General features: G+C 70.6%; 53 protein-coding genes (2 of these 53 cut by a window edge). 14 read left to right on the plus strand and 39 right to left on the minus strand.

Going from position 1 to position 57671, the window contains the following annotated elements; all coding sequences use genetic code 11:
* Both JOF37_RS05885 and JOF37_RS05890 read left to right on the plus strand, forming a co-directional pair.
* Positions 1 to 447 carry the 3' end of an FAD-binding oxidoreductase gene (locus JOF37_RS05885; protein WP_210005996.1) on the plus strand. 921 nt of this gene lie to the left of the window's left edge, so the window shows 447 of its 1368 coding nt (coding positions 922–1368); the start codon falls outside the window, past its left edge; it ends in the stop codon at positions 445 to 447.
* Positions 444 to 857, plus strand: coding sequence for an NUDIX hydrolase (locus JOF37_RS05890; RefSeq protein WP_210005997.1), 414 nt, complete (start codon positions 444 to 446; stop codon positions 855 to 857). The genes JOF37_RS05885 and JOF37_RS05890 overlap by 4 nt, the downstream gene beginning before the upstream one ends.
* A gap of 35 nt (positions 858 to 892) precedes the next feature.
* On the opposite strand, the gene JOF37_RS05895 is transcribed toward JOF37_RS05890, so the two are convergent.
* The 5 genes from JOF37_RS05895 to JOF37_RS05915 form a co-directional block, all read right to left on the minus strand.
* Positions 893 to 1813, minus strand: coding sequence for an ROK family protein (locus JOF37_RS05895; RefSeq protein ID WP_210007693.1), 921 nt, complete (start codon positions 1811 to 1813; stop codon positions 893 to 895).
* 2 nt (positions 1814 to 1815) lie between these two features.
* A complete protein-coding gene (locus tag JOF37_RS05900) occupies positions 1816 to 2781 on the minus strand; it encodes a carbohydrate ABC transporter permease (RefSeq protein WP_210005998.1) in 966 nt (321 codons plus the stop codon).
* A complete protein-coding gene (locus JOF37_RS05905) occupies positions 2778 to 3749 on the minus strand; it encodes a carbohydrate ABC transporter permease (protein ID WP_210005999.1) in 972 nt (323 codons plus the stop codon). Before JOF37_RS05905 ends, JOF37_RS05900 begins: the two co-directional genes overlap by 4 nt.
* Before the next feature lie 63 nt (positions 3750 to 3812).
* The gene (locus JOF37_RS05910; protein ID WP_245338107.1) at positions 3813 to 5078 is read right to left on the minus strand and encodes an extracellular solute-binding protein; all 1266 of its coding nucleotides are present in this window, start codon (positions 5076 to 5078) and stop codon (positions 3813 to 3815) included.
* Positions 5079 to 5179: 101 nt separating this feature from the next.
* Positions 5180 to 6328, minus strand: a complete 1149-nt coding sequence (locus JOF37_RS05915; protein ID WP_210006000.1) for an ROK family transcriptional regulator — start codon at positions 6326 to 6328, stop codon at positions 5180 to 5182.
* A 172-nt stretch (positions 6329 to 6500) separates the two neighbouring features.
* On the opposite strand from JOF37_RS05915, the gene JOF37_RS05920 reads away from it, so the two are divergent.
* From JOF37_RS05920 to JOF37_RS05930, 3 genes are all read left to right on the plus strand, one after another.
* Positions 6501 to 6932, plus strand: coding sequence for a hypothetical protein (locus JOF37_RS05920; protein ID WP_210006001.1), 432 nt, complete (start codon positions 6501 to 6503; stop codon positions 6930 to 6932).
* 121 nt (positions 6933 to 7053) lie between these two features.
* Positions 7054 to 8493 (plus strand): L,D-transpeptidase family protein, encoded by a 1440-nt coding sequence (locus JOF37_RS05925; protein WP_210006002.1) that lies wholly within the window; start codon positions 7054 to 7056, stop codon positions 8491 to 8493.
* An 85-nt stretch (positions 8494 to 8578) separates the two neighbouring features.
* The gene (locus JOF37_RS05930) at positions 8579 to 9031 is read left to right on the plus strand and encodes a GNAT family N-acetyltransferase (protein WP_210006003.1); all 453 of its coding nucleotides are present in this window, start codon (positions 8579 to 8581) and stop codon (positions 9029 to 9031) included.
* A 66-nt stretch (positions 9032 to 9097) separates the two neighbouring features.
* Here the strand turns inward: JOF37_RS05930 and JOF37_RS05935 are convergent, their stop codons facing one another.
* Positions 9098 to 11314, minus strand: coding sequence for an NADP-dependent isocitrate dehydrogenase (locus tag JOF37_RS05935; RefSeq protein ID WP_210006004.1), 2217 nt, complete (start codon positions 11312 to 11314; stop codon positions 9098 to 9100).
* A 116-nt stretch (positions 11315 to 11430) separates the two neighbouring features.
* On the opposite strand from JOF37_RS05935, the gene JOF37_RS05940 reads away from it, so the two are divergent.
* From JOF37_RS05940 to yicI, 7 genes are all read left to right on the plus strand, one after another.
* Complete coding sequence (locus tag JOF37_RS05940) at positions 11431 to 12429, plus strand: acetylxylan esterase (protein ID WP_210006005.1); 999 nt, start codon at positions 11431 to 11433, stop codon at positions 12427 to 12429.
* Positions 12426 to 13355: an N-acetylglucosamine kinase gene (locus JOF37_RS05945; protein ID WP_210006006.1), complete on the plus strand. Its 930-nt coding sequence runs from the start codon at positions 12426 to 12428 to the stop codon at positions 13353 to 13355. Before JOF37_RS05940 ends, JOF37_RS05945 begins: the two co-directional genes overlap by 4 nt.
* A gap of 161 nt (positions 13356 to 13516) precedes the next feature.
* Positions 13517 to 14530 (plus strand): LacI family DNA-binding transcriptional regulator, encoded by a 1014-nt coding sequence (locus tag JOF37_RS05950; protein ID WP_210006007.1) that lies wholly within the window; start codon positions 13517 to 13519, stop codon positions 14528 to 14530.
* Between the two features lie 130 nt (positions 14531 to 14660).
* Entirely contained in the window at positions 14661 to 15968 is a 1308-nt protein-coding gene (locus JOF37_RS05955) for an ABC transporter substrate-binding protein (RefSeq protein WP_210006008.1), read from the plus strand.
* Positions 15969 to 16024: 56 nt separating this feature from the next.
* Complete coding sequence (locus tag JOF37_RS05960) at positions 16025 to 16990, plus strand: carbohydrate ABC transporter permease (RefSeq protein WP_210006009.1); 966 nt, start codon at positions 16025 to 16027, stop codon at positions 16988 to 16990.
* On the plus strand, positions 16990 to 17889 hold the full coding sequence (locus JOF37_RS05965) for a carbohydrate ABC transporter permease (protein ID WP_210006010.1): 900 nt from the start codon (positions 16990 to 16992) through the stop codon (positions 17887 to 17889). The genes JOF37_RS05960 and JOF37_RS05965 overlap by 1 nt, the downstream gene beginning before the upstream one ends.
* Complete coding sequence (yicI, locus tag JOF37_RS05970; protein WP_210006011.1) at positions 17889 to 20126, plus strand: alpha-xylosidase; 2238 nt, start codon at positions 17889 to 17891, stop codon at positions 20124 to 20126. Before JOF37_RS05965 ends, yicI begins: the two co-directional genes overlap by 1 nt.
* A gap of 82 nt (positions 20127 to 20208) precedes the next feature.
* On the opposite strand, the gene JOF37_RS05975 is transcribed toward yicI, so the two are convergent.
* The 8 genes from JOF37_RS05975 to JOF37_RS06010 all read right to left on the minus strand — a co-directional run bounded on the left by JOF37_RS05975 (position 20209) and on the right by JOF37_RS06010 (position 29666).
* Positions 20209 to 22020: an ABC transporter ATP-binding protein gene (locus JOF37_RS05975; RefSeq protein WP_210006012.1), complete on the minus strand. Its 1812-nt coding sequence runs from the start codon at positions 22018 to 22020 to the stop codon at positions 20209 to 20211.
* Complete coding sequence (locus tag JOF37_RS05980) at positions 22017 to 23837, minus strand: ABC transporter ATP-binding protein (RefSeq protein ID WP_210006013.1); 1821 nt, start codon at positions 23835 to 23837, stop codon at positions 22017 to 22019. The genes JOF37_RS05975 and JOF37_RS05980 overlap by 4 nt, the downstream gene beginning before the upstream one ends.
* 302 nt (positions 23838 to 24139) lie before the next feature.
* On the minus strand, positions 24140 to 24670 hold the full coding sequence (locus JOF37_RS05985) for a methylated-DNA--[protein]-cysteine S-methyltransferase (protein WP_210006014.1): 531 nt from the start codon (positions 24668 to 24670) through the stop codon (positions 24140 to 24142).
* On the minus strand, positions 24667 to 26181 hold the full coding sequence (locus JOF37_RS05990) for an AlkA N-terminal domain-containing protein (protein WP_210006015.1): 1515 nt from the start codon (positions 26179 to 26181) through the stop codon (positions 24667 to 24669). The genes JOF37_RS05985 and JOF37_RS05990 overlap by 4 nt, the downstream gene beginning before the upstream one ends.
* 66 nt (positions 26182 to 26247) lie before the next feature.
* Positions 26248 to 26973: a hypothetical protein gene (locus JOF37_RS05995; RefSeq protein ID WP_210006016.1), complete on the minus strand. Its 726-nt coding sequence runs from the start codon at positions 26971 to 26973 to the stop codon at positions 26248 to 26250.
* A 6-nt stretch (positions 26974 to 26979) separates the two neighbouring features.
* Positions 26980 to 27681: a hypothetical protein gene (locus JOF37_RS06000; protein WP_210006017.1), complete on the minus strand. Its 702-nt coding sequence runs from the start codon at positions 27679 to 27681 to the stop codon at positions 26980 to 26982.
* A gap of 3 nt (positions 27682 to 27684) precedes the next feature.
* Positions 27685 to 29376, minus strand: a complete 1692-nt coding sequence (locus tag JOF37_RS06005; RefSeq protein WP_210006018.1) for an alpha/beta hydrolase — start codon at positions 29374 to 29376, stop codon at positions 27685 to 27687.
* A complete protein-coding gene (locus tag JOF37_RS06010; RefSeq protein WP_210006019.1) occupies positions 29373 to 29666 on the minus strand; it encodes a hypothetical protein in 294 nt (97 codons plus the stop codon). The genes JOF37_RS06005 and JOF37_RS06010 overlap by 4 nt, the downstream gene beginning before the upstream one ends.
* Before the next feature lie 294 nt (positions 29667 to 29960).
* Between JOF37_RS06010 and JOF37_RS06015 the strand changes: the two genes are divergently transcribed.
* A complete protein-coding gene (locus tag JOF37_RS06015; protein ID WP_210006020.1) occupies positions 29961 to 31388 on the plus strand; it encodes a dihydrolipoyl dehydrogenase family protein in 1428 nt (475 codons plus the stop codon).
* 48 nt (positions 31389 to 31436) lie between these two features.
* Here JOF37_RS06015 and JOF37_RS06020 read toward each other — a convergent pair whose 3' ends face one another.
* From JOF37_RS06020 to JOF37_RS06120, 21 genes are all read right to left on the minus strand, one after another.
* Positions 31437 to 32111, minus strand: coding sequence for a hypothetical protein (locus tag JOF37_RS06020; protein WP_210006021.1), 675 nt, complete (start codon positions 32109 to 32111; stop codon positions 31437 to 31439).
* 13 nt (positions 32112 to 32124) lie between these two features.
* Entirely contained in the window at positions 32125 to 32934 is an 810-nt protein-coding gene (locus tag JOF37_RS06025) for a hypothetical protein (RefSeq protein WP_210006022.1), read from the minus strand.
* The gene (locus tag JOF37_RS06030; protein ID WP_210006023.1) at positions 32931 to 33560 is read right to left on the minus strand and encodes a hypothetical protein; all 630 of its coding nucleotides are present in this window, start codon (positions 33558 to 33560) and stop codon (positions 32931 to 32933) included. Before JOF37_RS06030 ends, JOF37_RS06025 begins: the two co-directional genes overlap by 4 nt.
* On the minus strand, positions 33557 to 34801 hold the full coding sequence (locus tag JOF37_RS06035; protein WP_210006024.1) for a hypothetical protein: 1245 nt from the start codon (positions 34799 to 34801) through the stop codon (positions 33557 to 33559). Before JOF37_RS06035 ends, JOF37_RS06030 begins: the two co-directional genes overlap by 4 nt.
* A gap of 25 nt (positions 34802 to 34826) precedes the next feature.
* Positions 34827 to 35168: a hypothetical protein gene (locus JOF37_RS06040; protein WP_210006025.1), complete on the minus strand. Its 342-nt coding sequence runs from the start codon at positions 35166 to 35168 to the stop codon at positions 34827 to 34829.
* Between the two features lie 86 nt (positions 35169 to 35254).
* A complete protein-coding gene (locus JOF37_RS06045) occupies positions 35255 to 35542 on the minus strand; it encodes a WXG100 family type VII secretion target (RefSeq protein ID WP_210006026.1) in 288 nt (95 codons plus the stop codon).
* A 407-nt stretch (positions 35543 to 35949) separates the two neighbouring features.
* Positions 35950 to 36624, minus strand: coding sequence for a hypothetical protein (locus tag JOF37_RS06050; RefSeq protein ID WP_210006027.1), 675 nt, complete (start codon positions 36622 to 36624; stop codon positions 35950 to 35952).
* 10 nt (positions 36625 to 36634) lie between these two features.
* Entirely contained in the window at positions 36635 to 37459 is an 825-nt protein-coding gene (locus JOF37_RS06055; protein ID WP_210006028.1) for a hypothetical protein, read from the minus strand.
* A 17-nt stretch (positions 37460 to 37476) separates the two neighbouring features.
* The gene (locus JOF37_RS06060) at positions 37477 to 38253 is read right to left on the minus strand and encodes a hypothetical protein (protein WP_210006029.1); all 777 of its coding nucleotides are present in this window, start codon (positions 38251 to 38253) and stop codon (positions 37477 to 37479) included.
* A gap of 11 nt (positions 38254 to 38264) precedes the next feature.
* Entirely contained in the window at positions 38265 to 38864 is a 600-nt protein-coding gene (locus JOF37_RS06065) for a hypothetical protein (RefSeq protein WP_210006030.1), read from the minus strand.
* On the minus strand, positions 38861 to 39481 hold the full coding sequence (locus tag JOF37_RS06070) for a hypothetical protein (RefSeq protein WP_210006031.1): 621 nt from the start codon (positions 39479 to 39481) through the stop codon (positions 38861 to 38863). The genes JOF37_RS06065 and JOF37_RS06070 overlap by 4 nt, the downstream gene beginning before the upstream one ends.
* 29 nt (positions 39482 to 39510) lie before the next feature.
* The gene (locus JOF37_RS06075) at positions 39511 to 40785 is read right to left on the minus strand and encodes a hypothetical protein (protein WP_210006032.1); all 1275 of its coding nucleotides are present in this window, start codon (positions 40783 to 40785) and stop codon (positions 39511 to 39513) included.
* Between the two features lie 5 nt (positions 40786 to 40790).
* Positions 40791 to 41093, minus strand: coding sequence for a hypothetical protein (locus JOF37_RS06080; RefSeq protein WP_210006033.1), 303 nt, complete (start codon positions 41091 to 41093; stop codon positions 40791 to 40793).
* A 77-nt stretch (positions 41094 to 41170) separates the two neighbouring features.
* Positions 41171 to 41458, minus strand: coding sequence for a WXG100 family type VII secretion target (locus JOF37_RS06085; protein ID WP_210006026.1), 288 nt, complete (start codon positions 41456 to 41458; stop codon positions 41171 to 41173).
* A gap of 184 nt (positions 41459 to 41642) precedes the next feature.
* Complete coding sequence (locus tag JOF37_RS06090) at positions 41643 to 41852, minus strand: hypothetical protein (RefSeq protein WP_210006034.1); 210 nt, start codon at positions 41850 to 41852, stop codon at positions 41643 to 41645.
* A gap of 2 nt (positions 41853 to 41854) precedes the next feature.
* Positions 41855 to 42271, minus strand: a complete 417-nt coding sequence (locus JOF37_RS06095) for a hypothetical protein (RefSeq protein WP_210006035.1) — start codon at positions 42269 to 42271, stop codon at positions 41855 to 41857.
* A gap of 150 nt (positions 42272 to 42421) precedes the next feature.
* Positions 42422 to 46999 carry a type VII secretion EssC family protein gene (locus JOF37_RS06100; RefSeq protein ID WP_210006036.1) on the minus strand — a complete coding sequence of 1526 codons (4578 nt, stop codon included), beginning with the start codon at positions 46997 to 46999 and terminating at the stop codon, positions 42422 to 42424.
* A gap of 30 nt (positions 47000 to 47029) precedes the next feature.
* Positions 47030 to 48475: an RDD family protein gene (locus JOF37_RS06105; protein WP_210006037.1), complete on the minus strand. Its 1446-nt coding sequence runs from the start codon at positions 48473 to 48475 to the stop codon at positions 47030 to 47032.
* Positions 48476 to 48550: 75 nt separating this feature from the next.
* Complete coding sequence (purH, locus tag JOF37_RS06110; protein ID WP_210006038.1) at positions 48551 to 50155, minus strand: bifunctional phosphoribosylaminoimidazolecarboxamide formyltransferase/IMP cyclohydrolase; 1605 nt, start codon at positions 50153 to 50155, stop codon at positions 48551 to 48553.
* A gap of 39 nt (positions 50156 to 50194) precedes the next feature.
* A complete protein-coding gene (purN, locus tag JOF37_RS06115) occupies positions 50195 to 50809 on the minus strand; it encodes a phosphoribosylglycinamide formyltransferase (protein WP_210006039.1) in 615 nt (204 codons plus the stop codon).
* Between the two features lie 4 nt (positions 50810 to 50813).
* On the minus strand, positions 50814 to 52100 hold the full coding sequence (locus tag JOF37_RS06120) for a cell division protein PerM (RefSeq protein WP_210006040.1): 1287 nt from the start codon (positions 52098 to 52100) through the stop codon (positions 50814 to 50816).
* Between the two features lie 80 nt (positions 52101 to 52180).
* Between JOF37_RS06120 and JOF37_RS06125 the strand changes: the two genes are divergently transcribed.
* On the plus strand, positions 52181 to 53617 hold the full coding sequence (locus JOF37_RS06125) for an NCS2 family permease (RefSeq protein WP_210006041.1): 1437 nt from the start codon (positions 52181 to 52183) through the stop codon (positions 53615 to 53617).
* Positions 53618 to 53693: 76 nt separating this feature from the next.
* On the opposite strand, the gene sucD is transcribed toward JOF37_RS06125, so the two are convergent.
* From sucD to JOF37_RS15760, 4 genes are all read right to left on the minus strand, one after another.
* The gene (gene sucD / locus JOF37_RS06130) at positions 53694 to 54596 is read right to left on the minus strand and encodes a succinate--CoA ligase subunit alpha (RefSeq protein WP_210006042.1); all 903 of its coding nucleotides are present in this window, start codon (positions 54594 to 54596) and stop codon (positions 53694 to 53696) included.
* Positions 54597 to 54623: 27 nt separating this feature from the next.
* Positions 54624 to 55790: an ADP-forming succinate--CoA ligase subunit beta gene (gene sucC, locus JOF37_RS06135; protein ID WP_210006043.1), complete on the minus strand. Its 1167-nt coding sequence runs from the start codon at positions 55788 to 55790 to the stop codon at positions 54624 to 54626.
* A 133-nt stretch (positions 55791 to 55923) separates the two neighbouring features.
* Positions 55924 to 56526 carry a response regulator transcription factor gene (locus JOF37_RS06140; protein WP_210006044.1) on the minus strand — a complete coding sequence of 201 codons (603 nt, stop codon included), beginning with the start codon at positions 56524 to 56526 and terminating at the stop codon, positions 55924 to 55926.
* Positions 56523 to 57671: the 3' portion of a sensor histidine kinase gene (locus JOF37_RS15760; RefSeq protein WP_271175003.1), read on the minus strand. Its footprint extends 159 nt past the window's final position; the window shows 1149 of its 1308 coding nt (coding positions 160–1308); its start codon lies off the right edge, out of view — the gene reads right to left on this strand; the stop codon is at positions 56523 to 56525. The genes JOF37_RS06140 and JOF37_RS15760 overlap by 4 nt, the downstream gene beginning before the upstream one ends.

Raw genomic sequence — 57671 nt, forward strand, 5'->3', positions numbered from 1 at the left:
GCCGCCGACGACGCCGAGGCGCAGCAGCTGTGGACGGTGCGCCGGTCGATGCACCCGGCGATGGAGACGCTCGGGACGACGCTCATCGAAGACGTGTCGGTGCCGCGCAGCGCCCTGCCGGCCATGTTCGACGAGATCGCGCGCATCGAACAGCGCTTCGGCCTGACGATCCCCACCGTCTGCCACGCCGGCGACGGCAACCTGCACCCGAACTTCGTCTTCTCCGGCACCGAGGTGCCCGATGTCGTGTGGGATGCCGCCGAGGATCTGTTCCAGTCGGCGCTCCGCCTCGGCGGCACCCTGACGGGCGAGCACGGCGTCGGTGTGCTCAAGCGCCGGTGGCTGGCCGACGAACTGGGCGCGGACCAGTGGGAGCTGCAGCGACAGATCGCCCGCGTCTTCGACCCCGCCGGCATCCTCAACCCGGGAAAGGTGTTCACCCCGTGACCGGGACGGCCGGACCACGGGTCGTGCACGTCAGTGCGGCGGTCGTCACCGACGGCGCGGGACGCACGCTGCTCGTTCGCAAACGCGGCACCGAGCGGTTCATGGCTCCCGGCGGCAAGCCCGAGCCGGGCGAGACCGCGGCGCAGGCTCTCGCCCGCGAGCTGCACGAGGAGCTGGGCGCCGAGGTCGCGGCATCCGAGCTGGTCTACCTGGGTCGCTTCGAGTCCGAGGCGGCGAACGAACCGGGTTTTCGGGTCGTGGCGGAGGCGTTCGCCGTTCGCCTCGATCCCGAGCGGGTCGCCGCGGCGGCCGAGATCGCCGAAGCCCGCTGGCTCACGGCCGACGAGGCCGGGCAGCTGCCCCTCGCCCCGCTCAGCACCGAGCACCTGCTCCCCCTCACCTGGCGCTGACGCAGTCGTTCGGCCGGTCGTGTCGGCGGCTCGGCTCAGCCCGCCGCGGCTCGGCGTGTGACGAGGTCGTGCGGCACGGCATCCGGGGTCAGCGCGGCGCCGAGGGCGCCGACGGCGACACCCTGCGGTACGAGCACGACGCGGCCCGCGAGCCGCAGCGACCGCAGGAACGGCGAGGCCGCCGCCGATGCGGCGAGCGCGGTGCGCACGGGCTCGAGCAACCGGTCGCCGAGTCCCGCGACGCCGCCGCCGAGCACGACGGCGTCGACATCGGTGGTCAGGACGAGCAGCTGCACGGCGCCCGCGACCCCGCGCACGAGGTCGGCCCGCAGCTCGGCGGCCCGCACATCACCGCCGTCGGCCGCATCGAAGACGTCCCGCACGGGCAGGTCGGCCGGGCGACCCCACCGCTGCGCGACGGCGCCCCCGCCGGCGAGCGCCTCGATGCAGCCGCGCTGGCCGCACCGGCACGCCGGCCCCGCCGGGTCGATCGAGACGTGGCCGATCTCGCCCGCAGCACCGCGGGTGCCGCGTCGGGGCCCGGTCGCGTCGACGATCCCGGCGGCGATCCCGGTGCCCAGGTTGAGGTACGCGAGCGACTCGAGCCCCGGCAGCAGGGCGCGTGCGCCGACCGCCGCGCAGCGGACGTCGTTGTCGACGGCGGGACGGATGCCGGTGCGCCCGGCGACCGCGGCGGCGAGATCGCTCCGCTCGATCCCCAGGTTCAGCGCGTGCTCGACGACCCCGCTGCCCGGCACGATCTGGCCCGGGACGCCGATTCCGACGCTGACGCTGCCGGCCGGGACCGCGAGCTCGTCGATGACCGCCGCGATCCCGTCGGCGACGGCATCCGCGCCCCAGCCGGTCGGGCGCCGGACGCTCGCGGTCTCGCGTCCCGTCTCGTCGACCGCCACACCCAGGATCTTGGTGCCGCCCACGTCGACGCCGATGCGCAGCGTCATCCCTTCACCGCGCCGGCCACCAGGCCGCCCGACATCCGCCCCTGCACGATCAGGAAGAAGATGACGACCGGGATCGAGATGAGCGTCGACGCGGCCATCACGGCGCCCCAGTTCGTCGCGGCGGTGGCCGACTGGAACGACAGCAGCCAGGGCGGAAGTGTGAGGTTGTACCCCTTCATCAGCAGCAGCGCCATCGTGAACTCGTTCCACGACTGGATGAACGCGAAGATGCCCGTCGCGACCAGGCCCGGTGCCAGCAGCGGGAACGTCACCCGCCAGAACGCCTGCGTCCGCGTGCACCCGTCGATCATCGCCGCCTCTTCGAGGTCGGCGGGGACGCCCGCGACGAAGCCGCGCAGCGTCCAGATCGTGAACGGGATGACCGCCGCGACGTAGACGATGCCGAGTCCGAGGAGGGTGTTCATCAGACGCCAGTCGTCGATCATCCCGTAGATCGTGAACATCATCGCCTCGCCGGGAACCATCTGCACGATCAGCACCGCGACGATGAACGACCGCCGGCCCCGGAAGCGGATGCGGGCCACGGCGATCGACGCGAGGAACGCGAACAGCAGCGTCACGATCAGCACGCCCACGGTCACGAGTGTCGACGACACCAGACCGTGGACGAAGTCCGTCTGTCCCGGTGCCGCCTCGCGCGTCCACGCGGTGGCGTAGTTTCCGAGCGTGAAGTCGAAGGGCAGGAAGCTCGGGGTGCGGCTGATGATGCTCTCGCCCCGCGTGAACGACATGTTCAGCATCCAGTAGACCGGGAACACCGAGCACACGAACACGATGAGCGCCGCGAGGTTGAGAGCCGCGCGCGAGAAGAGCCGTCGCCGCGGCGGTCGTCGCGACGAGAGCGAGCGCGGCCGCGGACGCGGCAGCCGTCCGCCGTCGCCGACGACCTCCTCGACGCCGACCGTGCCGAGCTGGACGGCGGGGGTGACCTGGGTGCTCACAGCTCCTCCTCCTTGAGGGTCGTGCGGATGTATCCCCACGACAGAGCCAGCAGCAGCGCTACGGTGAGCACGCCGATGGCGCTGGTGACGCCGAATTCGCCCGGCCCCTGCCGGAAGATGTAGGTGCCGAGCACGTTCGTCTCGGACACGAGGCCGCCCCGCTGCTGCAGGGCGTAGACCTGGGTGAAGATGCGCAGGTTCCAGATGACCTGCAGCACCACGACGACGGTGACGACGTTGCGCAGGTACGGGAAGACGACCAGGCGGAACCGCGCCCAGCCGACCGCGCCGTCGAGGGAGGCCGCTTCGAGCACCTCGCCGGGCACCTGGCCGAGCGCGGCGTACAGCGTGAAGGCCGCGAAGGGGACGCCCTGCCACACCACGATGACGGTGAGGACGAAGAAGAACGACCACGGGTTGGCGAGCCAGGAGTGGTTGGTCCAGTCGCCGGTTCCGGTGACGGTGTTGAGCGCCCAGTTGACGATCCCGTACTGCGAATCGAAGATCCACCCCCACACGGTGGTCGCCGCCAGCGGTGGCATGGCCCATGCGAGCAGCAGCCCGAGCGAGACGAGCATGCGCCAGCCGCGTCGCAGGCGCGTCATGAGCACGGCGATGAGCGCGCCGAGTCCGACGATCAGCACGGTCATCGCCACCATGAGCCCGAGGCTGCGCACGAGGACGGCCGGGAAGTCGGACTGCGTGAAGACCTCGAGGTAGTTGTCGATCCCGACCGGGTTCGGCAGCGTGCCCTGCACCTTGTTGCGGATCGAGTAGTCCGTGAACGACTGCACCAGCATCGACACGGCCGGGTAGAGCACCATCACGCCGAGGATGATCAGCGAGGGGGCGAGCAGCGTCAGAGCACTGCCGCCGTCACGGCGCCGTCGCGAGCGTTCGCGCGCGGTGAGCGCGGGGCGGTCGGCGCGACGGTGCTGCCGGGGCTCCCGCGTGAGGAGGTCTGTCATCGTCCTGTCCTCTCTGCGTGCGCGGTGGAGCGCGGGGCGGCGACCCCGCGCTCCACCCGACGACTACTTGTTGAGGATGGCCTCGATCTGACCGTCGAGTTCCGTCGCGATCGCGGTCACGTCGCCGCCCTGCGCGATCTTCACGAGGGCGTCCTTGATGACCCCCGACGACTCGACCTCGGACCACTGCGGGCTCGCGGGCACGGCCTTCGACGAGGCGACGGCCTTTGCCGCCTCGGTCGTGATCTCGTCGTCCGGCAGGTACTCGGCGAACGACGTGAGGGCGGGGATCAGACCGTTCTCGGCGAGGATCTTCTGGTAGCCCTCCGAGAGGATGATCTTGAGCGCGGCCTCGGCCTTCTCAGGCGCGTCCGACTTCGCTGCCACGGCGATGTTCGATCCGCCGGCGAACACCGGCGCGACCTCGCCGGCGGTCTTCCCGGGCAGCGCGAACGCCTTGAGGTCGGCGCCGACGGTGTCGGGGCACCCGGGCGCCTCGGCGGCGTCGGCGGGAGCCAGGATCGACCACTTGACCCAGGCGGGGGCGGAGAGGAACCCGATCTCACCCGCGCAGAAGGGCACCTGCGGATCGGTCTCGTCGGCGTCGGCCGGCGCGATCGTGGCGTTCTCGTAGACGTCCTGCAGCATCTCCAGGCCGGCGATGCCGCCGGGGCTCGAGAAGCCGCCCGTCCACGTGCCGCCGTCCTGTGTCGCGATCTCCCCGCCGTTCGCCCACACATACGGCAGGGCGTTGTACCAGTCCTTGCCGGGCGCGTAGATGCCGGATTTCGTCGGCGTGGTCGCGGCGATCCCGGCGGCGACGTACTCCTCGAGCGTCGTCGGCACCGCGCCGCTGTACGACGCGGGCGAGTAGAACACGATGCGCGATCCCGCGTAGTAGGGAGCGGCGTAGAGCGTGCCGTCCTCGGAACCGAGCTCGACGAAGCTCTGCAGCATCTCGTCGCCGCCCAGTTCGGACTCGATGCCCGACAGGTCGGTGAACAGGCCCTGCGCGATGAAGCCGGCGGACTGGGTGTTGCCGATCTCGACGACGTCGGGAGCGTCGTTGGACGACAGCGCCGCGACGTAGTTGTCGGCGGTGTCGGCCCAGGTCTTCTCCTCGATCGTCAGCGTCCAGCCCTCGTTCTCGGCTTCGAACGTCTCGACGAGGTAGTCGCGCGCATCCTGCGGGGTGTCGGTGCCGACCAGCCACACGGTGAGTTCTCCGCTGGCCGAGGACTGTCCCGCTTCTCCGCTCGCGCAGCCGGCGAGCACGATGGCGGAGACACCGAGGAGCGACAGTGCTCCGAGGCTCTTCTTCATGGTCATTCCTTCTTCTCTGGTGTCGACGAGTCGGATGGCTCGTCCCGGTGGGAGCGGTGGTGCTGTGGAGCTGTGGAGCTGTGGAGCTGTGGAGCTGTGGAGCTTCGTCAGGAGACGCCGAGGCGTCCCGACAGGACCATGACGGCCGCACCGCGCAGGACGATGTCCTGGCCCTGCTCCGTCATCCGCACCTGCAGCTCGTCGTGGAACGTGGCGAGCGTGCGGGTGCGCACCGTCTCGGCGGCGGCGCTCGCGAGCGTGCCGTCGAGAAGTTCAGAAGGGCCGGAGAGGATGACCTCCGACAGGTCGAGGGCGCCGACGATGGGCGCGAGCGCGATTCCCAGTCGCTCGCCGGCGTCACGCAGCAGCCCGTCGCGATCGGCCGCCGCACCGCCGTCGATGCGAGACGACAGGGACGGGATCGAGAGCCAGGCCTCGAGGCATCCGATCTTGCCGCACGCGCACGCGGGACCGCCGTCGGTCCCGACCGTCACGTGTCCGATCTCACCGGCGGCCGACCGCGCACCGCGCAACGGCTCGCCCCCGGTGAGGAGCCCGGCGCCGACACCGCGGCCGACCTTGACGAGGATGATGTCGTCGCCGGCGCCGCCGAAGGTGTGCTCCGCGAGCACCGCCGCGTTGGCGTCGTTCGCGACGAGCACGGGAACGCCCAGCGCCTCGGTGAGGATGCCGCCGAGGTCGAGACGATCCCACCCGAGACCCGGGGCGGCCAGCACGACGCCCGCGTCGTCGACGACACCCGGCGTCCCCACGCCGACCCCGAGGACGGGGGCGTGCGCGTCCGCGATGAGGTGGCGGGCGAGTCCGATGACCGCGTCGAGGATGCCGCCGGGCTCGGCCGGCACCGGGATGTCGTGCCGGGCGACGATGTCGCCGTCGAGCGTGAGGACCGCTCCCGAGAAGCTCTCGCTGCCCGACAGATCGAGGCCCACGATCCGATGTCCGTCGCGCGCGAGGTCGACGAGGATCGCCGGCTTGCCCGGTCCGGATGCTTCGCGTACCCCCTGCTCGGCGACGAAGCCATCGGAGATGAGCTCGGACACGAGGTCCGAGATCGTCACGCGGGTCAGCGCCGTCTCGCGGGCGAGGTCGGCCCGGCTCATCGCGCCGCCGTGGAAGAGGCTCTGCAACACGAGCGCACGGTTGTGGGCGCGAGCGTGCTCGGGGAGGATCTTCGCCCCCGGGCGTCGCGTGCGGGTCGCGCGGCGACCGCCGTCCGTGTCGGTGCTCGTCATGTTTGTTAGTAGACCTTACGAACCCGACGGCGGCAAGAGTTCGCCGAGGTTTGCTAGCAGTGTTTACAAACTCGTTACACGACCACCCGCTTCTCGGGCCGTCTGTCAAGGGCGAACAAGGCGCTCCCCTCTCTCCTAGGGTGGGGAGCGTCGTCGCACCGAGGAGACCCCCATGAACCGTCGCCTGACCGCCCTGACCGTGACCGCGGTCGCCCTGTTCGCCCTGACCGGCTGCACGGCGGGCAACGCCGACGGCGGCGATGCGGCCCCCAGCAACCAGTCCGTCGAGGATGCGTGCACGCAGGTCGACGATGTGATGACCGAGGCGACCGCGGGCCTGCAGGAGATCGACCCCTCCGACCCCGCGACCGCGGCCGAGGCGCTGCGCACGATCGCCGACGGCATGGGCGACGCCGCGACCGAGGTGACCAACGAAGAGGTGTCGGGAATCCTGCCCGACCTGCAGACGGCGTTCTCGTCCGCCGCCGAATCCATGGAGGCCGTCGCCGCCGGCGACACCGAGCGCGCGACCGAGCTGAACACGGCCCTCACCGACGTCCAGGGCAGCATCGAGAGCTACACGGAGCTGTGCGGCGCGAACTGATCCGCACGGCGCGAGCCGATTCGCGCAGCAGATAACGCTCTGATTTCACTCAGGCCGCTCTCGGCCAGGGGTCGCGTACCATGAACCGCGAGTGCGCACGCGCGCAGACGGGGGTACAGCGGTGACGGATGTCGCTTCGAAGCATGATCACGCGAGCACGGCCGAGCAGGCCGCGTTGTCGGCCGACGCCGACCAGCGGGTCGAGTGGGCGCCTGCCGAGCCGACGCGGAAGAAGCGCCGACTCGGCCTGTGGATCGGCATCCCGGCGGGCCTCATCGCCCTCGGCGCGGCCGCGGCCTCACTGTTCCTGATCGCTCCCGGAACGACCATCGGCGGCGTCTCCGTCGGCTTCCTCACCCCCGGCGCCGCGGCGGCCGCCGTGCAGGACCGCCTCGATGAGACCACGGTGACCTTCGGCGACGGCGGCGCCAGCGTGTCGGGGGCCGACCTCGGCGCCCGGGTCGACGGCACCGCGCTGGCGGCATCCGCGTTCGAAGCGCGCCCCGCCTGGAACGTCACGCAGTGGTTCGGTGACCCCATCGCGGCCCCCGTCACGGTCGACGACGCCGGGGCTGCGGCGGCCCTTCGAGACGCGGCGCCCGACCTCTACGTCGAGCCGGTCGCCTCGTCGGTCGCCTTCGACGGCTCGAACTTCGTCGTCACCCCCGACGTGCCCGGCTCGGGCATCGACGTCGAGGCGACGCGCACCGCCCTGCAGGGCGCGTTCGACTCCGGCGCGACGGATGCCGTCATCGAGCCCGAGATCGCTCCCGTGACGTCGGTCACGACCACCGCGGCCGCCGAAGAGACGGCGGCGTCGCTCAACGGCATGCTCGACTCGGTCGGCTTCTACGTCGGCGACGAGCGCACCGTGCCCGTCGACCGCGCCGTCGCCGCGAGCTGGATGACGGTCACGACCGCCGAGGACGGATCGTTCGCGGTCGCCGCCGACCCGGCTCTGATCCAGCCCGTCGTCGACACGCTGCCTGACCTAGTCAACCGCGAGCCCGTCAACGGTGTCGTCTTCGCCAACGCCGCGGGCACGATCATCGACGACTCCGACGCGGGCGTCGAAGGGCGCGCGCTGCAGTCGACCGACGGCATCGCCGCCGGCTTCGCCGAGCAGCTCGCCAACGGGGATGCCGCCTACCGACTGCCCGTCGACGTCGTCCCCGTGACGACCGAGACGATCACTCGCCTCCTCGAGGTCAACCTGAGCGAGCAGCGCCTGTACCTCAAGGAGAACGGCGTCGTCGTCGACTCGTGGCTCGTCTCCACCGGCCGGCCCGGCGCCGACACGCAGACCGGTCGCTACACGATCGGCTGGAAGACCCCGCGTCAGGACATGCGCGGCACGGCCCCCGATTCGGGCGTCTCCTACGTGCAGCCCGACGTGAAGTGGGCGATGTACTTCAACGGCGACCAGGCCTTCCACGGCGTGTACTGGCACAGCAACTGGGGCACCCGGATGAGCGCGGGCTGCGTGGGCATGCCCGACTCGCGCGCGGCGCAGATCTACGAGTGGGCTGTCGCCGGCACCGACGTGTGGGTCCACTCCTGAGCTCACGCCTCGTCAGTCGGACGGCTGATCGACGCCCGGCGGATCGACCCGTGCGTTCCGTCAGCTCGACCGTTACCCTGTGACCATGGCTGAGCTCCGCGTAGAAGAACTGTCGGCGTCGACGATCGTCGCTGTGAACAACCTGTCGCTCAAGCCGGGGCAGGAGCGCTTCGTCGTGCCCGAGAGCTACGCGATCGCCGCGACCGTGGTCAACCCCGCGACGACCTGGCAGCGCGTGATCCTCGACGGCGACGAGGTCGTCGGATTCGTCAGCGCCGGGTTCGATTCCGAGGCGCCGGTGGAGCACTTCCGGTCGGTGCTGTGGCGCATCAACGTCGACGCCGACGACCAGGGCCGCGGCGTCGGCCGGTTCGCGGTCGAGAAGCTCGTCGAAGAGGCCCGGGCGCGCGGGTTCGACTGCCTCGACGTGATGTACGAAGCCGGTGAGGGCGGCCCCGAGGCCTTCTTCACGCGTGTCGGCTTCACCCCCGTGGGCGAGACGGAGTACGGCGAGGTCATCGCCGAGATCCGGTTCTGACGCCCCGTTCCGGCAACGACGACGCCCCGACCGCGCAAGCGGCCGGGGCGTCGTCGTGAGCGGGCGTCAGATCCCGTCGATGATGCCGTTCAGCGTCGTGGACGGACGCATGACGGATGCCACCAGGGCGGCATCCGGGCGGTAGTAGCCGCCGATCTCGGCCGGCGACCCCTGCACCGCGACGAGCTCGTCGACGATCGTGCTCTCATTGGCGGCGAGAGCCTCGGCGACGGGGGCGAAGGCAGCGGCGAGCTCGGCGTCGACCGTCTGGGCCGCCAGCTCCTGCGCCCAGTACAGGGCGAGGTAGAAGTGGCTGCCGCGGTTGTCGATGGTGCCGAGCGCGCGACCGGGCGACTTGTCCTGCTCGAGGAACGTCCCCGTCGCCGCGTCCAGTGTGTCGGCGAGCACCTTCGCGTGCGCGTTGCCGGTGTAGTCCGCGAGGTGCTCGAACGAGGCCGCGAGCGCGAAGAACTCGCCCAGCGAGTCCCAGCGCAAGTAGTTCTCGGAGACGAGCTGCTGCACGTGCTTGGGGGCCGATCCCCCGGCGCCGGTCTCGAACAGGCCGCCGCCCGCGAGGAGCGGGACGATCGAGAGCATCTTGGCGCTCGTGCCGACCTCGAGGATCGGGAAGAGGTCGGTCAGGTAGTCGCGCAGGACGTTGCCGGTGACCGAGATGGTGTCCTCGCCGCGACGGATGCGCTCGAGCGAGTAGCGCGTGGCGTCGGCCGGGGCGAGGATCTCGATCGTGAGCCCCTCGGTGTCGTGCTCGGCGAGGTACTCGCGCACCTTCGCGATGAGATTCGCGTCGTGCGCGCGGTTCTCGTCGAGCCAGAACACGGCGGGTGCGCCCGTGGCGCGCGCGCGGGTGACGGCGAGCTTGACCCAGTCGCGCACCGCGACGTCCTTCGTCTGCGTCGCGCGCCAGATGTCTCCGGGCTGCACGCGGTGCGAGAGCAGGACCTCGCCCGACGAGTCGACGACCTCGACGGTGCCGGCCGCGGCGATCTCGAACGTCTTGTCGTGCGAGCCGTACTCCTCGGCCGCCTGCGCCATGAGACCGACGTTCGGCACCGAGCCGATCGTGGCCGGGTCGAGCGGGCCGTGGGCGATGACGTCGTCGATCGTGGCCTGGTAGACCCCGGCGTACGACGAGTCCGGGATGACGGCGATCGTGTCGTCCTCGCCGCCGTCGGCGCCCCACAGCTTGCCGCCGTTGCGGATCAGCGCCGGCATCGACGCGTCGACGATGACGTCGGACGGAACGTGCAGGTTCGTGATGCCCTTGTCGGAGTTGACGTAGGACAGGCGGGGACCGGCGGCGATCGCGGCCTCGAAGGCGGCCCGGATCTCGTCGCCGCGCTCGAGCTGCGGCAGACCCGCGAGGATGGCGCCGAGACCGTCGTTGGGCGTCAGGCCTGCCGCCGCGAGGTCGTCACCGAACCGGGCGAAGACGTCGGCGAAGAAGGCGCGCACGACGTGGCCGAAGATGATCGGGTCGCTGACCTTCATCATCGTCGCCTTGAGGTGGACCGAGTAAAGCACGTTCTCTTCGGCGGCCTGCGCCACGGTGTCGGCCAGGAAGGCGTCGAGCGCCGCGGCCGAGAGGAACGTCGCGTCGACGACCTCACCGGGCAGCACCTTTAGGCCGGACTTCAGCTCGGTGGTCGCACCGTCTTCCGCCGTGAAGCGGATCGACAGCACGTCGTCGGAACCGATGACGGTCGAGACCTCGTTCGACTTGAAGTCGTCGTGTCCGAGCGTCGCGACGCGGGTCTTCGACCCGTCGGCGAACGGCTTGTTGCGGTGCGGGTGCTTGCGGGCGTAGTTCTTCACCGACAGGGGCGCGCGGCGGTCGCTGTTGCCCTCGCGCAGCACGGGGTTCACGGCGGAGCCCTTGATGCGGTCGTAGCGGGCGCGCACGTCCTTGTCCGCGTCGCTCTGCGGCTCGTCCGGGTAGTCCGGGATGTCGTAGCCCGCAGCCTGCAGCTCGGCGATGGCCGCCTTCAGCTGCGGGATCGACGCCGAGATGTTCGGCAGCTTGATGATGTTCGCCTCGGGCAGGGTCGCGAGACCGCCCAGCTCGGCGAGGGCGTCGCCCACCTGCTGCTCGGGGGTCAGGTTCTGCGGGAACGCCGCGAGGATGCGGCCCGCGAGCGAGATGTCGCGGGTCTCGATGGCCACGCCGGCTTTGCCCGCGTAGGCCTCGACGATGGGCAGGAAGGAGGCGGTGGCCAGTGCCGGCGCCTCGTCGGTGTACGTGTAGATGATGGTCGAGTCGGGCACGTGTCGTCTCTCCAAAAAAGCGCGTCGAGGGTCGATGCTCAGCGTATCGCACGGGGGCAGATCTCTCGATGTCGAGATATCTCTCGCGCCGCGACCCTTCGCGCTAGGGTGAGCCCGTGCCGCGCTTCGACCTGCCGCTCGCCGAACTCGAGGCCTACCGCCCAACGGTGAGCGAACCCCGTGACTTCGACGACTTCTGGGCCGCAACGCTCGCCGGCTCGCGGGAGGCGGGCGGCGAGGTGACCGTCTCGGCGGCATCCGATCTGTTCTCGGCCGTGCACGTCCACGACGTCACGTTCCCTGGCTTCGGCGGCGAGCCGGTGAAGGCCTGGCTCATCCTGCCGACCCACCGCGAGGGGCCGCTGCCCGCCGTCGTGGAGTTCATCGGCTACGGCGGTGGGCGCGGACTGCCGTCCGAACGCCTCTCGTGGGCGGCCGCCGGCTACGCCTCGTTCATCATGGACACGCGTGGCCAGGGCAGCGTGTGGGGCAGCGGCGGCGAGACCCCCGACCCGCACGGCTCCGGCCCCGCTGTGCCCGGCTTCCTCACCCGGGGGATCGACTCCCCCGAGACGTACTACTACCGGCGCGTGTTCACGGATGCCGTCCGCGCGATCGACGCCGTGCGCGGGCTGCCCGAGATCGACGAGCGCCGCGTCGCCGTGTGCGGCGGCAGTCAGGGCGGAGGCATCGCGCTCGCGGCGGCCGGCCTCAGCGACGGCCTCGTCGCCGTCATGCCGGACGTCCCCTTCCTGTGCCACTTCGAGCGCGCGGTCGGCCTCACCGGCAGCGACCCGTACCAGGAGGTCGTGCGGTACCTCTCGGTGCACCGCGGGGCCGAGGATCAGGTGTTCGAGACGCTCTCGTACTTCGACGGTGTCGCCTTCGCACGGCGCGCGACCGCCCCGGCGCTCTTCTCCGTGGGGCTGCTCGACCCGGTGTGTCCGCCCTCGACGGTCTACGCGGCCTTCAACGCCTACGCCGGATCGGACAAGGCCATCACGGTCTACCCCTTCAACGAGCACGAGGGCGGACTCGGGCACCAGTGGCAGGCGCAAGCCGCTTTCCTGGCGCGGCTGCTGCGCAGCGACGCCCGCGACGAGGTGAGCGCATGAGCGCCCCGGCGGTCCTCGCGATCGACGCAGGCCAGAGCGGCATCAAGGTGCGCCTGCCGCAGGGCGTTCGCGGTGATGACCTCGTCCTCGACGGCATCCGCACCGGCGAGCCGCTGCTGCCCCAGCTCGCCGCCGTGGTCGCGGCCACGCGCGAGCGCACCGGCGCCCGGGTCGACACCGTCGCGGCGGGCATCTCGGGCCTCACCGATGCGAACGCGGATGCCGCGGCGATGCTCGACCTCGTCCGCGACCTGGGCGTGCGCGACGTGCTGCTCGCGCACGACTCGACGACCTCGTTCCTCGGCGCGCTGGGTGATCGCGCCGGAGCGGTCGTGGCGGCCGGCACCGGCGTGGTGACCCTCGCGGTCGGCGCCGAGACGACGGCACGCGTCGACGGCTGGGGCTGGATCATGGGCGACGCCGGCAGCGGCTACTGGATCGGGCGCGAGGCGCTCGACGCCGTGATGCGTGCGTACGACGGTCGCGGGCCGAACACGATGCTGACGGCCGCGGCATCCGATCTGTGGCCCGATCTGTCGCAGGCGTACATGACCCTGCAGGCCGACCCCGATCGCGTGCGCATCGTGGCCAGCTTCGCCGCCGTCGTGGCGCGGGCTGCCGCCGCCGACGACGCGGTCGCCCGCGACATCACGGCACGCGCCGCCCACGAGCTCGCCGGAAGCGTGCGGGCGGCGATCGCGCAGGTGCGCACCGATGAGCCGACGTTCCCCGTCTGCTCCATCGGCGGTGTCTTCGGGTCACCGCTGCTGCACGCCGACTTCGTCGCCGACCTGCACGGCAGCGACGAGTCCGTGCGCCTCGTCGACCCGGTGGGTGTCGGCATCGACGGCGTCGCCGCCCTGGTCGCCGTGACGGACACCCACCCCCTGGCGGCGCTCGTCCACCGCGCCGGCCTCGCCCACTGACCCGAGCCGAGGAGCACCGCCACGTCTTCGCCGCTCGGCCGCCTTTGTTGATCTTCTCGACAAAAAGCTTGCGGTCGCCGAGTGGACGGACGTACACTCGCTGTCGAAACGCTTCGAGAATGGGCTCGGCGTTCTGATCCGCGATCGACGAAGAGGTGGACATGGCTCGCATCGACGAGGTGGCGGCAGCTGCTCGCGTGTCGATCTCGACCGTGTCGTACGCATTGAGCGGCAAGCGCTCGATCTCTGCCGAGACCCGTCGCCGGGTCGAGGAGGCGGCGCGTGAGCTCGGCTACGAGCCGCACGCCGGGGCGCGGGCGCTGGCCGGACGCCGCACCCAGATCTTCGCGCTCACCGAACCGCTGCGCGCCGACACGCACGCGCCGACGCACATGGCTTTCGTCCTGGCGGCGTCGGTGGCGGCGCGACGCCGCGACTACGACATCCTGCTCCTGACGGATGAGGAAGCCTCGACGGGCATGCGCCGCGTCGCCGCGAGCGACCTGGTCGACGCGATCCTCGTTCTCGACGTGGCGCCCGACGACGCGCGGGTCGAGATCGCGCGGTCGATCCGCATTCCGACGGTGTTCATCGGGATCCCCGACGACCACGCCGGCCTGGACTGCGTCGACCTCGATTTCGAGGCGGCCGCCGAACTCGCCGTCGACCGCCTCACGGACACGGGCCACCGCCACGTCGCGATGATCGGGCAGAGCGAGGTCGCCTACCGCGCATCGAACTTCCCGCCCCGCGTGCGGGCGGCGGCCGCCGCCCGCGCCGACGCACGCGGCATCCGTCACACGTTCACGGCAGCGGGCGCGACCGCGACCGAGCCGGCCGTCGTCCGCGCCGCGACCACGGCCGCCATCGACGAGGGCGCGACGGCGTTCATCCTGCACGCGGCCGAGGACACTCACGAGGTCGTCCTCGCGACCATCGCCGAACGCGGACTCCTGGTGGGGCGCGACGTCTCGGTCATCTCCGTGGCCTCGGTCTTCGACGCCACTCGACTGTCGACACCGCTCGACACGATCCCCCTGGTGCCGGCGGTCTCGTGCGACGCCGCCGTCGACCTCGCCCTCGCGCGCCTGCACGATGCCAGTTGCGCGCCCGTCCTCCATCTGATCCCGCCCGAGTACCGCTCGGTCGGCTCCGTCGCCGCCCCTCCGGCCTGACGTCCGCACGGCGGCTGTTCCTTCACGCCCATCGTCGAAGCGCTTCGACGATGGCGCGGATCCGTTCACCCTTCCGCACCACCCACCGAAAGTACCGACCGTCCTGGTCATCGAGAAAGGAGTGCCAACGATGGCACGCACGACACGACGCGCCGCAACCCTCTCCGCGGTCGCCGCCCTCTCCGCCGCCGGCCTCGCGCTGGCCGGCTGCAGCAGCGGCGGCGGCGACGCCGGAGGTGACGGCGACACCCTGCGCCTGTGGCACTACGAGAGCGCCGACAGCGCGATGGGCAAAGCCTGGGACGAGGCGATCCGGATCTTCGAAGAGGAGACCGGCGCGACCGTCGAGTTCGAGGAGAAGTCCTTCGAGCAGATCCAGAAGACCGCGAGCCAGGTGCTCGACACCGACGCGGCGCCCGACCTCATGGAGTTCAACAAGGGCAACGCGACCGCGGGGTTCCTGGCCAGCACCGGCCTGATCTCCGACATCTCCGACGCGGTCGACGAGTACGGCTGGGCAGACAAGCTCGCGCCCTCGCTGCAGACGACGGCGAAGTACAGCGAGGACGGCGTGATGGGCGGCGACGCCTGGTACGGCATCCCGAACTACGGCGAGTTCGTGGGCGTGTACTACAACCTCGACATGTTCGCGGAGGCCGGGCTCGAGGTCCCCACCACGTACGACGAGTTCGTGAGCGTCCTCGACGCGTTCGTCGCGCGCGGTGTGACCCCGCTGGCCGAAGCGGGCGCCGAATACCCGCTCGGACAGCTCTGGTACCAGCTGGCGCTCTCCCAGGCCGACCGGTCGTTCGTCGACGACTACCAGCTCTACGAGAACCCCGTCGACTGGTCGGGACCCGAGGTGACCTACGCGACCGAGACCCTCGCCGAGTACGTCGACAAGGGCTACATCGCGAAGGACGTCTCGTCCGTCGTCGCCGAGGACGCGGGCGTGTCGTTCATCAACGGCACCTCGCCCATCTTCGTGTCGGGCTCGTGGTGGTACGGCCGCTTCGTCACCGAGGCGACCGGATTCGACTGGTCGCTCGAGTCGTTCCCCGAGTCGCAGCTCTCGCTCGGTTCGTCGGGCAACCTGTGGGTCGTCCCGGCCAACGCCGCGAACGCCGACCTCGCGTACGAGTTCATCGACATCACGATGCGTCCCGAGATCCAGGCGATCATCGGCAACAACGGCGGCGTCCCGGTGGCGGCCGACGCGGCCGACATCACCGACGAGAAGAGCGCTGCGCTCATCGAGACCTTCAACGGCATCCTCGATGACGACGGCCTCTCGTTCTACCCGGACTGGCCCGCGCCCGGCTTCTACGACGTCCTCGTCCAGGAGCTGCAGGGGCTGGTGACCGGCGCCCAGGATGCCGCGACCACGGCCGCGAACCTCGGCGAGCAGTACGACGAAGGCACGGCGGACTACCGCTGATCCGATCGGGAGGGACGGATGCCGCATCCGTCCCTCCCCCGACCCCGGAGTCACTCATGACCGTCACCGAAACGCGCGCCCTGCGCACCTCGCTCCCGCCCGAGGAGCCGTCCATCCCGCAGCGCGGCACCGGCCGCGCCGGCTACTGGCTGTATCTGCTGCCCGGTTTCGCGCTGCTCGTCGTCATCATCATCGTCCCGCTCGTCTGGAACCTGCTCCTCACCTTCACCGACTGGCGCGGTGTCGGCACACCCGAGTTCATCGGTCTCGAGAACTGGGCGGCGATCCTCGTCGACGAGGACTTCTGGACCTCGTTCGCCAACTCCGTGTGGATGGTGCTGGCCATGGTCGTGGTCCCGACCGTCGTCGGCCTCTTCGTCGCCGCGGCGCTGTTCGACGTCATCGGGCGCAAGTTCGGCGGCAAGGTCGCGAGTTTCCTGCGGGCCACCTATTACCTGCCGCAGATCCTCCCCGCCGCCGTCGCAGGCATCGTGATCGGCTGGATCGTCCGCCCCGGCGGTGACGGGGCCCTGAACCAGGTCCTCGGGATCGTCGGCATCGGCCCGATCGACTGGCTCGGGCAGATGCCCTCCGCCCTGATCGTCCTGATGGTCGTGCTCGTCTGGGTGCAGATCGGCTACCCGGTCGTGGTCTTCATGGCTGCACTGCAGCGCGTGGACCCCGAATTGTACGAGGCCGCCGAGCTCGACGGCGCGAACTGGGGGCAGCGCTTCGTCGCGATCACCATGAGCATCATCCGGCCCGAGATCTTCGTCGTCACCCTCACATGCACGATCGCGGCCCTGAAGGTCTTCGGCCCGGTCTACGTCATCACCCGCGGCGGCCCCGCCGGCTCGACGCTCGTGCCGGCGTACTACGCCTACCAGGAGTTCTTCACCAAGCGCGACGTCGGCTACGGCGCGACGATCGCGACGGTGCTCACGATCCTCGTCGTGATCGTGTCGATCATCTTCGTGCGCGTCCAGAACTCGCTCGAGCGCAAGGAAAGGGCGGGCCTGTGATGGCGACCTCCACTCTGCTTCCCCCGGTCACGGCACGTTCCACGCCGCGACGGACCCGCCCGCGCGGCGGGATGACGCGGCCCCGCGGACGCGACTGGATCGTCGTCGCTCTCGTCGCGCTCGGCGCCCTCGCGGTGCTCGCGCCGTTCTACCTCGTCGTCGTGAACTCCTTCAAGTCACCCACGGACTACGCCACCTCGGGTGCCCTCGCGCTCCCCCAGGCGCTCGACTTCACCGGTCTCGGCCGCTTCTGGGAGCGCGTGAACTTCCCCGAGAAGGTCTGGAACTCTCTTTTCATCTCGGGCGTCGTGGCCGTCCTCGCGGTGCTCATCTCGATGCTGAACGCCTTCGCGATCGGCATCGGCCGCGTGAAGTACCGCACCTCGATCGTGCTGCTCTTCCTGCTCGCCAACCTGCTGCCGCAAGAGGCGCTGCTGTACCCGCTGTACTACATGTTCAAAGAGGTCGGCCTCTACGACAACGTGTGGTCGGTCATCATCATCTTCGGCGTGGTGCAGGCGGCGTTCGGCACCTACCTGTTGAGCTCCGTGTACGGCACCTTCCCGAAAGAGGTGCTCGAAGCGGCATCCCTCGACGGCGCCAGCCGGTGGCAGATCCTGTGGCGCGTGGTCTTCCCGATCAGCCGCCCCACCCTGTCGGTGCTGCTGATCTTCTTCTTCATCTGGACCTGGAACGAGTTCCTCATTCCGCTGACCTTCCTGGCCAGCAACGCGAACCAGACGGTTCCCGTGGCGATCAGCGTGCTGCAGGGCGACCGGCTCATGGACGTGACGACCACGAGCGCGTCGGCGTTGCTCGGCATCATCCCGACGCTCATCTTCTTCCTCGTCTTCCAACGCACCCTCACCCGGGGCATCACCGCAGGAGCAGTCAAGTAATGAAGTTCACCGATGGTTTCTGGCAGCTGCGCCCGGGCGTCAGCCCGCTCTACGCGCAAGAGGCCTACGACATCGACCCCGGCTCTCATCCGACCGACGGCGACGCCGTCGTCGTCACGGCGACGACCGCGATCATCGGTCGGCGCGGTGACACCCTGAACCGGCCCGTGCTCACCGTCACGCTGTCCTCTCCCCTCGAGGGCGTGGTGCGGGTGCGGATCGAGCGTCACGTCGGCGGGCGTCGGCACGACGGCTTCGCGCTGCCGGGAGCTGTGGCCGGCGGCGCCGGTGCGGCATCCGTCACCCGCGATGAAGGCGTGCTGCGGAGCGGACCGCTCACCGCCCGTATCCGCCGCGGCGCACCGTGGAGCCTCGACTTCGACGTCGACGGCCGGCGCATCACCGGCAGCGGCTTCCGCGCCCCGGCGTGGTTCGGCATCGCGGACGATGCGCAGGTCGACCCGGGGATGCCGGGCGAGGCCGTCAGCGGCATGAACCTGCCCCGGGCGGCGAGCTACGTCCGCGAACAGCTCGACCTGGGCGTCGGGGAGCTCGTGTACGGACTCGGCGAGCGATTCGGCCCGCTCGTGAAGAACGGGCAGAGCGTGGACATCTGGAACGCCGACGGCGGCACCTCGAGCGAGCAGGCCTACAAGAACATCCCGTTCTACCTCACGAGCGCCGGCTACGGCGTCCTCGTGAACGACCCCGGGCATGTGTCGTTCGAGGTCGGCTCGGAGGCGGTCGAGCGTGTGCAGTTCGCCGTCTCGGGTGAGGCGCTCGAGTATCTCGTGTTCGCGGGCCCCACCCCGAAGGACGTCCTGGCCCGCTACACCGCGCTGACCGGCCGCGCGGCGGTCGTACCCGCCTGGTCCTACGGCCTGTGGCTGTCGACGTCGTTCACGACCGACTACGACGAGGCGACGGTGACGTCGTTCATCGACGAGATGGCCCGGCGCGAGCTGCCCGTCTCGGTCTTCCACTTCGACTGCTTCTGGATGCGCGAGTTCAACTGGTGCGATTTCGTGTGGGACCCGCGGGTCTTCCCCGATCCCGACGGCATGCTCGAACGCCTGCACGCCAAAGACCTCCGGGTGAGCGTCTGGATCAATCCGTACATCGCCCAGCGCTCGCCCCTGTTCGCCGAAGCGGCCGAGGCCGGATACCTCGTGCGGCGCCCCGACGGCACGGTGTGGCAGTGGGACAAGTGGCAGGCCGGGATGGGACTGGTGGATTTCACGAATCCGGATGCCACGGCCTGGTACCAGGGCAAACTGCGTGCCCTCGTCGACCAGGGCGTCGACTGCTTCAAGACGGACTTCGGCGAGCGCATCCCCGTCGAGGTCGTCTGGGCCGACGGATCCGACCCCGAGCGGATGCACAACCTCTACACGCAGCTGTACAACCACGCGGTGCACGACGTGCTCGTCGATGCCCGCGGCGAGGGCGAGGCCGTGCTCTTCGCGCGATCCGCGACCGCGGGCGGGCAGCAGATGCCCGTCCACTGGGGCGGCGACAACACCTCGACGTTCCCGTCCATGGCCGAGACGCTGCGCGGCGGGCTGTCGCTCGCCTTCAGCGGCTTCGCGCACTGGAGCCACGACATCGGCGGCTTCGAGGGCACACCCGACCCGCTCGTCTACAAGCGCTGGACCGCCTTCGGCCTCCTGAGCACCCACAGCCGCTTCCACGGGTCGAGCTCGTACCGCGTCCCCTGGAACTTCGACGACGAGGCGGTCGAGGTCACGCGGCGATTCACCCAACTGAAGCTGCAGCTCATGCCCTACCTGTACCAGGCGGGACGCGAGGCGGCGGCCACGGGCATCCCCGTCTTCCGTCCGCTGCAGATCGAGTTCCCGGACGACCCGGCCACCAGCTACCTGGACCGCCAGTTCATGCTGGGCTCGGAGCTGCTCGTGGCGCCGGTCATGTCGGCGGACGGCGAGGTCGAGTTCTATCTGCCCGCGGGCACGTGGACGAACCTGCTCACGGGCGAGACGGTCGAGGGCGGCAGCTGGCGGCGCGAGACGCACGACGTCTTCTCGCTGCCGCTGTACGCCCGTCCCGGCGCGGTCATCCCGTGGGGTGCCCGCACCGACCGGCCGGACTACGACTATCTCGACGGCCTCACGCTGCGGGTGTTCGCGGGAGGCTCCGGCGCCCGCGAGGTGACGGTGACGACCCCCGAGGGCCGCGCCGAGACCTTCACAGTCGACCTCGCCGACGTCACCGGCTGAGCCACCGCCACCGAGAACGCACCGTCACGCCGAGAACGCACCGCCCGGTACGTTCCCGGGGCGGTGCGTTCTCGGCGTGAACTCAGACCAGCGACTCGCGCCAGGCGGCATGCAGCTGCGCGAACTTGCCGGTGCCGGCGATGAGGGCCGCGGGAGTGTCGTCTTCGATGATGCGGCCGTGCTCCATCACGAGCACGCGGTCGGCGATCGCCACCGTCGACAGGCGGTGCGCGATGATGATCGCCGTCCGGTCGGCCAGCAGCGTGCCCAGGGCCTCCTGGATCTGCCGTTCACTCGGGATGTCGAGCGACGCCGTCGCCTCGTCGAGGATCAGCACCGCGGGGTCGGCGAGGAAGGCGCGGGCGAACGAGATCAGCTGACGCTGCCCCGCCGACACCCGACCGCCGCGCTTGTTGACGTCGGTGGCGTAGCCGTCGGGCAGCCGCTCGATGAACTCGTGCGCGCCCACCGCGCGCGCCGCGGCCCGGATCTCGTCCATCGTCGCGTCGGGCTTGCCGAGGGCGATGTTGTCGGCGACCGTTCCGCTGAACAGGTACGCCTCCTGCGTGACCATGACGATCGCGCGGCGCAGGTCCTTCGGATGCAGCCGGCGCAGGTCGACGCCGTCGAGCGTGACGCGGCCCTTCGTGGGGTCGTAGAACCGCGCGACGAGCTTGGCGAGCGTCGACTTGCCAGCGCCGGTCGTGCCGACGAGCGCGATCGTCTGCCCCGCGGGCATGTCGAGCGCGAAGTCGGGCAGGATCGTCACAGCATCCGAGTATCCGAAGGTCACGTCCTCGAAGCGCAGGTGCCCGCGGGCCTCGCGCAGCTCGACCGGATCCGTCGGGTCGGGCACCGTCGGGTCCTCCTCGAGCACGCCCGACACCTTCTCGAGCGCGGCGGTGGCCGACTGGTACGAGTTGAGGAAGAAGGCGACCTCCTGCATCGGCGCGAAGAAGTTCCGCACGTAGAGGACCGCTGACAGCAGGAACCCGAGGCTCAGCGTGCCCTCGACCACCCGGAATCCGCCCCACGCCAGCACGAGGGCGAGTGACACGGATGCCACGGCCATGAGCGCCGGCTCGAACGTGCCGAAGAGGCGGATCGAGCGCATGTTCACGTCGCGGTAGTCGCTCGACAGAGCGCCGAACTCCTCGTCGTTCGCCGGCTCCTTGCGGAATGCCTTGACGGCGCGGATGCCGGTCATCGACTCGACGAACTTCACGATCACCTTCGCGCTGATCACGCGCGACTCGCGGTACACGACCTGCGAGCGCAGGTAGAACCAGCGCATGAGCAGGAACAGCGGGATGCCCATAACGGCGAGGATGACGCCCGACTGCCAGTCCAGCAACAGCAGCGCGACGAGCGTGAATCCGCCGTACAGCAGGCCCGAGACCAGCTCGTTCAGACCGCCGTCGAGGAGCTCCCGGATCGTGTCGAGGTCGCTCGTCTGACGCGAGATGATGCGCCCCGACGTGTACGACTCGTGGAACTCGAGGCTCAGCCGCTGCGTGTGGCGGAAGATGCGCTTGCGCAGATCGATCATGACCGCCTGCGTCAGGCGCGCCGCGACGACGGCGTACCAGCCGATAAGCGCCGCCCCGCCGATGCCCGTGGCCAGGAAGACGGCGACCACCAGGATCGTCGGCATCCAATCCGCCTCGGTCTGCACCGCCGGCAGCGCGTTGGCGATTCCCCAGCCGACGAGCGCGGGACCTGCCACGCGCAGCGCGGTGGAGACGACGAGCACGACGGCGGCGAGCGCGAGCTGCATGCGCAGCGGCGAGACGAGCGACCCGAGCAGGCGCAGCGAACGGCGCCGGATCTCGCGGCTCTCCTCGCGGGTGTAGTCGGAGCGGTCCTCGCCGCTCGTCCCGGTGACGGTGCTCACAGGGTCACCTCCCTTTCGTCGCGTCGTTCGTGTTCGTCCTCGAGGCTCGAGATGACGTGTCGGTAGTGCTCGCTCGTGCGCAGCAGCTCGGAGTGCGTGCCCACCGCCGTGACGCGCCCCTCCTCGAGCAGCGCGACGCGGTCGGCGAGGGTAACCGTCGAGGGACGGTGCGCGACGATCAGCGCGGTCGTGTCGGCGAGCACCTCGCGCAGCGCGTCCTCGACGAGCGCCTCGGTGTCGACGTCGAGCGCCGACAGCGGGTCATCGAGGACGAGCACGGCGGGGCGCGCCGCGACGGCACGGGCGAGCGCCAGACGCTGCCGCTGGCCGCCCGACAGGCTGAGCCCCTCTTCGCCGATCACGGTGTCGACACCGTCGGGCAGGTCGTCGACGAAGGTCGCCTGCGCCACCGCGAGCGCCTCGCGGAGGACGCGTTCGGCCTCGGCGGATCCGCGCTCGAGGTCTTCGCGCCCGAGCAGGATGTTCTCGCGCACGGTCTGCGAGAAGAGCGTCGCATCCTCGAAGGCCATGCCGACGTGGCGCCGCAGCTCGGTGAGCCGGAGGTCGCGCACGTCCACGCCGTCGAGCAGCACACGGCCTCCCGTGACGTCGTACAGGCGCCCGGGCAGCGTCGTGAGCGTCGTCTTGCCCGAGCCCGTCAGGCCGACCAGCGCCATCGTCTCCCCCGGCCGCAGCGCGAGGTCGATGCCGTCGAGCAGGTCGCGCTCGCTCTCGGGGGCGTCCTGGTACCGGAAGCGGGCACCCTCGAAGACGAGCTCGCCGCGCGGGTGCGCGATGATCGTCGGGCTCTCGGGGTCGACGATCGTGTTCTGCTCGTCGAAGACCTCGAAGATGCGGTCGGTCGCGGTGCGCGCGTCGACGAGGAACGAGAAGAGGAAGCCGATCGACTCGACCGGCCAGCGCAGGATCGTCGCCATCGCGAAGAAGGCGATGAGCGAGTCGACCCCCAGCTCCCCCGCCTGCACGAGGTAGATGCCGGCGCCGAGGCACAGCGCGAAAGCGATGTCGGGCAGCAGCACGAGCCAGAACCAGATCCACCCGACGGCCCGGGCCTTCTTGACCTCGGTCTCGCGGAGCGTCTCGGCCTGCCGTGTGAACTTCTGCAGCGCGTGAGCGCCCCGACCGAATGCCTTGAGCACCCGGATGCCGTGCACCGACTCCTCGACCGCGGTGGCCAGGTCGCCGGCCTGATCCTGGCTCTGTCGCGAGAGCATGCCGTAGCGCTTCTCGAAGACGAAGCCCGCGATCCACAGCGGCGCCGACACGACGACGAAGATCGTGCCGAGCAGCCAGTGCCACCGGAAGAGGATGATCGAGCCCACGACGATCGTCACCATGTTGACGACCAGCAGCACGATGCCGAAGGCGAGCCAGCGGCGGATGAGGCTGATGTCCTGCATCATGCGGCTGAGCAGCTGACCCGACTGCCACCGGTCGTGGAAGGCGACGGGCAGGCGCTGCAGGCGCGCGTAGAAGTCGGTGCGCAGCTCGTACTCGACCTTCGTGGCGGGCGCGAGCACGAACCAGCGGCGAGCCCAGACCATGAGCGCTTCGAAGAGGCCGAGGGCGAGCACGGCACCCGCGCCGAGCACGATGAGCCACGGGTCGCCCGACGCGATCGGGCCCTCGGGCCCGACGATCACCTCGAGGACGAGCGGGATGCCGAGCGCCAGAAGGCTCGCGATGAGCGCGCTGACGAAGCCGAGGCTCAGGCGTGGCAGCACCGGCTTGGCGAAGGGCAGCAGCCGCGCGAGCGCGCGCGGAGTGGACAGACGGGAAGGCGTCGAGGAGGTCATGATCCTGAGGTGTGTCGAGCGGATGCCGAAGGGCGCGGGACGCGCGAGCGCGTCGAAGTGGGCCGGGGCCCGAGGGGAGGAACGTCGGAAGCGGCGGTGCGCTTCCCGGAACTACCGGACGTTTCCTGCGCGAGCGGGGCGTCCGTCGGCCGCGATGAGGGAAGCGACGGACTTCGTGATGACGATGGCCGGGGACATGGCTTCCTCCTGGGGTCGAGCGGACAGGGCACCCGCGACACGCACGGGAGCCCTCCAGGCTATACCTGAGTGTTCGCTGAATACAAGGGCCGACCGCGCGGGGGTCAGCCTCGCACCCGCGCCTCACGGGCCAGCAGGCTCCGCTTGACTTCGACGCCCCACGCGAAGCCGCCGAGCGCACCGCCGGTACGGAGCACCCGGTGGCAGGGCACGAACAGCGCCGCAGCATTGCGCGCGCAGACGGATGCCGCCGCACGCACGGCACCGGGCGACCCGAGCGCCGCGGCGAAGCCGGTGTAGGTCAGCGGCTCGCCCGGCGTGATGCGGCGGAGCGCCTCCCAGCCGGCGCTCTGCAGCACCGTGCCGGGCTGGCGCACCGGGACGGCGCCTATCGCCGCGAGATCCCCGGCGTAGTACGCGGCGACCGCCGCGGCGGCATCCGTGCGTCCGTCGACGACGCGCGCGGGGCGGGCGGCGGGGCGCAGGCGGTCGAGGATGGCGGCGGGGTCGGAAGTCCAGCCCGACGCGAGCACCACCCCGTGCGCCTCGAGGATCGTGAAGGAGCCGTCGGGAGTCGCCACGGTCTCGATGAGAGCCGTGTCGGTCGCGGTCGGAACGTCGACGGTGTCGGTCATGCTCGGGCCTTTCGGGGCGGAGAGAGGGTCGGCGCGGTCGCGCTCTCGCGCCAGGCCTGGGTGACGGGGGCGGCGTACCAGAGGTGCGCCATGAGGTAGCTGCGCCACGGGGCTGCGCGTTCGGCCCACGCGACGAGCTCTGCCGGCCCGGCCGGGATGCCGGCGGCCGCAGCGCCTGCTCGGGCCGCCACATCGCCGGGCAGCAGGATGTCGGGGTCGCCGAGCACCCGCATCCGCACGTAGTCGGCGGTCCAGGGGCCGATGCCGGGCAGGGCGAGCAAGGCGGCGCGCTGCTCGTGCGTGTCGTCGCCGGGCGACAGGCGCAGCGACCCGTCGGCGAGCGCGGTGGCCGCCCCGACGATAGCCCGGATGCGAGCGCCGGGACCGCGCAGGACGTCGGCACCGTGTTCGGCGATCGCCCGCATCGTCGGGAAGAGGACGGCCGGTCCTGCCGCGGTCTCGACGGGCTCGCCGAGTGCGGCGGTCAGCCGGCCCTGCACGGTGCGGGCCGAGGCGACGCTGATCTGCTGCCCGATCATGGCGCGGATGAGCATCTCGTCGGCGTCGATCGCGGCGGGAAGTCGCACACCCGGGATCCGTGCGACGAGCGGGGTGAGCTCGGGATGCCGGGCGAGCGCCTCGTCGATCGCGGTCGGGTCGGCGTCGAGGTCGAAGAGCCGGCGCACCCGCGCGATGAGGGCCGAGAGGTCGGGCAGCGACGCGAGCTCGGCGCGCAGACGCACGCGCCCCGCGTCATCCTGGCGCACCTCGAACCACGCCGGTCCACCCGAGAGCCGGATCACGCGCGCGAACGACCGCTCGTCGCCCGACTCGACCCCGGGGATCGCGTGCGCCCGCATCCAGCCGAACAGACCCGCGGCGTCGAACGGTTCACGAACCGGCAGCACGAGGTCGATGCGGCCGGCCGCACGCTCCCCCGCCTGCCGGCGTGCGCGCAGCTGGCCGGGAGGCACCGCGAAGACCTCGCCGATCGTCTCGTTGAACTGCCGTACGCTCGCGAACCCCGATGCGAAGGCGACGTCGGCGATCGGCAGGTCGGTCTCGACGAGCAGAGTGCGCGCGGTATGGGCGCGATGGGCTCGCGCGAGGGCGAGCGGCCCCGCACCGAGCTCCGCCGTCAGCAGCCGGGTGAGGTGGCGCGACGAGTAGCCGAGACGGGATGCCAGCCCGGGCACGCCCTCGCGATCGACGACGCCGTCGGCGATGAGACGCATCGCACGCGCGGCGAGGTCGCCGCGGAGGTTCCACTGCGGCGAACCGGGCGTCGCCTCGGGCAGGCAGCGCTTGCACGCGCGATAGCCGGCCTCATGCGCGGCCGCGCTCGTCGGGTAGAAGGTGACGTTCGCGGGCTTGGGGGTGCGGGCGGGGCAGCTCGGCCGGCAGTAGATCCCGGTCGAACGCACGGCGGTGACGAACTGCCCGTCGAAACGGGTGTCGCGGGCGTCGATGGCGCGGTAGCGCTCGTCGAAGCCCATCGCAGCAATCGTCATGCCTTCAGCCTGACACGCCCCACCGACCCCGGCTCGCGGAAATCGGACACGACCCTGATGACGCGATCAGCGGGCCGGAATCGGAGGATCGGTCACAAGCGGCTGCGGCTGAAGGGGCACGCCGGTCTCGTCGTAATAGACCGGGCCGTCGGGCGGGAAGAAGAACTGCGGCACCGACGACGGCCCCTCGGTGGCGGGGAGCCGCCGCCAGACGTCATCCGGATACAGCTCCTCGCCGAACATCGTCGTGAGGATGTCCGAGATCGACCCGGCCGCGCATGCCGTCTCGCTGGTAACGAGCACGCGGCCATCGACGGGGCGGATGACGACCACGGTACGGGCGGTGTCGCTCTGCCCCACGACGGTCACCTCCCGGGCGTCCCCGGAGCCTCGCTCGACGGCGTCCGCGTCCACGCCGAGCTCGGTGAATGCGTCGGATGCCGCAGACGCGACCTCCGCGGCATCCCGACCCGGCAGCTCGATCGCGCGCACCGCGGTGAAGGAGTACCCGGTGGCCGAGCTCACGCCCACCTGACACCCGCTCGGGCGCGCTCCGTACTGCCCCTGATCGACCCGCCAGTCCGTCGGCTTGATCGCCATGATCACCGTGTGCAGCTCGTCCGCCATCGTCGTGAACTGCTCGCGCGCCCGGATGTAGAGATCCGCGGCGCGCTGATCCTGGGCGCTTTCCGCCTCGCCGGCTGGCACGCGCGGCATGCCGGCGCACGCACCCGTCAGAGCCGCGGCGGCGACGATCGTCGCGACGACGGCGAGACGGTGACCTGGGCGCACGGGCTCTCAGTCGCCGGTGGGCTGCGGCTGCAGGGGGTTGCCGGCTTCGTCGTAGTACATCGGCCCGCCCGCGGGGAACGAGAACGACGGCTCGGAATCGGGGCCATCGAAGGCGGGGAGCCGGCGCCAGACGTCCGCGGGCAACCGCTCCTCGGCGAACACCTCGGTCGCAAGGTCGTGCGCCGAGCCGGGCGCGCACTCCGTCTGGGACGAGACCCGCACCTGGCCCGTCGCCGGGCGGATGGTCACGACGGTGCGTTCGGCGATGCCGCCCTCCGCGACGACGGTCACCTCGCGGGCGTCCGCCTGGCCCCGGTCCGTCGTGACGCTCTCGATACCGAGAGAGGCGAAGGCCTCGGACGCCGCCGCGGCGACATCGAGCGGATCACGACCGGGCAGCTCGAGACCGCGGACGGCGACAAGACGGTACCCGCCCTCTTCGCTGAGGCCCGACTGGCACCCCGTCGGATGAGCGCCGTATGCGCCGTCGACGACGCTCCACTCCGTCGGCTCGATGGCCATGATCACCGAGTGCACCCCGGTCGCCATCGTGGTGAAACGCCCCTCCGCCTGGGCGTACGTCTCACCGGCGCCGCCCTCTCCCGTGCCTCCGGTCGATCCGGGATCGCTCTGGCCGCCGCATCCGCTCATCGTCAACACCAATCCGACGGCGAGCGCCGTCATCGTCATCCGCGTGGTCGATCTCATCTGTCACGTCCGGTAAGGGTCAACGGGCAGCCACTCCAGCCAATCGGGCAGGTCCCAGAAGCCGCGCTCGCTGCCGTCGCCGTCCATCTCCGTCCCGGGCTCGCCGGTCAGGATGATCTGCTGGATGTTGTAGAACGACTCCGATCCTTCCACGAGGTACCCCTCGCCGTCTCCGGACGGAAGCGGCCCGTTGCCGCCATCGTGTGACGCGTGACCGGGTGTCGGGGCGAGGTCGACGCCGTCGGCGCTTCCACCGTCGCTGCCGAACTCCGTCACCCCCGGAAGGGTCTCGGGAACGGTGCCGTGCGCGCCGCCCCAGCTCGTGTCGCGTCCGATGCGCGCCCACGCGTCGTTCTCCGACAACGTCGCGTAGGTGCGCAACCCCTCGGCGTTCTCGAGGTTCGACAGCACCTCGGGGTCGCTCGGGAACCCCGCCGACCCGACCGCGATGAACTGGTCGACCCCGAGCCCGTCGGGGCGCGACCCGATCGCCAGCGCCGCGGTCGTGCTGCCGTAGGAGTGCGCGATCACCGCCTTCTCGGACGCGGGGTGGACCGCGTCGAGACCGAGCAGGAAGGACCGCAGGGCCGGCGCGCCATCGTTCGCCCGCTGCATGGAGGGCTCCTCGGCCACGGTCGGCGAGTCGTACCCGAACCACACGACGCTCGCGATGCCCGGTCCGGCGGCATTGAGCGCCCGAGCGGAGTCGCCCCACTCGCCCATGCCCGTGACGTTGGAGAGCATCCCCGGCACGAGGACGTTGATGTCGGTCGCGGTCGCCAGGTCGCCGTACGCGATAGCTGCCGTCACCTGTGCCGAGCCGTCGGGATCGAACGAGATCAAGCTGGCGTGCGATCCACCCTGGGCGAGGGTGTTCCACAGCGCCTCGATCTGCTCGCCGAACTCTCCGGTCGGATGGGAGCTGTACAGCGCCTCGAGCCGGTGGCTGTTCACGTCAGCCCGCACGTCGTAGGGAATGCCGTCGAGATTGCCGATGATGTCGGGATGCGCGAGCTTGAGCTCCTTCTGCAGCTTCTCATGCGCGAGCCACAGCTCCAGCACCGCTTGCGGCGTATCCGCCGCGAGCAGCTGCTCGAGCAGACTCCTCGCCTCCGATGTCATCGCCGGCCCCGCACCGCCGGCGAGCTCGGCGAGCGCGGCGTCGTAGGCGGTGTCCCAAGCGGAGTAGTGGTTCTCGAACTGCTCCCACAGATCCGCGAGGTCGCCGGCGGCGGCATCCCGTGTCGCGACGGCATCCTGCGCCGCGTCGTTCGCGCGGCGGACGTCGGCGGGCTCACCCGAGCGGGACGTCGACAGCGCGCTCAGCGCCGCTTCCTCCGCCTCCGCGGCCGCTGAGCTCCACGCCGCGTGGGCGGACTCGATGTCGTCGATGAGCCGGTTCGCCGCCTCGGCGGACGACGAGAACGCGTCGGCGTACCGCTGCAGCACACCGGCGAGCAGCTCGGCCTCGGCGATCTCCGCCGCCAGCCCGTTGGCGACCTCTTGCGCGTCCGCGCGGGCCGCGGTTATGGAGGCGCCGACACCGTCGAGGTCGGTCGCGGACTGGACCGTGGTGCGAAGGTCGCCGAGCGAGCCGGCGACTCGGCTGAAAGCGCCGCTCCACCAGCTCATCGACCCGGCGCTGCCTTCGAGGCGCTCCAGCGGATAGCCCCGGTTGGGCGAGGTGAGGCTCACGGCTGGTTCCTGCCCGTCAGCTCGACATCGAGATCCGAGTAGCGGGCCGCGATCTCCGACAGGGATGCACCGACCCCGGATGCCGCGCCCGTGCGGTCCAGCACGGCCTGATGCAGGCCGGTCAACCGCCGGTTGATCTCGAGGCGCAGCACGACGCGATGCGCGGGGTTCTCGACACCGGTGTCGTCGCCCTGGATGTCGGCGTTGTCCATCACCGCGCTCGACACGCGCGTCTGGATGGCATCCGCCGCGCTCGTGAGCGCGTGGTAGTAGATCTCGACATCCGACATGACGCCCTCTCTCGAAAGCCGACTCGCTCCGGCCGCGGTCACACGCTAATGAGGGGCTCGCCGCCGCGTCGATGGGGAGAACTCCCCTCCCCGCCGCGCAAGCGCTGGCGTTCGCCGTCGGCACCGCGCTGATCGGCGTGCCGTCAACAGGCTGAAGCTGTACCGAGCGTCCCCGCAATGCCCGGATGTCGCCGCTCAGCCTGCTCACGGCACATCCGATCGCCGCGGCACGCACCGCCGCTGCCACCGCGCAAGCGCTGGCGTCCGCGGCCCTCGCCGGGTTAGCGTCGCGGCATGAGCGAACGCACCTACGACCTCGTCGTCATCGGAGCCGGTCCCGTCGGAGAGAATGTCGCCGACCGAGCTGCGCAGGGCGGCCTCAGCGTCGCGATCGTCGAGAGCGAACTGGTCGGCGGCGAGTGCTCGTATTGGGCGTGCATGCCGTCGAAAGGTCTGCTGCGGGCGGGCGCGGCGATCCGGGCGGCGAAGGCCGTCGACGGCGCGAAGCAGGCGGTCACCGGCGAGATCGACGTCGCGGGTGTGCTGCGTCGCCGCGACACGCTGACGTCGGATTGGAATGACGCGTCGCAGGTCGAGTGGCTGCAGGGCGCCGGGGTCGACCTCGTGCGCGGACACGGGCGCCTCGCCGGCGAGAAGCGCGTCGAGGTCACCGGATCCGACGGCGCCGTCACCACGCTCATCGCGAACCACGCCGTCGCGGTGTGCACCGGCTCGGCCGCCCTGCTGCCCGGCGTCCCCGGCCTGGCGGAGGTGTCGCCCTGGACGAGTCGTGAGGCCACCGCCGTGCAGGAGGTCCCGGGCTCGCTCGCGATCGTTGGCGGCGGTGTCGTCGCGGCCGAGATGGCCACGGCCTTCGTCGATCTCGGCAGTGACGTGACGCTCATCGCGCGCAGCCGGCTTCTCGGACCGATGGAGCCTTTCGCCGGCGACCTCGTCGGCCAGTCGCTCACCGACCGCGGAGCCCGGGTGCTGCTGCACACCGGCCTCGTCTCGGCCCGACGGGTCGACGACGGACAGGTCGAGCTCGAGCTCTCGAACGGCACGCACGTCCGAGCCGACGAGGTTCTCGTCGCGACAGGCCGTGTGCCCCGCACGGACGATCTCGGACTGGATGCCGTCGGCCTCGAGCCCGGCTCGTGGTTGGACGTCGACGACACCATGCTCGTGCGGGGGTCGGACTGGCTGTACGCGGTCGGCGATGTCAACCACCGTGCGCTCCTCACCCACCAGGGCAAGTACCAGGCGCGGGCTGCGGGCGACGTGATCGTCGCGCGCGCAACCGGTGGCACCGTCGACGACGCGCCGTGGGGCGCGCACGTCGCGACTGCCGACCACGCTGCCGTTCCGCAGGTGACCTTCACCGATCCCGAGGTCGCCTCGATCGGCGAGACCGAGGCGTCGGCACGCGCCGCGGGGCGCCGCATCCGGGTCCTCGACTACGACCTCTCGGCGATCGCGGGAGCGTCCACGCGTTCGGACGCGTACACCGGTCAGGCGCGCGCGATCGTCGACGAGGATCGCGGCGTCCTCATCGGCGCGACGTTCGTCGGAGCGGATGTCGGCGAGCTCCTGCACTCCGCCACGATCGCGGTCGTCGGCGAGGTTCCGCTCGCGCGGCTCTGGCACGCGGTGCCGTCCTACCCGACGCTCAGCGAGGTCTGGCTGCGCTTCCTCGAGACATACGGCCGCCCGACCGCCTGACCCGGAGATCGCCTCGCCCGCTGCGACGTCCGGAACGGACCAGCGCGATCACCCGGCCGGCGCCTCCCAGCGCAGGCTCGAGACCGACAGGTCGAACAGCGTCTTCATCAGCACCATGGCCTCGTCGTCATCGGCCGCGCCGGTCGGCCGTGCGATCGTCACCGTCAGCTGCAGAGCCTGCCGCCGGCGCGATCCCGGAATCGGAGTCAGGTACCCGACCTCGGTGGCGAGGTACTCCTGACCGTCGAGGGTGCGACGCGTCTCGCGCTCGAAGCGCAGGAAGCGCCTGTCGCCGAGAAGCGGCGTCGCGCCGCCGTCGCGGATGAGGGTCCCGACCAGCGGGTCGAGGTTCTCCCCGGTGGCGGTGCGCGTCGAGGCGACCATCGACGCGGGAAGGGCCAAGGCGTCGTCGTCGCCGGTGGCCGGCGTGAACATCGCGATGACGTCCGCCGCGGCCATGGCGGTGAACGCCTCGTCGAGCAGCGGCCGCAGGCGCGCGTACAGGTCGGGGCGATGGGCCTGCAACAGACGACCCCGTACCGACGCCTGCAGGTCGTCCCGCGAGGCCTCGTCGACCGCGCGCCTCACCCAGCCCGGAGGCAGCGCGAGCACGAAGTCGGGCTTCTCCGGCAGGCCCATCGCGGCGCGAAGCGATACGCGCGCACGAGCGGTCAGTGCGGGCGACGTGTCGGGCGCGGTGACGGCATCCGTCGTATCGGTCACGATCGTCCTCTCGTCACCGGCGCCGCTCGGCGTCGATGAGATACAGGGTTCCGGGGTCGCGCGACAGCGCCCGCTCGAGGGTGTCGGCGTCGATCAGGCCGCGCTGGTGCAGCACCGCGAGCGCGGCCTGACGGTCGTCGATGATGGCCTGGCGCTCGTCCCAGGGCAGCGCTGCGATGCGGGCGCGGATGTCGCCGGCGCCGAGACCCGACTCGGGCGCGGCTTCACCGTCACCCTCGGCAACCCGAACGCGGAAGCGCGCGAGCATGATGAAGGCTGCGACCACCGCGACGCCGAGCGCGACGAACACGGGGCCTTGCCACTGCTGCCAGCTCTCGTATCCATCGAGCTCGGCAATGCCCGGCATCGTCCCCAGGGCGAGCACGGCCATGGTCGCCGCCACGAGGTGGACGGAGAACTCCGGCCAGGAGAATCTGGCTCCCCGCGCGAGCCAGATGACCAGCAGCACGGCCTGCGCCACGGCCGCGATGATGAACATCACGCCCGCGATCGGCATCGCCCGTTGCGCTTCGATGCGGAAGAACTCGAAGCGATCGCCCATGAGCACGGCGAGTCCTGTGATCGGCGCGATGAACGCGCCGAGGATGATGGCCCACAGGACGACGGCGAGGATGCCGCGCAGCGGCGACTTCTTCCCGCTGGCGCGCAAGCGATGCGCGATCGCGGCACCGTCGCCGCCGAAGTGCTGGAAGATCTCGGGATGCCGCTGATAAGCCATCACCTCGAGCTGCGCGAGACGCACCTCGGACGACAACGAATGGTCCTCCGCCCAGGCCCGGGCAGACGGGTGAAGGAAGCTCATGATGTCGGCACGGTATCAGGCCACGGTTCCTGCGCCGCGAACCCGCGGGGAAGCGACGCGACGCGCTGGCCGCCGTCCGGCCCGATGAGCGTCAGCGTCTGCACGAACGCGTGGAATGAGCCGACGACGAGCGCGAAGAGCTCGGGAATGGTCGGCTGCAGGCTTGCGTGGACGAGCACATCACCGGCGACGAACAGGACGTCGATCCCGACGAGATCGACCTCGCCCGCGTCGACCGAGCTGGTCCGCTGGATGCCGGTGCCGAGCCTGTCGGCGTCGTAAGGCACACCCGCCCCGGGGTCGACGGCGAAGCCCTCGGGCGCCGTGCCGAACGCGACGAAGGCGTGGGCGACGATCGGTGCGGGCACCGGCCAGAGCTGGAACGCGAGGGCCGCGTCATCGGGCCGCGCGGCGAGTCCCGAACGCAGGAGATCCGCGACAGGGCCTGCGTGGGAGTCATCATCCCACCGCTGGCCCCACCCTTCACGGACGAGGTCAGCCTGCTCGGCGACCCAGGCATCGACGTCGGCGACCTCCGCGGGAAGCTGAAGCCAGCCGCCGCCCTCCGCGGCCGCGTCCAGACGCCACCCGCCGGCGCCCCACCCCTCGGGCATCGTCGCGGTCATAGGACAGCTCCTACCCATGGGAGGAGCGAACTCGGCTTGCGGTCGGCGTTGCCGGTCCACAGCGCGATCTTGTCAATCGCGCTCCAGCTGCCCGAGACCATCGTGTAGGCACCCTGCCACGCAGCAGAGATGACCGTCGAGTTGCACCATCCGCGAGCCGAACCCGCGACCGATTCAGCGAGTCCCGTGACGCCGGTCGAGTTCGGTCCGAACATGAACCGGCACATGATGTCGCCGACGCCGGCGGGATTGTTCATCTGCCACAGACCCCGCGAGACGTTGACGAAGCTGTTCGGGGCGCTCGTGCTGAACGCCGCGATGGTCCGCAGCGAATTGACTTGTCCCGCGGCCGCGGACCAGCTGGAGGGCCGGAACGCCGTGAACATGTCGCCCGCGAAATCGACGAGCCCGGGCTTTCCCTGGAACAGTTTGCCGACCTTGCCGAACGGGATGAGGCTGATGATCGCGATGACGAGCTTCTCGGGGCCGGCATCGCCGCGGAGCACCTGGTAGGCCGTCAACAGCAGCGTGATCACCCCGATGACCGAGCCGATGAGGGCGAAGATCGGACCGCCGATGATGATGCCCAGAATCGCCACGGCGATGCCGATGTACCCCAGCACTTCGAGGACGACGGCGAGGACCCCGTCGGTGTCGTCCCAGAAGCTGTCGCGGATGGAGCCGTCGAGCACGTCTCCGATGGAGGATGCCGCGCGGTCGAACGCCTCGTCCCACGTGTCGTAGTGACGGTCGAAGACCGCGGCCTCATCGCGGAACTCGTCGTAGAGCTCGTGCTTGCGCGCATCGTCCTCGGCCTGGTCGGCGAGCTGCCGCGCCGCGGCCGACCCGGGCTCCGGCTCGACGAGGGGCGCGGGACGGTCGTCGCGGGTTCCGGGCGCTCCGGCGTAGGCGTTCCACGCCGCTTCGGCAGCCGACACCGCGGCGCTGATGAGGGGCTGCACCGATGACACGGCCTGCCCGTACTCGACGAGGATCGGCCCCGTCGGCTGGTACAGCTCACCCGCTCGACGCAGTTCTGCGTGGGTGTCGCCGACGATCTCGCGGACCTTCTCGATGGCCTTTCCCTGTTGCCCGTCGCCACCCTCGACGAGCGACCGCAGCACTTCCGCGCTCTCGTCCATTTGACGCCCGATGGACTCGATACGCCGGCCTCGGGCGGTGATCGTGCCGGCGTCGCCCTCGAGAGTCTCGATCGCGCGCCCTCTCGGCGAAGATTCCATTCCACTCATGCCCGTCCCCCTCGGTTCACCGCGCTGGCGACGGGCGCGACGCGGAGCTCAGCCCGGACGCGTCGATGTCCATCTGCGCGGCCGTTTCGTCATCCCAGTCGCGGAACCCGTCGAGGACGCCCACGACGTGCTCGCGGATCTTGGTGATGTCGCGCGCCAGATCACCGCGACGGTTGTCCCACCCGGATTCGAACGAGTCGACGCGGTCGCGCAGCGCACCTCGGCCGTATGGCCGTCCGATCGCGCCCAGCAGATCGCCACTCAGACTCGCCGCGTCTTCGAGCTCGCTCAGAATGCGCTCGAGCTGCCCGCTCGTGCGCTCCAACGACGAGTAGTTGACCCACACCACATCAGCCACGACATCTCCTCCCCTGCGCTCCTACCGACCCGCGGGCCGGGAGCGTCATGGCTCCCGGCCCGCGGAAAGCGATACTCGCCTCGGCGTCAGCTGCCGGCGAGCTGCTGGTCGAGGTCCTGGATCGCGCGCATCATGCCCAGCAGCGACTCGGACATGTCGTTGATGCCATCGACCGCGTTCTTCAGACCCGTCGTCAGCTCGGAGTACCCCTCACCGAACTTGCCCGACGCGTGCTGCGTCTTGAAGTCCTCACCCAGCAACGTGTCGACCTGCGACTTCAGGGTGTCCAGCTGCCCCTGAATGTCATCACGCGCCTGCGACAGCGAGCTCGCAACCTGCTCCATCTCGCCATAAGACGCACCGAAATCAGCCATGACGGCCCTCCCAAGAATTCGCTTCCCGACCCCCCTCCGGAGCCGACACTGAAAAGCTATCGGCCCCCATCACCCGAGGTCGATGGGGAGAACTCCCCACTTCACAACCAGCCCGGACCGACGTCGACGAGCTCAGCGCGGGTCGAGACCTTCGTGTGCTTCGGGGTAGTACGACGAACGTGCTTCTCCGGCGACCGTCAACGACATCATCCCGAGGACCGCAATTCCAAGCGCCACCAGAGCACCGCGTCCCACGTGGTCGCTTCATCGATCAGAGGTTCGAGAGGACGTGCCGACATACCGCTCATCTTTCCTCCTGGCGGGCGGTCGACGAATGTCGCGATAGGACGGCGGTACCGCCGAGCAGAATCACGACGGCAAGCGTACGCAGTAGACGGACAGCTGCGTCAGCGAGCGCGTACCGAGCGCGTCAGCCTCGACCACAGCGGATCCCCCGCGCTCAGGCCATTGACGATGCGCAGGACGCCGCCGATCTGACCGATGCCGCTGAGGGCGCCGTAAACGCCGACGAGCAAAGACGGCGCCGTGAAGATGCTGACGCCGGCACTGAGATCGCGCCCGAACACAGCAAGGCCGCCCACGGCGAACAGCAGCGCGAGGGATGCCGTCATCAGGCGGACGAGAATGCGAGGTTCGAGGTTGACGGTGCGCGCCTGTACCCAGCCGGCGGCACGCGGAGTGCGCTGGCCGTTCGCGTAGGGCGCGCGGAGCCAGAACGAGGCGGCGCGCGTGAGCGCGCGACCGGTCCGCCACAGGGCGACGAGCAACGTCGAACCCGCCAGTGCGATCACGATGGCGATCAGAATCGCAATCACATCGACAGCGCCTACCCGTCCGGCGGCGGCCATCGCCGCGACCATTCCCGCGGCGACGAAGCCTCCCCCCGCGGCAGCGACGAAACCGACGACACCGAGCGCCCAGCGCGACCACCGCTCGTAGTCGGCGCGCAACGCGGCGGCGGCACGATCGGCCTCAGCGGGCGGAACGGATGCCGCTGGCTCCCCCGCCTCACCTGCGGTGAGAAGCGGGCGGGACGCGGCCCGAACGAAAGCGAACGCCATGGACAGGATGCTACGAGCCCGACGCGTCACGCTCGCCCTGACCGGCGCGAGACACGGCGTGCGCACCGAACGGCGACATTACCTGCGGCGCCACCGTGCGCCCGAGATGCCCCAACGGGGCCGCGAGCGCCATCTCGCCGAGCTCGGGCGTGATGCGACCCCGAGCGACGAGCTCGCGAATCGCGGCATCCCGCTCCTCCAGCGCCGTCCCGCGGGCCTCGGGGCGCATCTCGCTGACCGCCTGGTCGACATTCTGGAGGTCGTCCTGCGGCCCGCTCTTCTGCACCGAGAAACGGATTACCGTCCACATCGCGAGGGCGACATTTGCGGCGACTGCCCACAGCCACACCTCGCTCCCATCCCAGAACGGCCGCGCAGCAGTCAGACCGATAGCCAGCACCAGCAAGCCCGGGATCATGTTCCACAGCGCGAGCGTCCACGTGATGGTCGCACCGGCGTACCGCGGAGTCCTGAGTTCCTGCACCTCGCCGTGTGCGTTCACCAGCAGCGCGAACGCTGTCAATGGGCCGGCGTACATCAACGGCATGTCCCAGCGGCTAGCGCCCTGGATCACCAGCCATTGCACCATCATCGCCGCCGACAGCGCCGGCAGAGCCAGCGCGAGCATGAAGGCGAGGCTCTGCAAGCAGCTACCTGCCGCGAACCTGGGCACCTCTGCTCGCCAAGCCTCGCGCGGACCCAATAGCGCTACCTTCGCCTGAGCGGGCGCGGCGTCGACCAACGTGCGCAGCTCCAGACGCCACCGCTTCACGCCGTCCCAGTCGCCCGGCTCGTCGAGCAGGCCTCGTACGGTCCGATCACCCACGTCGACCATTCTGGCGGTCGGCGGCCTCAGCTGAGGTGGCCGACGCCCGCGAGCGCGGCCTTCGCCCGAGGCGACATGGCCTCCGGCGCCATCGTCATCCCGAGCTTTCCGAGCGGAGCCGCCGAGGCGCGCTCCGCTTCATCAGCAGAGATCGAACCGCGCGCGACCAGCTCCCGGATCGCCCCATCCCGCTCTGCACGCGCTTCCTCGCGGCGACTCTCGGGGACTTCCGTCAGGGCCTGATCCACGTTCTCGACCTCGTTGCGGGGGCCACCACGCGGAATGGGACCGCGCGCGAGCAGGAACACATGCAGGGCGATGTGCGCCGCGGCCACGGCCAGCCAGTATCCCGCGCCCTCCAGGTAGGGGGCGGCAGCCGTGAGACCGATGATGAGGACGATCGCGGCGGGGACGATGTTGACAATGGCGATGACGATGAGCGAACCCCAGGCGCTCGCGCGGCGGCGCCGCAGAGACTCGATCGCACCGAAGAGACTGACGACGAAGGCGAAGGCGAGGAGCGGGCCCGCGTAGCCGAGCGGCATGTCCCAGGGACTCTGCCCCCGGGTGGCCCACTGGATCATCATCCCGGCGGCGAGTGTCGGCAGCGCGATGCTGAGGAGGATGGCGAGGCTCTTCAGGAAGCTGCCGAGAGTGACCCGCGTCTCCGTGCGCCGTGCCTCCTGCGGCCCCAGGGTCGCGATCGAGGCCTGCACGAAGGGCTCCCGGGCGAACGCCCTCTGTTCGAGCCTCCACCACTTCACCGCGTCCCAGTCGCCGGACTCATCCAGCAGCGCGCGCACCGTCCGATCGCTCATGCGACCCATCCTTCCCCGAAGCGGGCCGCCGCAGCATCGAGCTGGTCGACGTAGTCACGGGCGTCCGCAGCTATGAAGCCGTCGACGCGGGCGCTTTCGAGCATCGCTTCGACGGGGATCTGAGCGAAGGCCATGCCGTAGGGAACGACGGGGCCGAGGGAGACGATGACCGTCCGGTCCTCACCGAAGAACAGCCAGCGACGTGTGGCGAGATCCCGCTGCTGACGACGCTCGAGCATCGTCACCGAGAAACCGGTTCCCAGATACGACGTTTCGACGACGTAGGGCGTCGGCGGAAGGAGGAGCGCGTCCGACCACAGGAGACCCGCGTGCTCCGCCTGCGAGAGGCGCGTTTCCGCGACGGCAAGCACCAGCGGCGCGATCACCGCACCATCTGCGGCCACGATGACGAAGACTTCACGATCATCACCCGCGACGGTCCGCGCGTCGCGGATGGCGGCGGAGATCCTGTCGACGTGCTGCACTTCGAGCCCGGCGCGCGCGACGAAATCGCGCGCGATCGCCTCCGCCGGGGCGTCGTCCGCACCGCTCACGGGGATGCAACGGTCGGCGTCGTAGGTCAGGTGAAGCATCATGCGGGGTTGCTCCAGGTGAAGGTGGCGATGTGCCCGTCGAAGAGCGCGATCCAGGACTGGATCAGGGGGCTGTCGGCCGCCACATCGGCACCGTGGGCCACCGTGACCGTCCACTGAACGGCCGCGGTGCGGCGGGAGCCGGGAATCGGGATGAGGTAGTGGACGAGGGTTGATACCGCTTCCACCTCGTCGAGGACGACGGGGCGCCGTTCCGTCCAGCGAACGATCCGATAGTCCTCGCCGATCGCGACGCCCCCGCGACGTTCGATTGCCTCGCGCACGACCGCATCCAGGGGCACCTCGGGCGAGGCGACCCGCTTCATGCCCACGAGGCTCGCGGCTCCCAAGACCCACGTGGGCGCGCCTTCCCGGGCAAGAGCGTAGACGAAGGCGCGCTGTCCCCGCAGCGCGGTCATCGCCTCTGCGACGTGTCGCCGGAGGGCGGAGGCGAGGTCGGGCCGTTGCGCCGACGCCAACCGCGCCGTCGCCTGAGCGAGCACGGAGGATTCGCCCGCAGCAGTGAGGTCGTGAGCCTCCCAGCCGGGAGGAAGAAGCATCCGGTAAGCCGGGATGTTCTCCGTCGCTCGGGAACGGAGTTCGGTTCGCAGGTCCGCCACGCGATCAGTCTGCCAGTCGACCGGGGCGCTCATGCGACCGGCGCCGAGGAGGCGCCGGCCGGGCCGGGCGCCATGATCGCGTCGGACGAGTAATCGCTGAAGTCGAACGGATTCTGCTGCGGGTTGAACGCCCCCTGGAACGATCCCGTCGCGGTGTCGCGGATCATGCCCGTGATGCCCAGCTGCTGGGTCCACACCGACGAGACGGTGTCGAAGGCACCACGACCGGTGGCAGGTACCTGCGCCCAGTCGTCGAGGCCCTTACCGCTGAAGAGCTTGGAAGAGATGTCCGCGAAGGCGTCGGTGAACGACGACGTCCGGAACCCGGCGAGGTCGCGCATAACGGTCGACGCCGAGCGTCCGCCGCCGAACAGCCGGCCGAAGTCGTCTCCGAAGGAGCTGCCCACCTGAGCCCAGGAGCCGGGCCCGAAGCCCTTGATGAACTTCGCGGCTGGACCGACGAGCGGGATGACGCCGATGATGGCGAAGGTCAGCTCGAGCCCGTCGCCGTCGCCGACGCCGAACTTGGCGATCGCGACGACGAGGCTGAGCACGGCGACGATCGCCGCGAGTGCGCCGATGATCGGTCCGCCGATGACGATGGCGAGGACGGCGAGGATGATGCCCGCGACCGCGAGGACGTTTCCGACGAACTCCAGAAGACCGCGGAGGTCGTCCATCGTGGAGTCCTCGATGGCGTCGCTCGTGTCCTCCTCGATGTTGCGCGAGGCGGTCGTGAACGCCGTGTGCCAGGTGTCCCACTGCTCGTCGTACTGCGCGGCCGTGGCGTTCCACTGGTCGAGCGAATCGCTCGCGGCGTTCGCGGCGTCGCGGGCGTCGCCCTCGGCGCGCTCGAACGCGGAAACCTCCGACGGCTCGGCGTCGTCGCCCGGCTCGCGGGGAACCGCCGACGATGCCGCGGCTGCCTGCTGACTGCGCTGGTAGTACTCCGTCCACAGGCGGTCGAGCTCGGCCACGAGCGGTCGCATGGCGCTCTGGGCCGCGTCGAGGGCTTCACCGTAGGTGCGGATGTGCGGGCCGACCGCGCTGTAGAGCTCCGCGGCCTCACCGAGGTCGCTGCCCACCTTCTCCGCGAGCTCTCGCAGCTTGTCGATCGACTGGCCCTCCATCGACGCGCCGTCGTCGACGAGCCGCTGGATCAGAGACCACGAGTTCGCCATGTCCGAACCGAGATCCGTGATCTGCTGACCGCGGGTGCGCACCTCGTCGGGCTCACCCTCGACGACCTCGATGGGGTGGTTACCGGGCGAATACGGCATGTGCGGGCCGACATTCATGCTCATCGTCTTCAGTCCTCGCTCTCGAACTTCGTCGCCATGTCGGCATCGAAGTCCTGGAAACCGGTGATGACCGTCTCCAGGTGGTCTGCGACCGCCTGGCAGTTCTCGGTCAGCTGCTTGCGCCGGTCGTCCCAGCGCCGCTCGAACTCGCTCGCGGCATCGCGCAGCGCGGATTCTCCGTACGGACTCCCCACCGCGTGCTCGAGATCACGACGCCGCGCGCCCGCGGACTCGAATTCGCTGATGATGTTGTTCAGCTCGGTCCGCAGCGGCTCCAGCTCGCTGTAGTTGACCTTGACCCCGTTACCCATGATTCCCCTCCCCCGGATTCGACCTGATCATGATCGAGGCGTGGCGGATGCCGTATCCGCCACGCCTCGCGTCGGCGTCAGCTGCCGGCGAGCTGCTGGTCGAGGTCCTGGATCGCGCGCATCATGCCCAGCAGCGACTCGGACATGTCGTTGATGCCATCGACAGCGTTCTTCAGACCCGTCGTCAGCTCGGAGTACCCCTCACCGAACTTGCCCGACGCGTGCTGCGTCTTGAAGTCCTCACCCAGCAACGTGTCGACCTGCGACTTCAGGGTGTCCAGCTGCCCCTGAATGTCATCACGCGCCTGCGACAGCGAGCTCGCAACCTGCTCCATCTCGCCATAAGACGCACCGAAATCAGCCATGACGGCCCTCCCAAGAATTCGCTTCCCGACCCCCCTCCGGAGCCGACACTGAAGAACTTACTGAACCCTGAGGTCTAGGGCGATGGGGAGAACTCCCCATCTCGGAATCTGCTACGCAATCGCTCTCCGTCAGAACGACGGCCGGGGCGAACACAGACGGGTGCCGCGGGCCTCGGAGGCCCGCTCAGTCTGCGGGCGGCGGGGAAGAGGGCAGCCGCGGCTCACCATCGGCGATGCCGAAGAAAATCGGGTCGGAGGGCGCCTCCTGCTTTGGGACCGGCCAATCCGGAATCGGATCGTCGCCATACATCATCCGATCCAATTCCTCGATGTCGCCGGGCTGGCAGGGCGAGGTCGCGGTCAGCACCACGTTGCCGTTGTCGATCAACGTCACCGTCAACAGCGAGTAAACCCCTGCTTGCGCACGATCACATCACCCGACGACACCGTCCCAGACGCGAGATCCATACCCTCGACCTCGAAACCTGCCTCGACCAGATGCTGAGACACCGCCTCCCGTTTGCCCAGGATCTCCGCCGGATCGATGCTCACCGTCCGGGTCAGATCGAACTTCCACCCGTCGCCGCACCCGACTCCCGACGGCAGCATCCCGTACGTCCCCACCTCCCAGGGCCCGTCGTGGACCGCCGCAAGCACTCCGTTCGTCGTCTCCCGGAAATCCAGATACAGGCTCTCCGCCCGCTCGAACAGTTCCTCACCTGTCGGTTCTGCCACCGTCGCCCCACATCCCGTCAGAACGGTGACCGCGAACGCGGCCGCCGTCGCACCGAACAGACTTCTCCGCATGCTCACCGCCGCTCCTCACCGATGCGTAGGGTGCGGCGCGATCGCGCCACGATGGTGCCGAGGAGCACGACCTGCGCCACGGCGAGCGCGAACCACAGCCGCAGCTGCGCTTCCGAGTGGCCCGCGCGGCACGCCCTCGCCCCGACCACATCCCGCTCAGCGAATGGTCTCGGTGACGGTGTCGGTCGACACGGGCTCCGCCGGGCTCGCCGCGGCAGGAACAGATGCCGCGACGGTCTCGGACTCCACGAGAGGCATCTGCACCGTGACGGCGCGACCGGCCTGCACGAAGATGCCGCGGCCCTCGGGGAAGTCGCTGCGCTTGACCTTCGGGAACGGCACCTTGAACACGGCGTCGCCGTCAAAGGCATCCGGTTTGAGGATGATGCCCTTGCGGCCGCCCTTGAAGTCGCCCACGAGGCCGAATCCGCTGGTCACCTGAGTGACGTCGGCGTCGCCGATGAGCAGGTGGTCGCTGCGGTTGACCGCCTGGAACAGAGCCTTCAGCGGACGCTCGGCCGGCGAGTCGGCGAACTGCGGCACATCCTCGACGACGATGAGGATGCGGCGCCCCAGCGTCTCGTCCGTGACGAGCTCGGCGAGCTCGGTCGCGAGCTCCTTCGCGTCGTCGGGCGTCGTGGCGCTGCGCACCCACGGCGCGAACTCACGCAGCTGCGACCGGCGCCCGCCGAAGTGGAACAGCGTCACCTCGGGGTCGAGGCGCGTCATCGAGGTGATGAGGGCCTTCATCGCGGTCGTCTTGCCGGCCATCGGCGGGCCCGCAACCACGAAGGTCCCCACCGGGTCGAACTCGCGCGCGGCCAGGGTGTCTTCGGCCACACCGAGCACGGGGAACTCACCGATCCGGTCGGGAAGGTCCGCGGGCGCGAGACGTGTGGGCAGCGAGCCGATCTCGGCGACCTCGCGCACGCCGCGCAAGCGCAGCTCGTCGGCGAGCTGACCGAGCAGCTTGGTCTGCTCGGCGACGTTGGGCGTCCCGCCGAGGACGGCGATCTGCGTCTCGAAGCCGTCGACGATGGCGCGTCCGGGCGCAGAACGCTCGTCGAGCACGTCCTTCGGCGCGTTCAGCAGCGCGTAGGCGTTCTCGTCCGAGAGGCGCAGGACGACCCTGCGCGAGATGTTCGAGCTGACCGCCGTGGGCACCGAGCCCGAGCGGTCGGCGGTCGCCACGACGTGGACGCCCAGCGGGCGACCCTCGCCGAGGATCCGCATGAACGCCTGGTAGAACGGCATCCGCGCCGTGGTGGACTCCCACTCGGCCCGGAACTGCGGCAACCCGTCGAGCAGCAGCACGATGCGCGCCTCGTCGCGGCCGGTCAGCTCGCGGTACTCCCCGATCGTCGAGGCATTGGCGGCGCTGAAGCGCTTGCCGCGGTCGTCGAGCACCTTCCCGAGCGAGCGCATGATGCGCTGCACGCGCTCGGCGTCATCGCCGGGGATCACCGAGCCGACGTGCGGCAGGACCTCGAGGCTCTTGAGCGACCCCGACCCGAAGTCGAGGCCGTAGACCTCGATGTTCTCGGCGCGACGACCGGTCGTGGCCGCCGCGATGGCGATGGTGCGCAGAACGGTCGACTTGCCCGAGCCGCTCGTGCCGTACACGAGCAACGAACCGTCGCGGTCGGGCTCGAAGTAGACCGCCTCCTGCAGCTGTCGCTCGGGGATGTCGCTCTTGCCGATGAGGATGGCGCCGGCCCGGCCGGACGGCAGCGACCGGATGTCGACGGTGGTCTCGAGGTCGTCGAGCCAGGGCCGACGGGGCTCGGGGATGCGCGCCTGGTTCGCCGCCGCGACGAGGGTCGCCACGATGCGCTTCTGGTCGTTCGGCCCCGGATCGACCTCGGCGGCCGGATCCTCGGGCTGCTCGTCGACCTCCCACCGCTGCACCGATCCGAACCGCAGCTCGGCCACGCTCACGTCCGCGGCCACGACCTCGTCGCTGCTCCAGCCACCGGCGTACGCCGACTGGAAGGGGACCAGACGACCCGGGCCGGTCTTCGCGATACCGCGGCCGGGGATGCTGGGGTCGAACCGTGCCGCCACGGGATCGTCGACGACATCCTTCGAGTCCGACTCGTCGGCCATGCGGAGCGCGACGCGAAGGTTCGTGTTGGCGCGCAGGTTGTCTTTGATGACGCCCGCGGGACGCTGCGTCGCCATGATGAGGTGGATGCCGAGCGAGCGACCGCGCTGGGCGATGTCGACGACGCCGTCGACGAACTCCGGCACCTCGCCGGCGAGCGCCGCGAACTCGTCGATGACGAGGACGAGGGCGGGCGGCGTCTCGGGGTCGCGCCGCTTCTCGAGCTCGAGCAGGTCCTTCGCCTTCTTGCGGTTGAAGAGGTGCTCGCGGTGGTGCAGCTCGGCCCGCAGGCTCGTCAGCGCGCGGCGCACGAGGTGCGGGCTGAGGTCGGTCACGAGACCGACGGTGTGCGGCAGCTCGACGCAGTCGGCGAAGGCCGAACCGCCCTTGTAGTCGACGAAGAGGAACGTCACGCGGTCGGGGCTGTGGGCGGCGGCCATACCGAGCACCCACGCCTGCAGGAACTCCGACTTGCCGGCACCCGTCGTGCCGCCGACGAGGGCGTGCGGCCCCTGGGTCCGCAGGTCGAGCGTCATGGCGTCGGTCGCGCCCTGGCCCACGATCGCGCGCAGGTTGCCGGCCTTCTTCAGGCGCGGCAGCGCACCCCCGCTGCGGTCGAGGATCGTGTTGTTCTCGCGCCAGCGCTCGATCGCGAACGACGGGTCGGTCGCGAGCTCCGCGCCCACGAGCGAGAGGAACATGACGGAGTTCGGGATGTCGGACGAGTCCTCGATGATCGTGCTGGCGTCCGCGACGGGTGCGAGCCGCTTCGACAGCACGGTCATGAGCTCGTTCGACACGCCCTCGACTTCGGTCGTGGGGTACTCGACACCGCTGCGGACGGTGCCCACCCGCGCGCGGTCGAGACCGTCGGTGACGTCGACGAACGTGCGGCAGACCGCCGGCAGCGCGTCGACGACGGGAGCGACGAAGATGCCGTAGACGCCGACGTCCGCACCGCGCTCGAGCACCTGGGTCAGGCGCGCACGGTCGACGGGGGCATCGGAGGTGACGATGACGAGCACCGCGGTCTGTCCGGGGAAGGTCGCCTCTTCGGCGGCACGACGGACGTCGGTGCCGTAACGCATCGGGTCCCAGTCGTCGTCGAAGGGAAGCCGCGGGGCGGCTGCCGCCTTCGACCGGCGCATGACGAGCTCTTCGAGGCCCGACAGCATCGCGGCACCCGTGGACGCGGAGTCCGACAGCGGCATCTCGCGAAACGGGCTGCGCTCGCTCGAGGTGTGCGGCAGCCACTTGAGCCACTCGAGCTCCTTGGCCCACTCCGGCTCGGTGAGGGCGACGGCGGCGAGGTCGTTCGGCGAGTGCAAGCCGAACAGCTGCACGGCCAGACCGCGCAGCGCATCCGCGGCCTCGCGCGCACCACCGGCGACGCCGATGACCCCGACGCTCTGCAGCGACTCGAGCACGGGGACGCCGTCGATCATCCGGTACCGGTCGCGCAGGCGGTCGACGCGCTCGACGTACTCCTGCAGCGCGTCCGGGTTCTCGGCGCGCTTGACGCTCGTGCGCGAGGGCGCTTCCGCCGTCCCCATCCGCACCGCGAGGAAGTTCCAGTGCTCCGGGCGCCGCGTCCACAGCATCGGGCCGAGCTGCATCGCCTGCTCGAACACGACGGCCACCGGCGGCACCTCGGCGTTACGCACCTCGCGCTCGCGCGGGCGCAGCCGGTACAGCTTCTCTTCGAGCTCCTCGAAGGTGCGCTCGAAGATCTCGGCTTCCTTGCGCTGGCGCTGACCCAGCTGCGTGCGCTGCGAGATGAAGTTGCCGAGCAGCATCATCGGGGTCATGAACACGATGAGCAGCGTGCGGGGCTGGTTGGTCATCGAGAACAGGGCGATGCCGAGAATGAGCGGGGCGATGAGCATCGGCCAGGGGAAGAGCCGTGAGACCGGGTCTTTCGGCATCCGCGGCTCGTCGAGCTCTTCGCCGACGTAGCGCGCCTCGACGCGGGGGCTGCGGTTGAACAGCAGGCTGCCGCCGCGTTCGAGCACCGGGTCCTGCTCGACGGGCGCGAAGCTCTCGGCCATCGAGATGACGAGCTCGGTGTCACCGAGCTGGAAGCGCTGCCCGGGGATGACGCGCAGGCGCTGCACGAGCCCGCCGTCGATCACGATGCCGTTGGCGGAGTTGAGGTCGACGAGCTCGACCGACGCGCCGACCTCGATGCGGGCGTGACGCTTCGACACCAGACGGTCGTCGAGCACGATGTCGTTGCCCTGCGACCGCCCGATCGTGAAGTGCCCCTGCGGCAGCGAGAACTCGCGGCCGGCGAGCGGGCCGCCCACGACGTGCAGCAGCGCGGCGACCGGACCGCCGGCACCCCGGCTCGAGACGTAATCGGCGCCGAGGTTCGTGACCGAGGCGACGAAGCCCGATCCGACCGGCGCATCGCCCACCAGCATGTGCGGGTCGAGCATCACGAAGTCGGGCGAGGTCGGCGGCGCGACGGTGAGCGTCAGCACGTCGTGCGGGCCGGCGGCGACCTCGCGCCGCGGGTCGCTGTCGACGATGCGGCGGGCGACGTCCTGCACGGTGGCGGTCGAGTCCGACGTGACGACGATGTCGGTGCCGGTGTGGTCACGGCGCTGGAGGGTCAGCTTGAGTCTCAACGAGGGCTCCTGTCAGCGGGTGTGCCGGCGTCAGCGGATGGCGACGACCGCGTGGCGGTCGCCGAAGCGGATGGTGTCGCCGTCGTGGACCTCGACGGGGCGCCCCGGCTCGAGCGCCTGCTCCGCGCCGCCGCGGACGAGGATGCTGCCGTTGGTCGAGCCGCGTTCGAGGGCGACGACGCGCCCGTCCTGCCGCAGCAGCGCCCAGTGCGTTTTCGAGATCGAGCGGGTCGGATCGACGACCGGCACCGGCAGCACGTCGACGTCGTCGGGGCCTGTGGCCGGGGCACGGCCGAGCACGACGCCGCCGCCCGAGATGGCGATGACGTCGCCCGAGTCGAGCGTGAGCGCGACGGCAGCCGATCCCGCCGCCGACGAAGAGACCGGCACGGATGCCGCGGGCTGCGGCGCCGCCGCTGCCGGGGCCGCCGCTGCCGGGGCAGACGGCGCGGGCTGTGCCGCCGCGGGCTGCGCGGGGGCGGCCTGTGCGGGGGCGGGATCTTCGAGCAGCGGCGGCGGCGACCACGCGGCGGCGCCGGCAGCCGGAGCGACGATCGCTCCCGGGGCGACGGCCGCGGGCGCGGGCACGCCGGCCGGCAGCGGCGGCTCCACCGCGGGAGCGGGCTGCGGTGCGGCGAAGGGCGCCGGAGCGACCATCGTCGGGATGCCGGAGCGAGGCTCGTCGTCGGCGGCATCCGTTTCGCCGATGACGACGTTGCCGGGGGTCGAGCGGACCGCTCCGAGGACGCCGCCCTTGTTGCGCGCGAGCGGTACGTAGGCGCTGGCCTCCGTCGAGGCGACCGGGGTCGCGAGCGACGGCAGCTCGGTCTTCACGTCGAGCAGGTCGGTCGCGACCGTCTTGCGCGCGATGCGCATGCGCTTCTCGTCGTAGGGATTCAGTCCGCGACGGGCGTCGACGAGCCACGTCGCGGCGGCGAGATCGGGCCAGCTGCGTCCTCGGCGGGCGGGGTCGAACAGCGGTGAGAGGGCTATCACGAGGAGCGGGCCGATGATCGGCAGCAGCGTGCTCGCACACATCACCAGGTAACGCACGACGGCGCCCCGCCAGAAACCGGGGCGCTCGAGGGTACGGACGTTCACCGCGCGCAGACCCGTGAGGGCCTTGCCGAGGGTGACGCCGCGCCGCCCGAGCAGGATGAGCTGCACGAGGATGAAGGCCGTCGACAGCACCGAGCTCACGGCTCCCAGGACGATCAGCAAGACGAGGTCGTCGCGGGCGGCGAGAGCCGCGACCGGATCGGCATCGAGCGCGACGCCCGTGACCGCGGGCAGCACCACGAGGAGCATCGGCAGCTGCACGAGCAGCAGGACGAGCGCCTCGAGGACGGTCGCGAGCACGCGCCGACCGTACGGTGCGCGGATCAGACCGAGCGAAGCCGCATACTCCGGCCGTGGTCGCCCGGCACCGTCGAGGCCCTCGATCGTCCGAGCGCGCTCATCGATCTCCCAGATCACTCGTTCCTCCCCGAACCGGCTTATCCCCGAAGCGACCCTATCGCTCGCGGCCGGCGCCTCGGGACACGCGCGATCTCAGTGGAAGAAGTGACGCTCGCCGGTGAAGAACATCGTGACCCCGGCGGCCTGCGCCGCGTCGATGACCTCCTGGTCGCGCACCGACCCACCGGGCTGGATGATCGTCTTGATCCCCGCGTCGATGAGCACCTGCGGACCGTCCGCGAACGGGAAGAACGCGTCGGATGCCGCAACCGAACCGGCTGCGCGGTCCCCCGCGCGCTCGACCGCGAGGCGGCACGAGTCGACACGGTTGACCTGGCCCATGCCGATACCCACCGTGGCGGAACCCTGCGCGAGCACGATCGCGTTCGACTTGACGGCGCGGCACGACTTCCAGGCGAAGATCATGCCCTCGAGCTCGGAGGGATCGGGACGCTCGCCCGAGACCAGCTGCCAGTTGGTGGCGACCGACTCGATGTCGTCGGGGAACCGGTCGGCGTCCTGCAGCAGGAGTCCGCCCGAGACGAGGCGGACGTCCATGCGCTCCTGTCGCCAGTCGGCGGGCAGGCGCAGAACGCGCAGGTTCTTCTTCAGCTTGAACACTTCGAGCGCCTCGGGCTCGAAGTCGGGGGCGACGATCACCTCGGTGAAGATGTCGCGCAGGTTCTCGGCCATCTTGAGCGTCACCGTGCGGTTCGCGGCGATGACGCCGCCGAACGCCGACACCGGGTCGCACTCGTGCGCCCGCAGATGCGCCGATGCGATCGGGTCGAGCGCCTGCGGAGCCGTCACGGCGATGCCGCAGGGGTTCGCGTGCTTGATGATCGCGACGGCGGGCTTGACCATGTCGAAGGCTGCGCGCAGGGCGGCGTCGGCGTCGACGTAGTTGTTGTACGACATCTCCTTGCCCTGGAGCTGCTCGGCCTGAGCGATGCCGTGGCCGCCCGCGCGCGTGTAGATCGCGGCGCGCTGGTGCGAGTTCTCGCCGTAGCGCAGGGTCGCCAGCCGCTCGGCGCGGATGGTCAGGTGCTGCGGCAGCTCGTCGCCCTCGAGCGTCGACTCGGCGAACCACGTCGCGACGGCGCGGTCGTACTCGGCGGTGTGCGCGAAGGCGCGGGCCGCGAGGTCGCGGCGCTGAGCGAGCGTCGTGCCGCCGGCCTGCACCGCCTCGATGATCGCCGGGTAGGACGACGGCGAGACCACGATCGCGACGTTGGCGAAGTTCTTCGCCGACGCCCGCACCATCGCGGGGCCGCCGATGTCGATCTGCTCGACGACGTCGTCGCCGGTCGCGCCCGAGGCCACGGTCTCGACGAAGGGGTACAGGTTCACCACGACGAGGTCGAACGCCGCGATCCCGAGGTCGCCGAGCTGGTTCTCGTGGCTCTCGAGGCGGAGGTCGGCCAGCAGGCCGGCGTGCACCGCGGGGTGCAGCGTCTTGACGCGACCGTCGAGCGACTCCGGGAAGCCGGTGACCTCCGAGACGTCGGTGACGGCGAGGCCCGCCTCGCGCAGCAGCGCGGCCGAGCCGCCGGTCGAGACGATCTCGACGCCGGCGCCGGCCAGCGCCTGAGCGAGCGGCAGCAGATCGGTCTTGTCGCTCACCGAGATCAGTGCGCGGCGCACGCCCACGAGGTCGCGTGAACGGTAGAGGGCGGGGTCGTGGCTCGGTCCGGCCATGTCGGTTCTCCTGGTGCGGGTGTGGGCCTGCGGTGCGGGTCAGGCGGTGGCAGCGGGTGGGTTCGAGGAAGCGGGAGCGGCGAGGTCGAGCTCGCCCTCGGCGATGCGCCGGACGACGTCGATCAGTAGACGTCGCTCGACGGGCTTGATGCGGTCGTGCAGCGACGTCTCGTCGTCGCCGGGCAGGACCGGCACGCGCTCCTGCGCGAGGATCGGCCCCGTGTCGACGCCGTCGTCGACGACGATCACGCTCGCGCCGGTCTGCTCCGCGCCGGCCGCGAGCGCGTCACGGACACCGTGCGCGCCCGGGAACTCGGGCAGGTAGGCGGGGTGGGTGTTGATGATGCGCGGCGCGAAAGCCGCGACGACGGCGGCCGGCAGCAGACGCATCAGCCCACTCAGGACGATGAGGTCGGGCCGCCACGCCGTCAGCTGACGCGCGAGCTCGTCGCCCCACTCCTCCCGCGTCGCGTACTCGCGGTACGGCACGGCGAAGGTCGGGATGTTGTAGGCGTCGGCGTGGGCGAGTCCGTCCGCGGGACGGTCGGCGCCGACCACGACGATGCGGGCCGGGAAGCCGGGTTCGGCCGCGGCGTCCAGCAGCGCTCGCAGATTGGAGCCGCCACCGGAGATGAGGACCGCGACCGTCAGCACCGTCTTACTCTACCCACGGCGCGTCGGCGTCCCGAGCCCCAGCGCGCTCGCGGTCGCGGTCGTCCGCGTCGCTGCCACGCGCCGCCCCCGCTGCGCGCGGACCGAGCAGCGCGATGGCGGCTCCGAGGCCGATCTCGAGGGCGAAAGCGAGGCCGACGGCCCCGGGAGCCGGCCCCACCTGCGTCAGGCGGTCGGGACCCAACGCGCCGGAGGCGAGCGCCGAGAGCACAGCCGCGACGAGCCCGCTCGCCACGACGAGGCCGCCGAGAGCGGCCAGCCGCGGCCCGACCGGCTCGACGGCGGAACGCGACGGCGGCGCGGGCAGGCGGCGCCGCGCCGCGAGCCCCGCGATGAACCCCACGGCGACGAAGAGGAGGGCCAGCAGCAGAGCGAAGGAGGGCGTCGAGGGCGGGATCGCGGCGAGCACCGGGATGCTCGGGATGACGCCGAGCTGCGTCCCGGATGCCGCGACGGTCGACCCCGCGCCGACGACGAACCCCGGCCCGGCGGCGAAGGCCGCGCCCCAGACGATCAGGGTGGGCAGGTAGGCCAGCTGCGCGATCGTGAACGCCGTCGCGCCGAGCGCGTCGACGTTGGCCGCCTGGAAGAGCGAGATGATCGCGCCGCCGCGGGCGAGCACCGCCACGCCCACCAGCAGCGCGCCGACGGCGGCGAACCCGAGGGCGCTGATGGCGAGGGCGCGACCGGCTGCCGACACCGCGGCGGCGTATCCGCTGCGGTCGAGGCGGACGAAGAGCGAATCGACCGGCCCGTCGTCGCCGTCGCGCCATGCCCGCACGAGCGAGCCGACGAGCGCGGGCACCGCGAAGACGAGCGTCGGGAAGAGCACCGCCTGCCACGGCGTCACCGACGCGATCGGGGTGGCGGCTGTCGTCGCGAGCACGGTCGACAGCGCGGCGACCGTCCCGGCCCCGACGACGACGCCCGTGAACCCGGCTCCCGCCGCAGCGGCCCGGCCACCGGAGCGGGCGGCGAACATCGCGATGAGGCCCGCCACGGCGAGCGGTGCCAGCGAGAGCGGCATCGTGACGGCGTCGGGCGCGATGCCCGTGGCCACCGTGTACTCCTGCGGCAGCGTGATCTCGAGCGGCACCAGGTTGCCGAGCTGCCAGAGGCGCACCGCGGCGGGCCAGAGCGCGGACCAGTCCGCCCCCGCGCCGAACGCGACGGCCCACAGCACGGTGAGCGGAGCGAGCGCCGCGACAACGCCGACGGCCACCGCGACGAGGGCGTCGACGGCGGAGAGGAGGGCGACAAGCAGGCGATTCATGCCTGATCGACCCTACCCAGCGAGCCTGTGCGTGTCGGACCGGACGCGCGCGGAGCGCTACCGTCTTCTCGGAGGATTTTGTGAACACTACGCAGCAGCGCGCGCCGCAGGGTGCCATCGACCGTTACTTCGACATCAGCCGTCGCGGCTCGACCATCGGCACCGAGGTGCGGGGCGGCCTCGTCACGTTCGTGACGATGGCCTACATCGTCATCCTCAACCCGATCATCCTGTCGGGCAAGCCCGACGTGGACGGCACGACCCTCGGATTCGCCGCGGTGAGCGCGGCGACGGCGCTGACCGCCGGTGTCATGACCATCCTGTTCGGCCTCATCACGCGGCTGCCGTTCGCCTTCGCCGCGGGACTGGGCATCAACGCCTTCGTCGCGTTCGGCGTCGTGGGCGAGGTCACGTGGGCCGAGGCGATGGCCCTCGTCATGATCAACGGCGTCATCATCGTGCTGCTGGCAGCCACCGGCCTGCGCAAGCTGATCTTCGACGCCGTGCCGGTGCAGCTCAAGCTCGCGATCACCGTCGCCATCGGCTTCTTCATCGCCTTCATCGGCTTCGTCAACTCCGGCTTCGTCACCTCGACGGGCCAGGCCTCTCCCCCGGTCGGGCTGGGTGTCGGCGGTTCGGTCGCCTCGGCGCCGACCCTCATGTTCGTCATCACCCTGCTGCTGACCGGCATCCTCGTCGCGCGCAAGGTCAAGGGCGGCATGCTCATCGGCATCGTCGCCGGCACCGTGCTGTCGGTCATCGTCGAGGCGATCTGGCACCTCGGCCCGGCGACCGACAACGCCGGCGGCTGGGGCCTGACGGTGCCCGCGCTCACGGGATCGCCCGTCAGCGTTCCTGACCTCAGCCTCATCGGCGCCGTCGACTTCGGCTTCGACCTCGGCAAGGTCAGCATCGTCACCCTCGTCATGCTCGTCTTCACGCTGGTGTTCTCGAACTTCTTCGACGCCATGGGCACGATGACGGGCCTCGCGAAAGAGGCTAACCTCGCCGACGAGAAGGGCGACTTCCCGCGCATCAAGTCGGCGCTGATCGTCGAGGGCGTCGGCGCGATCGCGGGCGGCGCGACCAGCTCGTCGTCGGCCACGGTGTTCGTCGAATCGGGCTCGGGCATCGGCGAGGGCGCGCGCACGGGCCTCGCCAACGTCGTGACCGGTGTCGTGTTCCTCCTGGCGATGTTCTTCACCCCGCTGACGTCGATCGTCCCCACCGAGGTCGCCGCCGCGGCGCTCGTCATCGTCGGCGCGATGATGCTGTCGCAGATCGCGCACATCGACCTGACCGACTTCCGCGTGCTGCTGCCGGTCTTCCTCACGGCGACCGTCATGCCGCTGACCTACTCGATCGCCAACGGCATCGGTGCGGGCTTCATCGCCTGGGTGCTCGTGAACGCGCTGTCGGGCCGCGCGAAGCAGATCAGCCCGCTGCTGTGGGTCGTCGCGGCGGGCTTCGTGGTGTTCTTCGCCCGCGGACCCCTCGAGGCGATGCTGGGCGTCTGACGCCACGGACCCAGCGCCGGGTACAGCGAAGGGGCGGATGCCGCAGCATCCGCCCCTTCGTCGTGTCCGGGAAGCGTCAGAGCTTCTCGATGATCTCCCGCATGAGCGCGGCGGTCTCGGACGGCGTCTTGCCGACCTTGACGCCGGCGGCCTCGAGGGCCTCCTTCTTCGCCTGCGCGGTTCCCGCGGAGCCCGAGACGATGGCGCCCGCGTGGCCCATCGTCTTGCCCTCGGGCGCGGTGAAGCCCGCGACGTAGCCGACGACCGGCTTGGTGACGTGCTCCTTGATGTACTCGGCCGCACGCTCTTCGGCGTCGCCGCCGATCTCGCCGATCATGACGATGGCCTTCGTCTCGGGGTCGGCCTCGAACGCCGCAAGGGCGTCGATGTGCGTCGTTCCGATGACCGGGTCGCCGCCGATGCCGATGGCGGTCGAGAAGCCCAGGTCGCGCAGCTCGAACATCATCTGGTAGGTCAGGGTGCCCGACTTCGACACGAGACCGATCGGTCCCTTGCCGGTGATGTTCGCGGGCGTGATGCCGGCGAGCGCCTCACCGGGCGTGATGATGCCGGGGCAGTTCGGCCCGATGATGCGGGTCTTGTTGCCCTTCGACTTCGCGTAGGCCCACGCCTCGGCCGACTCGCCGACGGGCACGCCCTCGGTGATGACGACGAGCAGGGGGATCTCGGCGTCGATGGCCTCGACCATGGCGTCCTTGGTGAACGCGGGCGGCACGAAGGCGACCGACACGTCGGCGCCGGTCTTCTCGATCGCCTCGGCGACCGAGCCGAAGACGGGCAGCTCGACGGCGTTGCCGGCGGCATCCGTGTGCGAGACGGTCGTGCCGGCCTTGCGCGCGTTGACGCCGCCGACGATGTTGGTGCCCGCCTTGAGCATCAGCGCGGTGTGCTTGGTGCCCTCACCGCCCGTGATGCCCTGGACGATGACCTTGGAGTCCTTGTTGAGGTAGATAGACATGTCGTTGGTCCTTTTCGCGTCCGGGGCTCAGGCGTTGGCCAGCTCGGCGGCCTTGTCGGCGCCCTCGTCCATGCCAGCGGCGAGCGTGACGAGCGGGTGGTTCGCGTCGGCGAGGATCGCGCGGCCCTCGTCGACCTGGTTGCCGTCGAGACGCACGACGAGCGGCTTGGTGGCCGAGTCGCCGAGGATCTCGAGAGCCTTGACGATGCCCTCGGCCACGGCGACGCACGAGGTGATGCCGCCGAAGACGTTGACGAAGACGCTCTTGACCTGCTCGTCGCCGAGGATGACGTCGAGACCCGAGGCCATGACCTGCGCGTTCGCGCCGCCGCCGATGTCGAGGAAGTTGGCGGGCTTGACGCCGCCGTGCTTCTCGCCGGCGTAGGCGACGACGTCGAGCGTCGACATGACGAGGCCCGCGCCGTTGCCGATGACGCCGACCTGGCCGTCGAGCTTGACGTAGTTCAGACCGGACGCCTTGGCCTTGGCCTCGAGCGGGTCGGCGGCGCCCTTGTCCTCGAGCTCCTCGTGCTCGGGGTGGCGCACCTCGCTGGCGTTCTCGTCGAGCGAGACCTTGCCGTCGAGGGCGACGATGTCGCCGGCGCCGGTGCGGACGAGGGGGTTCACCTCGACGAGGGTCGCGCCCTCGCCGGTGTAGACGGCGTAGAGCTTGACGAACACGTCCGAGACCTTCTCGACGAGGTCGTCGGGGAAGTTCGCGGCGCGGGCGATCTCGACGGCCTTGGCCTTGTCGATGCCCTGCAGCGGGTCGACCTCGACGCGTGCGAGCGCCTCGGGGCGCTCGACGGCGAGCTCTTCGATCTCCATGCCGCCCTCGACCGAGCACAGGCTCAGGTACGAGCGGTTGGCGCGGTCGAGCAGCACCGAGAAGTAGAACTCCTCGGCGATGTCGGCGCCCTGGGCGACCATCACGCGCTGGACGACGTGGCCCTTGATGTCGAGGCCCAGGATGGCCTCGGCTGCGGCGTACGCCTCGTCGGGGGTCTTGGCGACCTTGACGCCGCCGGCCTTGCCGCGACCTCCGGTCTTGACCTGAGCCTTGACGACCACGACGCCGCCGATCTTCTCGGCCGCCGCCTTCGCCTCCTCAGGGGTGTCGGCGATGATGCCGGCGAGCACCGGCACCTCGTACTTCTCGAACAGGTCTCGGGCCTGGTACTCGTAAAGATCCACTGCAATCCTTCGCTGGGCGACGGTGGGTGAGGGGCGGGAACAATCTCGATGTCGAGATATCGCCCGATCGGAAAGCCTACTACCCGTGCCTGACGGCCCCGTGCCCGGATCCCGCCGAATGGAGGGGCCGGAATCAGATCCAGCCGCGCTCGCGCGCCATGATCGCCGCCTGCTGTCGCGTCGCGAGGCCGAGCTTGCCGAGCACGGACGAGACGTGGTTGCGCACGGTCCCCGCCGACAGGTGCAGGGATGCCGCGATCTCGGCGATCGTCTCGCCGCGGGCGCCGGCGCGCAGCACGTCGAGCTCGCGGTCGGTGAGGGGGCTGCGCTCGTCGCTCAGGGCGTCGGCGGCGATCTCGGGGTCGACGTAGCGCCGTCCAGCCGCGACCTCGCGGATGACGGCGGCGACGTCGTCGGCCCGCCGCGACTTCGGAACGAACCCGTCCACCCCGGCGCTCAGCGCCCGGCGCAGCACCCCGGGTCGGGCGTGCCGCGTGACGACGACGCACCGCGACGGCACGCGCTGCCGGATGCGGGCGGCCGCCTCGACCCCGTCGATGCCCGGCATCTCGAGGTCGAGCAGGCAGACGTCCGGGCGCAGCGCGAGGGCCTGTTCCACGGCGCTCTCGCCGTCGCGGCACTCGGCGATGACGTCGAGGTCCTCTTCGAGGCGCAGCAGCGCGGCGAGGGCCGAGCGGATCATGTCCTCGTCGTCGGCGATCAGCACCCGGATCATCGCGGCATCCCCTCACTCGGCGCCTCGGGGCGGAAGAAGGTGTCGCGTTCGCCGGGAACCTCCGGCGTGAACCCGGCAGATGCGCCGCCTTCGCGCCCCGGAGCCGCGGGAACCGTCACCACCACGGTGAAGCGGTCGGGGTCGCGATGGGTCTTCAGGTCGCCGCCGACCACGCCGACGCGGTGGGCGATGCCTTCGAGGCCGGCGCCGGAGCCGAGCGTCGACTCCGCACCCCGATCGTTGGCGACGCTCATCCGCCAGAACGCGCCGTCCCGCGCCAGGCTCAGCTCGGCCCAGGTGCCGCCGCCGTGCTTGAGCACGTTCGTCGTGCATTCGCGCACGACGGGACCGAGGATGTCGGCGGGCGCCAGCACCGCGTCGGCGGCGACGTCCGATCGCACGCGCAGTCCCGCGGCGCGCAGCAGGTCGACAGCGTTCGCGAGCTCGTCGGGCAGGGGCACGCCGCGGAACCGCCCGGCGAGCTCGCGCGTGCCGGTGCGCGCCGCGTCGACGGACGCGCGAGCGAGGCGGATCTGCTCGGCCGCGGCATCCGGGTCACGCGGGAGCATCCGCTCGGCGAGCTCGAGCTGCAGCGCGATGACCTGCAGGTGATGACCCTGCAGGTCGTGCAGCTCGCCGGCGAGGCGCAGGCGCTCCTGCGTCGCGGCGAGACGCGACTCGATGGCGCGGGCGCGGTTGAGCTCGAGCACGACGTCCCACGACCACAGCGACAGCGCGATGGCGCCGGGCAGCGCGATGCCGAAGGTCGCGAGCGCGAACCCCATCGACCCGGCTCCCGGCACGGCCGCGTCGAGCCGCGCGCGTTCGGCGAACCAGAGCACGACCAGGGCGATCTCGACGAGCACGACGCCCCGCCACCGGATGCCGGGGCCCCAGCGCACGAGGCACAGCACGGTCGCCAGCACCGACGCGCCGAAGAGGAACGACAGCGTCGTGACACCGACCACGACCGCCCCGACGATCCCGAGTGCCACGGGCCACGATGCGAAGCGGCGCAGGCGAGGCACCCGGTCGGCGTCGCTGACGTCGCCGTCCCGCCGGTAGCGCGCCAGCAGGACGATCGTCGCGGCGAGCACGACGGCGGCGCCCACCGCGTAGCCCACGGTGAGAAGCGGTGCACCGAG

The sequence above is a fragment of the Microbacterium imperiale genome, assembly GCF_017876655.1.
Classification (GTDB): Bacteria; Actinomycetota; Actinomycetes; order Actinomycetales; family Microbacteriaceae; genus Microbacterium; species Microbacterium imperiale.

Bases quoted from the DNA above. Each gene is read 5' to 3' on its own strand.
- JOF37_RS05965 (WP_210006010.1), top strand. From the start codon at position 16,990: ATGGCGACCTCCACTCTGCTTCCCCCGGTCACGGCACGTTCCACGCCG.
- JOF37_RS06000 (WP_210006017.1), bottom strand. From the start codon at position 27,681: ATGAGATCGACCACGCGGATGACGATGACGGCGCTCGCCGTCGGATTG.
- JOF37_RS06045 (WP_210006026.1), bottom strand. From the start codon at position 35,542: ATGGCTGATTTCGGTGCGTCTTATGGCGAGATGGAGCAGGTTGCGAGC.
- JOF37_RS05985 (WP_210006014.1), bottom strand. From the start codon at position 24,670: ATGACCGACACCGTCGACGTTCCGACCGCGACCGACACGGCTCTCATC.
- JOF37_RS06015 (WP_210006020.1), top strand. From the start codon at position 29,961: ATGAGCGAACGCACCTACGACCTCGTCGTCATCGGAGCCGGTCCCGTC.
- JOF37_RS06025 (WP_210006022.1), bottom strand. From the start codon at position 32,934: ATGAGCTTCCTTCACCCGTCTGCCCGGGCCTGGGCGGAGGACCATTCG.
- JOF37_RS06050 (WP_210006027.1), bottom strand. From the start codon at position 36,624: ATGGCGTTCGCTTTCGTTCGGGCCGCGTCCCGCCCGCTTCTCACCGCA.
- JOF37_RS05905 (WP_210005999.1), bottom strand. From the start codon at position 3,749: ATGACAGACCTCCTCACGCGGGAGCCCCGGCAGCACCGTCGCGCCGAC.
- JOF37_RS06140 (WP_210006044.1), bottom strand. From the start codon at position 56,526: ATGATCCGGGTGCTGATCGCCGACGACGAGGACATGATCCGCTCGGCC.
- JOF37_RS06055 (WP_210006028.1), bottom strand. From the start codon at position 37,459: ATGGTCGACGTGGGTGATCGGACCGTACGAGGCCTGCTCGACGAGCCG.
- JOF37_RS05960 (WP_210006009.1), top strand. From the start codon at position 16,025: ATGACCGTCACCGAAACGCGCGCCCTGCGCACCTCGCTCCCGCCCGAG.
- sucD (WP_210006042.1), bottom strand. From the start codon at position 54,596: ATGTCTATCTACCTCAACAAGGACTCCAAGGTCATCGTCCAGGGCATC.
- JOF37_RS05920 (WP_210006001.1), top strand. From the start codon at position 6,501: ATGAACCGTCGCCTGACCGCCCTGACCGTGACCGCGGTCGCCCTGTTC.
- yicI (WP_210006011.1), top strand. From the start codon at position 17,889: ATGAAGTTCACCGATGGTTTCTGGCAGCTGCGCCCGGGCGTCAGCCCG.
- JOF37_RS06030 (WP_210006023.1), bottom strand. From the start codon at position 33,560: ATGACCGCGACGATGCCCGAGGGGTGGGGCGCCGGCGGGTGGCGTCTG.
- JOF37_RS06080 (WP_210006033.1), bottom strand. From the start codon at position 41,093: ATGGGTAACGGGGTCAAGGTCAACTACAGCGAGCTGGAGCCGCTGCGG.
- JOF37_RS06085 (WP_210006026.1), bottom strand. From the start codon at position 41,458: ATGGCTGATTTCGGTGCGTCTTATGGCGAGATGGAGCAGGTTGCGAGC.
- JOF37_RS06065 (WP_210006030.1), bottom strand. From the start codon at position 38,864: ATGATGCTTCACCTGACCTACGACGCCGACCGTTGCATCCCCGTGAGC.
- JOF37_RS05915 (WP_210006000.1), bottom strand. From the start codon at position 6,328: ATGACGAGCACCGACACGGACGGCGGTCGCCGCGCGACCCGCACGCGA.
- purH (WP_210006038.1), bottom strand. From the start codon at position 50,155: ATGGCCGGACCGAGCCACGACCCCGCCCTCTACCGTTCACGCGACCTC.
- JOF37_RS06075 (WP_210006032.1), bottom strand. From the start codon at position 40,785: ATGAGCATGAATGTCGGCCCGCACATGCCGTATTCGCCCGGTAACCAC.
- JOF37_RS06010 (WP_210006019.1), bottom strand. From the start codon at position 29,666: ATGTCGGATGTCGAGATCTACTACCACGCGCTCACGAGCGCGGCGGAT.
- JOF37_RS06120 (WP_210006040.1), bottom strand. From the start codon at position 52,100: ATGAATCGCCTGCTTGTCGCCCTCCTCTCCGCCGTCGACGCCCTCGTC.
- JOF37_RS05945 (WP_210006006.1), top strand. From the start codon at position 12,426: ATGAGCGCCCCGGCGGTCCTCGCGATCGACGCAGGCCAGAGCGGCATC.
- JOF37_RS05930 (WP_210006003.1), top strand. From the start codon at position 8,579: ATGGCTGAGCTCCGCGTAGAAGAACTGTCGGCGTCGACGATCGTCGCT.
- JOF37_RS05990 (WP_210006015.1), bottom strand. From the start codon at position 26,181: ATGACGATTGCTGCGATGGGCTTCGACGAGCGCTACCGCGCCATCGAC.
- JOF37_RS05955 (WP_210006008.1), top strand. From the start codon at position 14,661: ATGGCACGCACGACACGACGCGCCGCAACCCTCTCCGCGGTCGCCGCC.
- JOF37_RS05950 (WP_210006007.1), top strand. From the start codon at position 13,517: ATGGCTCGCATCGACGAGGTGGCGGCAGCTGCTCGCGTGTCGATCTCG.
- JOF37_RS05980 (WP_210006013.1), bottom strand. From the start codon at position 23,837: ATGACCTCCTCGACGCCTTCCCGTCTGTCCACTCCGCGCGCGCTCGCG.
- JOF37_RS06035 (WP_210006024.1), bottom strand. From the start codon at position 34,801: ATGGAATCTTCGCCGAGAGGGCGCGCGATCGAGACTCTCGAGGGCGAC.
- JOF37_RS05910 (WP_245338107.1), bottom strand. From the start codon at position 5,078: ATGACCATGAAGAAGAGCCTCGGAGCACTGTCGCTCCTCGGTGTCTCC.